The sequence below is a fragment of the Planctopirus limnophila DSM 3776 genome (genome assembly GCF_000092105.1).
Taxonomy (GTDB): domain Bacteria; phylum Planctomycetota; class Planctomycetia; order Planctomycetales; family Planctomycetaceae; genus Planctopirus; species Planctopirus limnophila.
This window is the reverse complement of the sequence record NC_014148.1, coordinates 4,717,475-4,775,145: the sequence shown is the minus strand read 5'-3', so window position 1 is coordinate 4,775,145 and position 57,671 is coordinate 4,717,475. Positions and strand designations below refer to the sequence as shown.

47 protein-coding genes (2 of these 47 running past the window's edge) are annotated in these 57,671 nt (G+C 53.7%); 23 read left to right on the top strand and 24 right to left on the bottom strand.

Annotated features, from left to right (window positions below; all coding sequences use genetic code 11):
* Positions 1 to 902, bottom strand: the 5' portion of a protein-coding gene (locus tag PLIM_RS19095) for an endo-polygalacturonase (RefSeq protein ID WP_196349485.1). The gene continues 691 nt to the left of window position 1, outside the view; 902 of the gene's 1,593 nt are visible here — the first part of the coding sequence; it begins with the start codon at positions 900 to 902; its stop codon lies off the left edge, out of view.
* Positions 903 to 1,325: 423 nt separating this feature from the next.
* Here PLIM_RS19095 and PLIM_RS19090 point away from each other — a divergent pair, with 423 nt between their 5' ends.
* From PLIM_RS19090 to PLIM_RS19080, 3 genes are all read left to right on the top strand, one after another.
* Positions 1,326 to 2,681: a Gfo/Idh/MocA family protein gene (locus tag PLIM_RS19090; protein ID WP_013111955.1), complete on the top strand. Its 1,356-nt coding sequence runs from the start codon at positions 1,326 to 1,328 to the stop codon at positions 2,679 to 2,681.
* Positions 2,682 to 2,808: 127 nt separating this feature from the next.
* The gene (locus PLIM_RS19085) at positions 2,809 to 4,770 is read left to right on the top strand and encodes an AAA family ATPase (protein ID WP_013111954.1); all 1,962 of its coding nucleotides are present in this window, start codon (positions 2,809 to 2,811) and stop codon (positions 4,768 to 4,770) included.
* A 76-nt stretch (positions 4,771 to 4,846) separates the two neighbouring features.
* Entirely contained in the window at positions 4,847 to 5,302 is a 456-nt protein-coding gene (locus PLIM_RS19080) for a carboxypeptidase regulatory-like domain-containing protein (protein WP_148227188.1), read from the top strand.
* A 182-nt stretch (positions 5,303 to 5,484) separates the two neighbouring features.
* On the opposite strand, the gene PLIM_RS19075 is transcribed toward PLIM_RS19080, so the two are convergent.
* From PLIM_RS19075 to PLIM_RS19040, 8 genes are all read right to left on the bottom strand, one after another.
* Positions 5,485 to 5,955 (bottom strand): hypothetical protein, encoded by a 471-nt coding sequence (locus PLIM_RS19075; protein WP_013111952.1) that lies wholly within the window; start codon positions 5,953 to 5,955, stop codon positions 5,485 to 5,487.
* Positions 5,956 to 6,131: 176 nt separating this feature from the next.
* The gene (locus PLIM_RS19070) at positions 6,132 to 7,109 is read right to left on the bottom strand and encodes a DUF1559 domain-containing protein (protein WP_013111951.1); all 978 of its coding nucleotides are present in this window, start codon (positions 7,107 to 7,109) and stop codon (positions 6,132 to 6,134) included.
* Positions 7,106 to 8,275, bottom strand: coding sequence for a hypothetical protein (locus PLIM_RS19065; protein ID WP_148227187.1), 1,170 nt, complete (start codon positions 8,273 to 8,275; stop codon positions 7,106 to 7,108). The genes PLIM_RS19070 and PLIM_RS19065 overlap by 4 nt, the downstream gene beginning before the upstream one ends.
* A gap of 58 nt (positions 8,276 to 8,333) precedes the next feature.
* Positions 8,334 to 9,503, bottom strand: coding sequence for a DUF4381 domain-containing protein (locus tag PLIM_RS19060; protein ID WP_041402257.1), 1,170 nt, complete (start codon positions 9,501 to 9,503; stop codon positions 8,334 to 8,336).
* A gap of 209 nt (positions 9,504 to 9,712) precedes the next feature.
* Positions 9,713 to 10,012: a hypothetical protein gene (locus tag PLIM_RS19055; protein WP_013111948.1), complete on the bottom strand. Its 300-nt coding sequence runs from the start codon at positions 10,010 to 10,012 to the stop codon at positions 9,713 to 9,715.
* 84 nt (positions 10,013 to 10,096) lie between these two features.
* The gene (locus PLIM_RS19050) at positions 10,097 to 10,522 is read right to left on the bottom strand and encodes a hypothetical protein (RefSeq protein ID WP_013111947.1); all 426 of its coding nucleotides are present in this window, start codon (positions 10,520 to 10,522) and stop codon (positions 10,097 to 10,099) included.
* A gap of 229 nt (positions 10,523 to 10,751) precedes the next feature.
* The gene (locus tag PLIM_RS19045; protein ID WP_196349484.1) at positions 10,752 to 11,765 is read right to left on the bottom strand and encodes an ATP-binding protein; all 1,014 of its coding nucleotides are present in this window, start codon (positions 11,763 to 11,765) and stop codon (positions 10,752 to 10,754) included.
* Positions 11,766 to 11,903: 138 nt separating this feature from the next.
* Positions 11,904 to 12,845, bottom strand: a complete 942-nt coding sequence (locus PLIM_RS19040) for a sugar phosphate isomerase/epimerase family protein (protein WP_013111945.1) — start codon at positions 12,843 to 12,845, stop codon at positions 11,904 to 11,906.
* Positions 12,846 to 13,246: 401 nt separating this feature from the next.
* Here PLIM_RS19040 and PLIM_RS19035 point away from each other — a divergent pair, with 401 nt between their 5' ends.
* The 3 genes from PLIM_RS19035 (at position 13,247) to PLIM_RS19025 (ending at position 16,803) form a co-directional block, all read left to right on the top strand.
* Positions 13,247 to 14,311 carry a DUF3500 domain-containing protein gene (locus PLIM_RS19035; RefSeq protein WP_013111944.1) on the top strand — a complete coding sequence of 355 codons (1,065 nt, stop codon included), beginning with the start codon at positions 13,247 to 13,249 and terminating at the stop codon, positions 14,309 to 14,311.
* A 259-nt stretch (positions 14,312 to 14,570) separates the two neighbouring features.
* Complete coding sequence (locus PLIM_RS19030; protein ID WP_013111943.1) at positions 14,571 to 15,557, top strand: hypothetical protein; 987 nt, start codon at positions 14,571 to 14,573, stop codon at positions 15,555 to 15,557.
* Between the two features lie 208 nt (positions 15,558 to 15,765).
* On the top strand, positions 15,766 to 16,803 hold the full coding sequence (locus PLIM_RS19025) for an RluA family pseudouridine synthase (RefSeq protein ID WP_013111942.1): 1,038 nt from the start codon (positions 15,766 to 15,768) through the stop codon (positions 16,801 to 16,803).
* Between the two features lie 164 nt (positions 16,804 to 16,967).
* Here the strand turns inward: PLIM_RS19025 and PLIM_RS19015 are convergent, their stop codons facing one another.
* The 5 genes from PLIM_RS19015 to PLIM_RS18995 all read right to left on the bottom strand — a co-directional run bounded on the left by PLIM_RS19015 (position 16,968) and on the right by PLIM_RS18995 (position 20,331).
* On the bottom strand, positions 16,968 to 17,375 hold the full coding sequence (locus PLIM_RS19015) for a hypothetical protein (protein WP_013111941.1): 408 nt from the start codon (positions 17,373 to 17,375) through the stop codon (positions 16,968 to 16,970).
* A gap of 39 nt (positions 17,376 to 17,414) precedes the next feature.
* The gene (locus PLIM_RS19010; protein WP_013111940.1) at positions 17,415 to 17,819 is read right to left on the bottom strand and encodes a hypothetical protein; all 405 of its coding nucleotides are present in this window, start codon (positions 17,817 to 17,819) and stop codon (positions 17,415 to 17,417) included.
* 277 nt (positions 17,820 to 18,096) lie between these two features.
* Positions 18,097 to 18,852 (bottom strand): carbonic anhydrase, encoded by a 756-nt coding sequence (locus PLIM_RS19005; RefSeq protein WP_013111939.1) that lies wholly within the window; start codon positions 18,850 to 18,852, stop codon positions 18,097 to 18,099.
* Positions 18,845 to 19,147, bottom strand: a complete 303-nt coding sequence (locus PLIM_RS19000) for a P-II family nitrogen regulator (RefSeq protein ID WP_013111938.1) — start codon at positions 19,145 to 19,147, stop codon at positions 18,845 to 18,847. Before PLIM_RS19000 ends, PLIM_RS19005 begins: the two co-directional genes overlap by 8 nt.
* 176 nt (positions 19,148 to 19,323) lie before the next feature.
* A complete protein-coding gene (locus tag PLIM_RS18995; RefSeq protein WP_013111937.1) occupies positions 19,324 to 20,331 on the bottom strand; it encodes a sodium-dependent bicarbonate transport family permease in 1,008 nt (335 codons plus the stop codon).
* Positions 20,332 to 20,588: 257 nt separating this feature from the next.
* Between PLIM_RS18995 and PLIM_RS18990 the strand changes: the two genes are divergently transcribed.
* Together PLIM_RS18990 and PLIM_RS18985 are read left to right on the top strand one after the other, a co-directional pair.
* The gene (locus tag PLIM_RS18990) at positions 20,589 to 20,951 is read left to right on the top strand and encodes an ArsR family transcriptional regulator (RefSeq protein ID WP_081440357.1); all 363 of its coding nucleotides are present in this window, start codon (positions 20,589 to 20,591) and stop codon (positions 20,949 to 20,951) included.
* Between the two features lie 50 nt (positions 20,952 to 21,001).
* Entirely contained in the window at positions 21,002 to 22,390 is a 1,389-nt protein-coding gene (locus tag PLIM_RS18985; RefSeq protein WP_013111935.1) for a sigma-54-dependent Fis family transcriptional regulator, read from the top strand.
* A 47-nt stretch (positions 22,391 to 22,437) separates the two neighbouring features.
* Here PLIM_RS18985 and PLIM_RS18980 read toward each other — a convergent pair whose 3' ends face one another.
* Complete coding sequence (locus tag PLIM_RS18980; protein WP_013111934.1) at positions 22,438 to 22,704, bottom strand: hypothetical protein; 267 nt, start codon at positions 22,702 to 22,704, stop codon at positions 22,438 to 22,440.
* A gap of 318 nt (positions 22,705 to 23,022) precedes the next feature.
* Here PLIM_RS18980 and PLIM_RS18975 point away from each other — a divergent pair, with 318 nt between their 5' ends.
* The gene (locus PLIM_RS18975) at positions 23,023 to 23,595 is read left to right on the top strand and encodes a YceI family protein (RefSeq protein ID WP_013111933.1); all 573 of its coding nucleotides are present in this window, start codon (positions 23,023 to 23,025) and stop codon (positions 23,593 to 23,595) included.
* Positions 23,596 to 23,750: 155 nt separating this feature from the next.
* Here PLIM_RS18975 and PLIM_RS18970 read toward each other — a convergent pair whose 3' ends face one another.
* Positions 23,751 to 25,835 (bottom strand): M3 family metallopeptidase, encoded by a 2,085-nt coding sequence (locus tag PLIM_RS18970; RefSeq protein WP_013111932.1) that lies wholly within the window; start codon positions 25,833 to 25,835, stop codon positions 23,751 to 23,753.
* Positions 25,836 to 26,256: 421 nt separating this feature from the next.
* Between PLIM_RS18970 and PLIM_RS18960 the strand changes: the two genes are divergently transcribed.
* The 3 genes from PLIM_RS18960 to PLIM_RS18950 all read left to right on the top strand — a co-directional run bounded on the left by PLIM_RS18960 (position 26,257) and on the right by PLIM_RS18950 (position 32,722).
* The gene (locus PLIM_RS18960; protein WP_041402242.1) at positions 26,257 to 30,594 is read left to right on the top strand and encodes a secretin N-terminal domain-containing protein; all 4,338 of its coding nucleotides are present in this window, start codon (positions 26,257 to 26,259) and stop codon (positions 30,592 to 30,594) included.
* A gap of 54 nt (positions 30,595 to 30,648) precedes the next feature.
* On the top strand, positions 30,649 to 31,701 hold the full coding sequence (locus tag PLIM_RS18955; RefSeq protein ID WP_013111930.1) for a hypothetical protein: 1,053 nt from the start codon (positions 30,649 to 30,651) through the stop codon (positions 31,699 to 31,701).
* A 268-nt stretch (positions 31,702 to 31,969) separates the two neighbouring features.
* Complete coding sequence (locus tag PLIM_RS18950) at positions 31,970 to 32,722, top strand: TerC family protein (RefSeq protein ID WP_013111929.1); 753 nt, start codon at positions 31,970 to 31,972, stop codon at positions 32,720 to 32,722.
* A gap of 84 nt (positions 32,723 to 32,806) precedes the next feature.
* On the opposite strand, the gene PLIM_RS18945 is transcribed toward PLIM_RS18950, so the two are convergent.
* The 3 genes from PLIM_RS18945 to PLIM_RS18935 all read right to left on the bottom strand — a co-directional run bounded on the left by PLIM_RS18945 (position 32,807) and on the right by PLIM_RS18935 (position 37,684).
* Entirely contained in the window at positions 32,807 to 33,328 is a 522-nt protein-coding gene (locus PLIM_RS18945; protein ID WP_013111928.1) for a GNAT family N-acetyltransferase, read from the bottom strand.
* Positions 33,329 to 33,373: 45 nt separating this feature from the next.
* A complete protein-coding gene (locus PLIM_RS18940; RefSeq protein ID WP_013111927.1) occupies positions 33,374 to 35,365 on the bottom strand; it encodes an amylosucrase in 1,992 nt (663 codons plus the stop codon).
* Between the two features lie 66 nt (positions 35,366 to 35,431).
* Entirely contained in the window at positions 35,432 to 37,684 is a 2,253-nt protein-coding gene (locus tag PLIM_RS18935) for an HAD-IIB family hydrolase (protein ID WP_041403908.1), read from the bottom strand.
* Positions 37,685 to 38,121: 437 nt separating this feature from the next.
* Between PLIM_RS18935 and PLIM_RS18930 the strand changes: the two genes are divergently transcribed.
* The 9 genes from PLIM_RS18930 (at position 38,122) to PLIM_RS18890 (ending at position 49,271) form a co-directional block, all read left to right on the top strand.
* Entirely contained in the window at positions 38,122 to 39,810 is a 1,689-nt protein-coding gene (locus PLIM_RS18930) for a flagellar hook-basal body complex protein (RefSeq protein ID WP_013111925.1), read from the top strand.
* 568 nt (positions 39,811 to 40,378) lie between these two features.
* Positions 40,379 to 41,377: a prenyltransferase/squalene oxidase repeat-containing protein gene (locus tag PLIM_RS18925; protein ID WP_013111924.1), complete on the top strand. Its 999-nt coding sequence runs from the start codon at positions 40,379 to 40,381 to the stop codon at positions 41,375 to 41,377.
* Between the two features lie 11 nt (positions 41,378 to 41,388).
* Entirely contained in the window at positions 41,389 to 42,357 is a 969-nt protein-coding gene (locus tag PLIM_RS18920; RefSeq protein WP_013111923.1) for a tRNA dihydrouridine synthase, read from the top strand.
* An 84-nt stretch (positions 42,358 to 42,441) separates the two neighbouring features.
* The gene (locus PLIM_RS18915; RefSeq protein WP_013111922.1) at positions 42,442 to 43,680 is read left to right on the top strand and encodes a lactonase family protein; all 1,239 of its coding nucleotides are present in this window, start codon (positions 42,442 to 42,444) and stop codon (positions 43,678 to 43,680) included.
* Between the two features lie 339 nt (positions 43,681 to 44,019).
* The gene (locus PLIM_RS18910; protein WP_148227186.1) at positions 44,020 to 44,748 is read left to right on the top strand and encodes a hypothetical protein; all 729 of its coding nucleotides are present in this window, start codon (positions 44,020 to 44,022) and stop codon (positions 44,746 to 44,748) included.
* A 27-nt stretch (positions 44,749 to 44,775) separates the two neighbouring features.
* Positions 44,776 to 46,218, top strand: coding sequence for an aldehyde dehydrogenase family protein (locus tag PLIM_RS18905; protein ID WP_013111920.1), 1,443 nt, complete (start codon positions 44,776 to 44,778; stop codon positions 46,216 to 46,218).
* Positions 46,219 to 46,281: 63 nt separating this feature from the next.
* A complete protein-coding gene (locus PLIM_RS18900) occupies positions 46,282 to 46,782 on the top strand; it encodes a GYF domain-containing protein (protein WP_013111919.1) in 501 nt (166 codons plus the stop codon).
* Positions 46,783 to 46,890: 108 nt separating this feature from the next.
* Complete coding sequence (locus PLIM_RS18895) at positions 46,891 to 47,898, top strand: MBL fold metallo-hydrolase (protein WP_013111918.1); 1,008 nt, start codon at positions 46,891 to 46,893, stop codon at positions 47,896 to 47,898.
* Between the two features lie 56 nt (positions 47,899 to 47,954).
* Positions 47,955 to 49,271, top strand: a complete 1,317-nt coding sequence (locus PLIM_RS18890) for a hypothetical protein (protein WP_013111917.1) — start codon at positions 47,955 to 47,957, stop codon at positions 49,269 to 49,271.
* 169 nt (positions 49,272 to 49,440) lie between these two features.
* Here the strand turns inward: PLIM_RS18890 and PLIM_RS18885 are convergent, their stop codons facing one another.
* The 4 genes from PLIM_RS18885 to PLIM_RS18870 all read right to left on the bottom strand — a co-directional run bounded on the left by PLIM_RS18885 (position 49,441) and on the right by PLIM_RS18870 (position 53,844).
* A complete protein-coding gene (locus tag PLIM_RS18885; protein WP_041403906.1) occupies positions 49,441 to 50,406 on the bottom strand; it encodes an ABC transporter ATP-binding protein in 966 nt (321 codons plus the stop codon).
* A 50-nt stretch (positions 50,407 to 50,456) separates the two neighbouring features.
* The gene (locus PLIM_RS18880) at positions 50,457 to 51,287 is read right to left on the bottom strand and encodes a 3-keto-disaccharide hydrolase (protein ID WP_013111915.1); all 831 of its coding nucleotides are present in this window, start codon (positions 51,285 to 51,287) and stop codon (positions 50,457 to 50,459) included.
* A 117-nt stretch (positions 51,288 to 51,404) separates the two neighbouring features.
* On the bottom strand, positions 51,405 to 52,409 hold the full coding sequence (locus PLIM_RS18875) for an AAA family ATPase (RefSeq protein WP_013111914.1): 1,005 nt from the start codon (positions 52,407 to 52,409) through the stop codon (positions 51,405 to 51,407).
* 337 nt (positions 52,410 to 52,746) lie between these two features.
* Positions 52,747 to 53,844 (bottom strand): DUF1573 domain-containing protein, encoded by a 1,098-nt coding sequence (locus tag PLIM_RS18870; protein WP_052301629.1) that lies wholly within the window; start codon positions 53,842 to 53,844, stop codon positions 52,747 to 52,749.
* A gap of 454 nt (positions 53,845 to 54,298) precedes the next feature.
* Between PLIM_RS18870 and PLIM_RS24465 the strand changes: the two genes are divergently transcribed.
* Both PLIM_RS24465 and PLIM_RS18860 read left to right on the top strand, forming a co-directional pair.
* A complete protein-coding gene (locus PLIM_RS24465) occupies positions 54,299 to 54,469 on the top strand; it encodes a hypothetical protein (protein ID WP_155523255.1) in 171 nt (56 codons plus the stop codon).
* Positions 54,470 to 54,749: 280 nt separating this feature from the next.
* Positions 54,750 to 56,255 carry an oligosaccharide flippase family protein gene (locus PLIM_RS18860; protein WP_013111912.1) on the top strand — a complete coding sequence of 502 codons (1,506 nt, stop codon included), beginning with the start codon at positions 54,750 to 54,752 and terminating at the stop codon, positions 56,253 to 56,255.
* 26 nt (positions 56,256 to 56,281) lie between these two features.
* Here PLIM_RS18860 and PLIM_RS23270 read toward each other — a convergent pair whose 3' ends face one another.
* Positions 56,282 to 57,671, bottom strand: the 3' portion of a protein-coding gene (locus PLIM_RS23270) for a serine/threonine protein kinase (protein WP_013111911.1). 272 nt of this gene lie beyond the right edge of the window; 1,390 of the gene's 1,662 nt are visible here — the last part of the coding sequence; its start codon lies beyond the right edge, outside the window; it ends in the stop codon at positions 56,282 to 56,284.

Below are 57,671 nucleotides of genomic sequence, written 5' to 3'. Positions count from 1 at the left end.
AGTGAGTGCGTGGCCGAATCAGCAATTGTAATCCCTTCGACCTGAGTATCCGTCGTCCCTACGATTTCAATGGGTCGATACTGTTTCTGCTGTGCCTGAGATAGCTCTGGTGAGACGTATTCAGGATGCTTGAGTCTCGCGCCGGATAAAGTCCCCATCCCAAAAATTCGTATATGGTGCCCAGCCCCCCAGGTTTGATTAGAAAACGTACCATACACGATCGCATTACCCGGTATATAGTACTGGCAATGCGCACGGAGTTGATAGCCTGGGCCGATATCATGAACACCAGGCAGAAAGTAGAGCGTCTTCCAGTCTCCGCCCGTCGGAGGCTGCTGCCCCGGCTGGACACAATAAACGCCCGCCTCATCCGCGTGCGGTTTATTGAGCAATGGCGGATTCGCAAAGATCGAAATTGTATGAATCGGTGGGCCTTTGTAGCCTTTACCTGTGTCCTGTTCATCCATCTGGCCATTGATATCCACCGCCACCAGACAAGGTTTTTCCAAAGTGACGATGGCCTTCCCATCGACAATCACGCACGCAGACGCCTTTCGCTGGGGATGAACAGCGGCCGTCCGAATGGGCTGGCCATCCACCCGCGAGATTTCAACTTCGACAGCGATACTCGTTTCAAAATTGACATAGCTATGCGACCAGCCCGCCAGCGTATCAAAGTAGGCATCGGCCTTACGCTCCACCTGTTTGCAGACCGTTTCCCAGACAAAGGCCTCCTGCCAGGGACGATCTGTCCCGGCAGGTCGCACACGCACTACATAATGCGACGAAGGTGCCAGCCCCGGCACAGCCGATTCCACAATCAGCGAGTCTTCGCCCAAGACCATCACGCACTGCAAGAGCATGATCGAAAACGTCGCAAGTCGCAGGGCCTGAGAGATCATTGTTGCGGTGTCCGGACGGAGAATCTTTGAAGAGTCAATCATTGAGAAAGTGCCGCAAGGTCGAGCCACACGCAAGCTTGTTTCGAGGAATTCGAAGTTCTGAAGATCGCTCGCCTTCTTGTGCCATGCTTGCGGCTCACAAAGAAGTGCCATGCTTGCGGCTCGGAGCAAGCATGCGTCACAGACGCCTCCACGCGGCTATGAATTCTGGGAGGTCCATCACAAAGTCCAAAAGTGCTCAGTGAGCAAGATTTCATCATTTCCTTGCGACAGCCTGCGCTCTAAAACTGATCGAGTACGATAAATCGAAGTTGTCCAGGGTGCATGCAGTCCTCGGAATGCACCAGAATTTCCTTCCCCTTCATGCTCGAAGACAGAGCTGGTGCATTCGCATGCACCCTACCAGACACCCGTGAGGCCGCCATGCTTACCCGTCGCACGTTTCTCCAGAGTTCGATTGTCGCCGGCGGTTCACTGGTGGCGGGTGCTCCGCTGGTGCTGCCCGCACGGCTATTTGGTGCTCAGGCACCGAGTGTGCGGGTGCGGGTGGGGTTCATCGGGACGGGCAATCAGGGGATGGGGCTGCTGAAGCGGTTTCTAGCCGCCGAGCTGGGGGAAGTGGTGGCCGTTTGCGATGTCAACGAAGGGAGCTTCGGCTACAAGGAGCCGGACCACTTCTACGGCCGCCTCCCCGCGAAGCAACTGGTCGAAGCCGATGCGAAGAAGCGGATCAAGAGTGGCGTCGTGCCAACCTGCGAGGCTTACGCCGACTTCCGCAAGCTGCTCGACCGGCAGGATATCGACGCGGTGGTGATTGTGGTGCCAGATCATTGGCATCGGATCATCAGCGTGATGGCCCTCGAAGCGGGGAAGGATGTTTATTGCGAGAAGCCGCTGACGTTCTCGGTGGCAGACGGTCGGCCATTGATCGACGCTGTCCGCAAGCACAAGAAGGTTTTTCAAACGGGGAGCCATGAGCGCTCGAACCCGGTGAGCCAGTTCGTCTGCGAAGCGGCCAAAAGCGGGAAGATCGGCACACTGCAGAAGATCGTCACCAAGGTGGGCTACAACAACAAGGTGGGGCCGGGGCCGGGCTGGCAACCCATGCCCGTCCCGGCAACATTCGACTATCGCGCGTGGCTGGGGCCGGCACCGGAGGCGGCGTATCACGTTGACCGCTGCCTCTATCGCTTCCGGTTCCACTACGACTACTCGGGCGGGCAGATCACAAATTTCGGGGCCCACTGCAACGATATGGCTCACTGGGGGATGGACCTGGATGTGGGCGGGCCGACGGAGATCGAATGCCTCGATGCCAAGTTCCTCCCCGCAGGAAGCCTCTTCAATACGGCTACCGAGACCCGCTTCCGTTGCAAGTACGCCAACGGTGTGGAACTCATCTGTGAAAGCGGCCCCGAAATGGTACAGACTCGCTTCGAAGGAACCACCGGCTGGCTGCAGACCGGCTATAAGGGGACCACCGCCTCCGACCCCTCGCTCCTTAAGGATTGCCCACCCGCCGCCAAGGGGACGAACGACCCGCACTCGGCCCATCTGGCGAACTTCGTGGAGTGCGTGAAGACGAGGAAGGAACCGCGGGCACCAGTCGAGGTGGGGAACTCGTCAGCCGTCCTCTGCCACATCGCCAACGCGATGATCCGCCTCTTCCCGGAAACCGGCCCCGTGGTGGCCAAATGGGACGCCCAGAATGAGAAATTCATCGACAACGACGAGGCGAACAGGATGCTGATCCGCGAGGAGCGGAATCCGTGGGGCTAGGGACAGGCGTTTGATTTTATGTAGGGTGCATGGAGTCTTCGGAATGCACAATTGCTCAACGTATCATAAAACTTGTTTGGCCATTATTCACCACCTACGCAAAAACTCAGTAAGAGCTCACAATTAAATGAAGATATCACAAGTTCGAATACAGAATTTCCGCTCATTTCGTGATGAAACTGTCCATTTTGACAATTACACGTGTTTTGTCGGGTCAAACGGATCTGGAAAATCGACAATACTAATGGCCTTAAATGTATTCTTTCGGAACAGCTCCTCAAGTGTCACCGACGTTGTAAATTTGGGTGCCGAAGACTTTCATCATCGAGATACTAGCAAACCCATAGTAATAACCTTGACATTTACTTGTCTCACAGCTGAGGCAATAGACGATCTCGGATTATACTACCGACAAGGGCAGTTAACGATCTCAGCAAAAGCCATATGGAATGAAAAGACATCGTATGCGGAAGTTCGCCAATTCGGCCAGCGAATGGTTATGGAAGACTTTTCTCCATATTTTAAAGCCGACGAAGAAGGTAAAAAAGCCGCAGAGCTAAAACAGATTTATGATGACATTCAAAAGACCTATTCAGAATTACCAAATGCTACGACAGGACCAAGTCGTGTTGCCGCACTTCGAGCATATGAAGAATCCCATCCAGAATTATGCAGCTTGATTGAATCGGCGCATCAATTTTTTGGGTTCACCAAAGGATCAAATCTTCTCTCCAAATACATTCAATGGGTTTATATTCCCGCTGTAAAAGAGGCATCAACAGAACAAGAGGAAGGAAGTAAAACAGCGCTCGGTCAGTTGTTTCAGCGTTCCATCCGAACAAAGGTTAGTTTTAAGGAGTCGATTGCACGGTTAAGAAATGGATTGGAAAAGCAGTACAGGGAACTGCTTGATAGTGAAAAATCCGCTCTTGACGAACTCAGCGGGAACATACAAGAACGACTACGTGAATGGGCAAATCCCAATGCGAATCTACAGTTATCCTGGTACTTTGACCCAAATAAAACTGTTGTGGTGCAGGAGCCAGTAGCGAGAGCATCATTGGGAGAGGATAATTTTATTGGCGAAGTTGCAAGACTTGGGCATGGCATGCAACGAGCTTTCCTCGTTGCGCTCCTTCATGAACTTGCGATGGGCGGTGGAGAAAGTGGACCAACGCTGATACTAGGCATGGAGGAACCGGAACTCTATCAACATCCGTCTCAGGCTATGCATATTGCGGATGTGCTTCAGGAACTGTCCGAGAGTGTCAGCACAAACTCACAAGTCATGATTAGTACGCATAGTCCATATTTTGTGAGCGCGAGGGGGTTTGAGAATGTGCGAGTGGTTCGAAAGCATTCACACGACAAATGCTCTTTGGTTGCGAGCACAAGCTTTGTTGAATACGAGAATGCAATTGCTAGCGCACTCGGGGCGAAGCCTGATCTCCCATCGGTAGTGATGACATCATTGGAACAGATCATGCAACCATCACTTAGAGAGATGTATTTTTCAAAATTTGCTGTTCTTGTTGAAGGAGTTGAGGATGTCGCCTTCATTGCGACTCACCTCAAAGTTACCAATCGATGGAGAGACTTTCGCAAATATGGGTGCCACTTCGTAGTTGCGATAGGTAAATCAAACTTGAGTAGGCCAATTGTCATTTCACAACAGCTTTGTATTCCATATTTTGCTGTTTTCGATACTGATGGAGATGACAAGAGTAATCGTAAAGGCCATGAGCGAGATAACAAGTGTCTTTTTGCTCTGCTTGGATTTCCAGATCATCCGTCGTTTCCGAAAGATATTGTTTTTAAGGATGAGTTTGTATGCTGGCCGAAATGTATCTTTGAGTCAGTCAAGAGTGATTTTGGTGAAAGCGTATGGGAGGCTGCGGAAAAGCAGGCACGTAAGAGGCGAGGGTATATCGATGGGGTTAGGCAGAAAAATACCATGTTGATTACAGCAGTTCTTGAGGAACTTAGTGAATCAGGAAAAGTCTCTAGCGTTTTGACAACACTCTGTGATCGAATGCTCGTCCGTGCGTCGAGTACACAATTCGTTGATCGAGTTCTGACACAATTGTGAATAGACGAAATAGGGTGAGTACGCAGAAGAGAAGCAGGATCCGTAGGTAACCAACGGTTGAGGTGCGGTGTGTCGATTGGCGCTGATGCTCCCTGTGATCGGGCTGGCGGTGGTGCTTGGTTCGCCTCTTTACATCAGTACAAAATGGGTGGGGCATGCTGATCTGAGAGTGCGGTTCGCCGTGGTCGATGCGGCGACCGGTGAGCCGATCCCCGGTGCGATGGTTCATATCCGGGCGGAGCGGGGTGGGCTTTGCGCCGATTGTGAAGCCCGTGAATTCACACTGACGACAGACAGAAACGGCCACGCCGAGGAACTCGTCACACAGTGTCTCACCTTCGGCTCTCGCAGTCATTGGGAGAACACCTGGTTCATCCATCTGCCCTCGTGGCGGTTCCAAATCACTGCCGACGGGTTTGAGTCGCTGCCGGCAACCACTCTTAGCGAATCCGAATACATGCAACTGGCGGAACGCGGCTATCCCACCGCGCAGCTCACGGTGCCGGTCAAATTGCGGCGCATCGAAGAGTGAAGTCCCTGTGATTGGTGTCGCGGGTAAGTATTATGTAGGGTGCATGGAGTCCACGGAATGCACCAGCTATAATGGATGGTCCAATTGGTGCATTGGCATGTATCCTACTTTTGAAGATATCGCAGGTAGTGGTGGGCGGAACATGGTCCACATAGCTGACCCTACGACTACTACTACGGTGCTCACGAATTCTTGTGGATCATGCCCGGCTCACTTTTGGGGATCACCTTGCAGGTCAGCTTGACTGGTTTTCGGGCGTGGCCTTTGGCATCGAAATAGAACGTCATTTCATTCTCGGCCCGGTCACCAATCGCTTTCCGCTCTCGCAACGAGTTCAGTGAAGGGGCACCAAACCATAACGTCACCTTGAGCTCTCCATAAGGAGGGATCACAGCCGGTAGATCCTCGGCATGGAAGCAACCCAGGCCGCACGCCTCGTCGGCACCCACGCAGCGGATGGGCTGTGAAGTGGTGTTTCTGATCGTCAAGACCGGCTGCACCTCCGTCCCTTCGACAACCTCTCCCAGATCCAGCACAGACTGGATCACCACAGGTGGCGTTGTCGGCCAGAACAGACAGATCGCCACAGCAGTGTCGATCCCCGCCAGACATACCAGCAGAGTCCCGAACTTCATCTTGGATAGCAAAAACATCGTCTTCCCTCTGTATCACAAACTGCCGTGTGGCACGTCCCTGAAGGCTTTGCGAAAGGGCGTGGCCTTCCATCAAGTGACGACCAATGCCCACGCCCTTCCGCTGTGTTTTGATTTTTTGGGCCTTCCGGGTCATGCTACCCCCGATACGGAACGACTCTATTAACTTACACCACTCACTCGATCCCCACTTCACCACCTGCCCGCGTGCTCCATGCCGTCAACACACCACGATCTGTCGAAACAGAAACTCCACGCACCGATCCATCGGCAAATGCCATATGGACCACTCCACCATGCCAGCTCCACCAGAACAATCGATCCGAAATCGTCTCCTGCCGCTCACGCAACCCACCGGGATATAACTGATCGTCGATTGTTCCCGGCAGGACCGTATCGCCAATACCAAAGGGGCACCTTTGCTCCACACCGGCGCCACCCCATTTTCCCCATTGCTGCACAACACCTCGCTCTCCCAAAAGCAGAGTCTGGCTGGTGCCATCGGTCACGTCCCGCAATCGGCAATTGCTGTTTTCGTAGAGTAATCCGCTTTGGATCGGTGCCTTCCCCGCCTCTCGATCATACTCGGCACATTGCCAGGCATAATTTTTCGAAGTCGCCATATTGGTGCCGGAAACTCCCAGGTAGTTATTGCTACCCCACGGCCCTTCATAATAAGGTCGATCCCAATAGACAGGCTGCCCTGCAGCAGGATCGGAAACACACTGCAGAATCTTCAGTTGCTGGCTCGTGAGCGGGCGATGGTCGTGCTGGCAATCGAGATCGAAATTGAATTGCGCGTACATCACCCCCTGATCGATATCCGGCAGGATCATCACGGTCCACGGAAAGTGCTTCGTGAAGCGGATCGCCCCCCGGCCGGGAACATCCCGCGGCGGCCTGACATCATCAATCTGCGTTCCCGGCGGCAGCACCTGGTGCCGCTCGTGATAGGTATGCAGAGCCAGTGCCAACTGCTTCAGATTCGACCGGCAGGCCGTTCGCCGGGCCGCTTCCCGGGCCATCTGCACAGCAGGAATCAACAACGCTATCAGTAACGCAATGATGAAGATGACGACCAGCAGTTCGATGAGTGTGAAACCGGCTCGCACCGAGTCTCCTCGCTTTCGGCTCCACGTTTTTAGAGTCTTCATACCAGTCTCTCCCGCCGACGTTTGAACCACCATGCCAGCCCGATCAACACACAGGTGATGACACCGCCATAGATTCCATAGACCGACCAGGATGTCGGCGGTGGCAAAGGGTCGATCTCCAGGGTTTCGGGGCGGATCCCGTAAGGTTCTGGCCTGAAGTCGGATTCCCGCACCTCGCCGAACTCTACCCTGTCGATAAAGTATTCGTCGCTATAGTTTGGTTCCCCATAAAGCTTATCACGCTCCTTGCTGCTCCAATTCTGGGTGACAACATGGGTGGGGAACACATCACGACCAAAACCCGCCCGGTATTCGTTAACGATCCTGACTCGATGCCAGGCAGGGGCCGCCTCTTTTCCGGGAACCTTTTGGCTACCTGTCGCTATGTAATCTGATTCGACGACGCGATAGTTGTGGGCGGGGTCAAGATCAGCCGTGGCCTCGACCACATCCGACACGATCTGTTTCTTTCGCACATCTGTCATTTCGCTGTGTGTTGCAATTGACATACGCACTAATCCCGAAGAAAGCTTCTCGAACGCAACCGGGCCGACGGTGAACTTATCAACTGTCCAGCCGAAGGCATTGGTGTTCCTGGGAGGTTGGGCGAACAGGCCGCTCGATTCGAGGTGGCACATCGTCGTCGAAGACCAGGCATGTTCGGACATTGTCCAGCTCATGCGCCGTTGCCACATCTCCAGCTTCTCGCCATCGATCGACAGCGTGGTGCGACGCAAGCGATCCAGCACCCGCACTCCGTCGACTTCTTTGTAGAGCCGACGGAGTCCGAATTCAAATTGTGGTGTCACGATCCGCACTGAGAACGGATCTTTCATCAGTTTCACGTCGTCGACCACATCGGCCGTTGTCGTCAGGTCGGGCACCTCAAACGTGTGAAACTTGAAGTTCCCATCGAGGTGCCAGATCTTCGTGATCTCGGTGAACGGCGGCTTCCACCCCGGCCGCGCCTGCCTTAACCAGACAATGCTGTTGGACCGCTGCCGGCGAATGCGTTCATGCCCTGCGACAACCCGAGCCTGCCAATCGACTCCTTCTTCTGCAAAGAGCGATTGCGACTCTTCCCCTGCGGCCATGACGATCATAGCCACCAGAACAAGTACGAGTCGTCGAGACAGGCATTGATGGTCACATCGACTCAATAACATGAAGGTATTTTCCATGGCAGAGACCTCGTCGTTCCCTAACGCGATACATAGCGAGTACTCATGCCATCGACTCTCGCCGACGTTTAAACCACCACATGAGGCCCAGGAGTGCATTGACACCCAACAGCCCACAGAGCCAGGGCCACCACCATGCGGCCGGTGGAGTTAGGGGGTCCTGCTCAATGAGCGAAGCGGGCACTCCGTACGGTTCCCCGCGAAAATCGGCCGGTGTGACAGTGCCAAACTCCACCTTGTCGATAAGGTATTCATAGATGGCGAATGGCGTCGTGTTCAATCCATCCTGACTTGTTGCCTGCCACTCCTGGGCTAAAACTCTTTTCGGAATAATTCCCTGACCAAATGAATCACTATATTCGTTTTCCACTCGGAATCGACACCACCTGTCTCCCAAATTTCCCTTCTGTGGTACCCACCTCCATGTTGATGTCATATCTGATGATATGACGCGATAAGAATTCATCGGATCGAAATCTACGCTGGCTAGTACGTCATCCAGGATCTGCTTTTCCTTGCGGCCATTCAACATCTCGGCATGAACTGAAAAATTCATTCTCAACACCCCAGTTGGCAGCTTATCAATCTGGAGTGTTTTGCATTCAAAAGACAACATTTTCCAATCGTAAGAGATATAGCTCGTTGACGGTTCATTAAAGAAATTCTGCGAATTCTTTCCACAGAACGTAGTTGCCCCCCATACATGCTGCGCCAACATTTCCTGCATTCTTTCCTGCCAATAATTCAATTGTTGGGCCTCGATAGTTGTTGCCGATAGAATCAGCGGTCCAGGTTGGCGTTGGCCGTTAACAATTGTGGGCTTTTTGTGAAACGAAAATTCGTATTCTTCTGTGGCAACCCTTACTGCATCAGGATCTTTCTCCAATCTTGTGTCGTCTATCATAATGTCTGGAGAAGGGGCACCAGGTATTTCGAGTTGATGAGTTTTAAACTTCTCGTCGATATTCCATATCTTTGTTGCTAGAACTGCAGGCGACCTTTTTGATCGCTTCATATATCGCAGACTGATTAGACTATTGTTACGAATCTCACAAATATTCTTATGGCCTTCCACGATCTTTTGAACATAGGCGTCTGTTATTCCATCTTCTCCATGACATTTAGAGGAATGCGTAAATGACATTAGGCAGCATGAAGATAAAACAAGTACGAAGATTTGCCTGGTCATTAGCTGACTGAGTATCATTTGCATAGTTGTTTTCATACACCAAAGAATCGAGAAGTGATCATCGGTTTTACGACACAAGTCTGAGAATAGATTGAAAGCATCTAGTTACCTTGCAGATTCTCTTTTGCTGCCTATGTGTTAATTGGGCAGCACAGGCGATGTTCGGTAACACCTCGCATCGCCTGTACCACCATTCTGGAATCTTTCGGTCATAGAAAAGCTATCTGAACCATTTACTGGTTGTGACATTGAAGACGCGTGGGAATGGAGCCCACACAGAAACATTGCGTCAGGCAATAGCCAGGACCAAATGAATTGCAGGGTTCGCCATTTTCGTTTGGAAGTGTGACGCAGTCACAATTTCGCGTACATTCTGGAACGAGACCAATTGTACCTCCCTCATCCCCACCCTCTTCATCGATGGGGTCTTCATCCGCATAGGCAGCCGGTAATGCCAGAATGGCGGCAAGCAGGATCGCTGCCAGATTAAGGCCCATCACTGTGCTTGTCACAAAACGCAAACAAAGATTCATCGCGCACTCCTTCAACCAGGGAAACTATCGCGGAGTGGTGACACACCACTCCGACCTCGCATCGAGGATTGGGAAAGGTCTGTCTCACTCGCCCCGAAACTCGACCCGGCACGTCAGGCGCGGCGTGGTAGGGGCATCGGTGAAGAATGTCAGTGTCTGTGTCCCCCGGGCTGTTTCACTCAGCCGCAAGGGGATGCGCAACGTGCCGAAGGGCTCAATCGTTGCCGGTAGTGACGTGGCGGTCGCACAGGCGCACGACTCTTTGGCACCCAGCACCTGCAAAGGCTTCCCTTGCAGATTTCGCAACGTCACGAAGGGAGCGGGATAATCGACCACGTTCATCGGGCCTGTCTGGTCGGGGGCAAGTATTTCCACCGGCACCACGAGAACTGTCGGCTCCAGTTGCACTGCCTGACCATGCAGCCACATGCGGGCCGCCGTCACGCCACCTGTCCGCCAGGCGGTGACGATGGCCAACGACGGGATGATGGCGGGTGGCACCACCCACACCCAGATGGATCCTGCCCACAGGGAGCGGTGCCTGGTGACGGTCTGGAGTCTGGAGTCTGGAGTCTGGAGTCTGGAACAGAGGACGCAAGCATGAGAGTTTCCCGCTGCCGAAGAATACGTGCAGTCGAGAGCGCACTTACTAACTTGGCCAGAACTCCATCCTATGTCAACAAAAATCTTAGTGAACTGATTTATGGACAGTTACAAACCGAGGGATTCTGGCGATCCATCACTTCACCTCGCTTGCGCTGCGGGTGGCTTTTTTCTTAAGGCGGAGTTCGCTTCCCGTAGGGCTGTATTCGACTTCATCGAAAAAGCTGCGGATCAGCAGTAAGCCCCGGCCTGATGGGCGTTCCAAATTGGCAGCCGCTGTCGGATTGGGCAGGGCCTGTGGATTGAAGCCCGGCCCTTCATCGCGAATCAGGAACTCCGCCCCTTCGCGGGATAACTGCATCTCAAAATCGACATGCCGCTCGTGATAAGGGGATAAATGCCGGCGGCTTTCGGCCAGTTCAAAATAGCTCTTCGTGGCACCGGCATCGCGCAGAGCCGAACTCACTTCGAGATTGCCATGAAAGATCGCATTATCAATCGCTTCATGCAGGCCGATGATCATGCGGGTAATGTCGGCCCGTTCGAACAGACTCGTCAGCTTGAGTTCGTCTTCCACCCCTGCCAGAACTGCAGGCGTCAGCGTGGGATCATTCTCCAGTTGATACTGAAAATGAGCCCGCACGAGGGCTTTGCGAATGCGCTTCTGCCCCGTCATGCGTTGCAGTAAGCCGTAAGTATTCTTAAGTGTCTGCGGCAGATCCTGTTCGAGTAATCGTTTACGGATGTAGCTGACTGCTCCGGTCTCTAAAGCCTGTAGGGCACAGATTTCTTCATTGCGCGAAAGCGAGAGGACAATCGGAACCTGCCGCTGATGCTGATGCAGCCATTTGATGAATGACATGTCGTCGGCATCAGTCCGCTTTTCGGGCATATCGGTCACCACGAGATCAGGTGGTGACTTCTGGCAGGCCTGAATCGCTTCGACAGGGGTTTTCGTGATCTCGACTTCAAAACCCTGTTCGGCCAGCAATCGGGCCATGCGGCTGGCTTCTGCCAGATTGTGTTCCAGAAGAACAACCCGTTGCATAGTGAAGATTCCCGAGTTGATGATCCAGGTGGTCGTGGTCGATCTGCCTGCAGGCCACAGCAGCAGGCGTGTCTGGCACTTGGTCTGGAAACGATATGCCATGCGGGCCATGCGGTCGATAGGAAGACGTCAAACCTTCAACGACAATTCATCTTTCCGACAGCACGACGGGCAACAGCCACACATCACGAGTCAGTCGCTTCGTATCGGAAGCAGCCGCCGGCTGAAGGGAAATTGTGGCTACAAACCGGCTTTGGCCACAACGGCCTTCATCTTTTCCAGACCGGTCTTCACCACCTGATCGGCTGGCAACTGCCAATAGCTGCGATTAAAAAGTTCGAGCGATATCGCACCCCGAAACCCGCTGTTTTTGAGAATCGTGAGAACTTCAGTCAGCGGGCAGATGCCATCGCCGGGATAAACACGATGTTCGTCTTTGATTTCCGAGCGTGGTGGTTCGGCCGGATAATCATTGATGTGGAAGCACTGCATGCGGTTCCCTGCAAAGGCTCCCAGGCCACCGAATTCGGAGCCACCTTTGTAAATGTGATAGGCATCCAAGAGAGCCAGGGCATTGACATCGCCGCACTGGGCCAGCAGATAAGCGACTTCGCCCAGCTTATGCAACGTTTTCGAGAAGCCCCAAAGTTCGAGTTGTGGCCACACGCCTTCTTCGCGCCCTACTTGCACAAGTGCGGCAAACCGCTCGGCCAGCACATCCAGATTCATATCGGTTCGATCGGTCACACCCACAGGAGGGGCGGCAATTCTCGATCCCCCCAACGCCTTCACCAGCCTCATGCACCGGCGGGCTTCATCCAGCCCCTTCTGCCGCTGAGCCGGGTCGTCGACTAAAAAGGCGGCAAACCCAATGGCACTCTCGACCGTCAGGCCTGCATCTGCAATGCGCTTCGAAAGATCAGGGAGTGAGCCACCCTGCTGCTGGTAAGCATCGATTTCGTTAATCCAGGGCTCGATCCCATCGTATCCCGCATCGCCAACGAGCTTGATCTCTTCGACGATGGGCAGCTTCTGGCCACGTATCGTGCTCGTATTGAGACAATAGCGAAACGGTCGCCCCTGCTCGATCGCCGCCTGGGCAGGCTGGCAGGAGAGTGCGGTTGCAGCGGATAGTCCGGCACCCAGCGTTGTGGTCGCAATGAATTCACGTCGTTTGAGCATGGTTAAATCGTCTGCAATCAGGAATTCCGTCGGGCATTATTTGTCGGCCCTGAGGGAGTTGGCCAGGAAGTGGTTGTCATGACCTGCTCGATGGAGTAACGTCATGACGCATCGAAAATCATTGATTTAAACGATAAAGCTTCACCGACCGATTTTCACCTCTGAAAACTGGTCGCATGTACTCCCTGCCGATTTTGTCACCAATAACACGGTTCCCAATAACACTGTCACCAGATGAGTCTGTTATTCGCTGGATCTGTGACTGGCAGAGTCTATTGCCTGACATCGATGATTGAGAATTGGCCCCAGCCTGGAACACTCACACACTCCACGAAACTTCACGCCGACGAATCTCTCCCGATAACTATCAAGCCTTTTCGTTAACACCAAGGAATCGCACCATGGAATTCAACCGACGATTGTTTCTGGGAACATTAGCAGCCGGTTATGGTGCGCTGCGATTGGCTTCTTCGAGCACGGCTTTGGCGAGCAATGCCAATCTGGCAAACGAAACTGCCGCTGCACAACCCTCAGTGGCGGGCCCGCGGATGGTGACTGCCGCCAGCAAGTTCTTGCAATCCCTCACGGACGAACAACGGGCTCTCGTACAGTTCGCTTACGATGACCCGGAGCGTCTTAACTGGCACTTTATCCCCAAGCCTCGCAAAGGGATCAAGTTGCGCGCGTTAACAGGGCCTGCCCGCAAGGCCGCCTTTGCGTTGCTGAAAAGCGGCCTCACCGAGACGGGCTACGATCAGGCCATCAAGATCATGAGTCTCGAAGAAGTTCTCTTTTTGTACGAGGCTGGTGATCGCGAAAAACGCCGCGAACGTCGCGATCCAGAACAATACCACTTCAGCATCTTCGGTACCCCCGGCATGGGAGCATGGGGTTATCGCATCGAAGGTCATCATCTCTCGCTCAACTACACACTCGATGGCGACCGGATTGTGGCCACCACACCCGAGTTCTATGGCTGTAACCCGGCTACCATGGAATCTGTTCCGGGGCGCGTTTTGAGGGTGCTGGGCAACGAAGAAGACTTTGCCCGTCAGGCGATCACTCTGGCCAGTGAATCCGGGCGTGCGAAAGCCACGATTTCGCAGGAAGCTCCCAAAGATGTTGCCGGGCCGGGAGCCCCTCAACCTGTGGTCGAAGCTCCGATCGGAGTGCTTCTCCCCGAACTGGGGACGGAATCCGTCGAAAAAGTGCGAGCTCTCGTGGGCGAGTATCTGGCGAACATGCCGGAAGAAGTGGCTCAGCGACGACTCGCCGAGATTGAGCGTTCGGGCTGGGATCAGGTTCACTTTGCCTGGTGGGGTGGGATCAAGCAGTATCAGCCGCACCATTATCGCGTTCAGGGGCCGACGTTCATCATCGAATACAACAACACCCAGGATGGTGCTAACCACATTCATTCGATGTGGCGGGATGTGCGGGGAGATTTTGGTAAGTCGTTGACGTAACAGTCGATGGCACTGGAACTAAAGTCTTTTGCTCGCAGGGATGATGAAGACCTGAGAAAGTGGCGATCGGCGAAAGTGATTCAGGCTGTTTCTGCTGGCAACTCCCGATTTCACTTGGAGTTGCGGCGAAATGGCCCGCTCGCTTGGCTTGACGCTTGCCCTATCAGAGTTTTATGCTTTTACCGATCTTGTGGGCATGTGCGCCACGAGTGCGCTGTCGTATTGAGACAGCATTCTCTTCAGCGATGAATTAAGCTCCATGAATTCTGAACCATCGATTGAATCTCAACTGCAGGAACGTGAACTCGGAAAGCTCCTTCTCAAGTCGAGTGGCTTTTTCGAACGCTTTGGCCTGACACTCGTGGCTGTTCTGGTTGCCATCGTGATCGGGTCGATTGGCTACATTGTCTATTCGACCAATCAAACCGCCCGGCTCGCAGCCGCCTGGTCTGACGTGGAAGGGACGACACTTCCTGCCGATATGGAAGCATTGGCCGAGCGTTATGCCGGCACACCGCCCGGTGAATGGGCCCGCTTGCGCGCCGCTGAACTTCGCTTTGACGAAGGGATGCTGCAGGTGAACCGCAATCGCGCTGCCGCGAACAGCGAGTTCAAGGAGTCTCAGGTGGGGTTCGAGAAGGTGCTGGCAGAAAACAAATCGGCCAATATCCTGCGTGAGCGCGCTCTTTTTGGTCTGGCCCGCGTGCTCGAAGCCACTTCCAATGCCGACACCAAGCCTGCCATTTCCAAGTACGAAGAACTGGTGAGCGAATTCCCTCAATCGATCTTTAAGCCGATTGCCGATGAACGGATCAAGGCCCTGGCGACTCCCGAAACCAAGAGCTTCTACGAATGGTACAGCCAGCAGAACCCCAAGCCCGAATCACCGGCCCGTCCTCGTGATGGCTTAGGTGGTGCACTCGGTCTTCCCGGGCTCGACCTGCCTGGCATGACTCCTCCTGCTTCGCCAGCGGGTGGCAATTCATCGCCTGTCAAGTCGACGGATTCACCCGTTAAATCGACCGAAGGCGATATTCCGCCCGCCGCTGCACCTGCCACAACCGATACTCCCAAAGAGCCCGCGACTCCCAAGGATGCCGGTACTCCAGATCCTGCACTTCCTCCCGCACCATCGAAGCCCGAAGCGGCACCAGCCAAGCCCGAAACTCCAGCGGCTGAAAAGCCCGCCACTCCCGAGGCTTCCACCAAGCCAGCAGACAGCCCCGCGATTCCGCCACAGCCATAATTTTCCAGTTGCTGCATATCGCCAGGCTGGTTGATTGATGGTCTCTGGTTCAAGACCTGGGCTGCTGATCTTCAGGTGCTACACCCTGGTCTCAGCATGTGGTATTCTGGTGTGTGATCTCAGGCCCGGCTGACGGGCCTGTTCTATTTGTTTGATCGTTCTTTTCTGATCGTTCTTTTTCGGCCCACTGGCCACCCACGAGATTGCCATGAACGAGCCTTCGATTTTCGGTCTCGATGACAATCCCGCTCTGGTGCTCACCGTCGAAGCTCGTGCTCACGGCTGGCGAATTGACCATTATCTCAGCCGCCTGTATCCCAACTTTAGCCGGGTGGCATTTCAGCGCACCATCGAGGAGGGCAAAGTCCTCGTCAATGGCTTGCCCGTTAAGATTTCACGCCGCCTGCGCGTCAACGACGTGATTGAGTTCTCGCTCCCTGCTGAACCCGATCAGCGCGTTCAGCCCGAAGATATTCCGCTCGATATTCTTTACGACGACGAATATCTGTGTGTGATCAACAAAACTGCCAACATGATTGTCCATCCCGGCCGCGGAAACTATCGCGGCACGTTAGCGGGTGCTTTGCAGTTTCACTTTGACAGCTTGAGCGATGTGGCCGGCCAGTACCGTGCGGGGATTGTCCATCGACTCGACCGCGATACGAGTGGTGTGCTTGTCGTCGCCAAAGACAACACGGTGCACCAGCATCTCAGCCGCCAGTTTGAAGAGCGTTCTGTCGAGAAAGAGTATCACGCCATTGTCTGGGGTGAGATGCAGTTCGACGCCGATTATGTCGAAACGTATGTGCGGGTCAGCTTCCGCAATCGAGAGCGGATGATGGTCTGCCCACCGGGCGATAACGCGAGGCAGGCCGCTACTTTTTACGAAGTCCAGCAGCGATTTCGCGGCTTTACGTATGTGAAACTTCAGCCGCAGACGGGGCGCACGCATCAGTTGCGCGTCCACATGCACCACCTGGGTCATCCGATTATTGCCGACCGTCTGTATGAAGGGAAAACCTGCGTCAAGCTGTCGGACATACTTCCGGAAACTCCTGAAGAAGCCGATGAAACCTTGATCGACCGACAAGCCCTGCATGCCCGCCGCCTGGCCTTCAATCATCCGGTGACCAAAAAGCGTATGGTCTTCGAAGCCCCCTTACCGGCCGACTTCCAGAAGACTCTCGACACACTCAAAACCCACGCGATCAAGCCCAAAAAATCACCCTCGTCGAAGCTTCGCTAAGGTGTGTTTACAGAGCTCTTGTGAGCCCTGTAGGGTGCAAGGAGTTCCGACGGATTGCACCATCTTCTGCTCTATCGACCCCAAGTACAGTTTCGCCGTGCCAGGAATAGTCACGTTTAGTGCTACCTTTAAGAAACTCTTGTAGCAATAAAAGAACTCCACCATTATTTTTTGCGTTTTGTAGATCGACCGGGAATCGCGAGGTGTTTTTCAACTTCTTTATCAATGGGTTCCCAGATCCGCCTAAAGGAATCGATTTCTGGCTTGATCGCATTGGGCCATTGGATTCCCTCATAGACTCTGGTTGTCAATACACGATCGTTGTCGGACACCGATAATTCATAGATCGGAAAGCCGTCAACACACCCATTGTAGACAGGCTTTAATAGAGCCAGTACTTCTTGGCATTCTCGAATTCTCGCATCAGGAAAATCAATTTCAAACGACTGTTCTCTGTCGACTCCTTGATCGCGCCAAGAAGCCTCTATAATCGCTGTGCCGTTTGCAGCCACTAGAACCCAGCCGAGAAGATGAGTCGTCCTCCCGTCAAAGTGTCTTGCCAATAAGTGCATTAAACACTCCTGTTTGCCACTACGGGATTTCTGTGACCATCAGTTCGATACAGAGGGCTGAGTTTGCGTGTATTCGATAATCCAGTCCTCCGCATCATCACCGAAATCTTTATTCGTCGCCTGTCGCAGCATGCCAATCATCTGCCGCTCAGCCAAGGATCGTGTTCGTTCAACAACCTGACTCGACGGTGACCCAACAGTTTGTTTGGTTCCTGGAGGGTAGTAACTGCGGGTGTAATCCAGGCAACTGATGATCGCTGGAACGTTCGGAGGCATCTGCTGGCTGGCTTCTGAGGCCTGATCAACCATCGAAGAAAAGATCATCGTCTGCTCATTGGCGAACGAAATCTGAATCGATATCCAGACGGACGCAGCTTTCGTCCATACGAAAGCGACAGTAATGACGACCATGTATGCCGCTATGATGACCCGTAAGGGCTTCATGAGTTGTCACCAGAAAGACTTGATTCTCATAGATATCTGCTCAAGTCATACAGTGATCTTGTTGCCATGCTGAGTCAATGATGTTAGAGGGGGGCTTTTGCTCCTTCACCATACGGAGCTCACACCTTCATCGTTGTGAGCGAGCTTCTCCCATGCCCCTTTTCTTCTCTAATCTCCCGAACTTCGTGGTGTACATCATCTTCGACATTCTCAACCAGCTAACAAAATCGCGAAGCTTCCCACTTCAGCGCGGCCACTCAACTTCCAAACCACACTCTCAAAAACTCATCTCCACAGGTGTGACGACGCCCGATTGCAGGTCGTAAACGCCGCCGGCGACAATCAGTTCTTTCTTCTGCACGAGTCGTGAAATGACCGGGGACGATTCCGCAATCAGCATCGCCTGATTCTTCACGTTCTCCCGAACGGCCACTTCCACATCTCCTTTGGCAGCTTTGACGGCTGGCCGAATGTACTGGAACAAGCCGCTGATCTGCCCGGGAACTTCCCGACCCTCCATCGTGGCTGTTACAGCACCACATGCTGAATGCCCCAGCACATAGATCACTTTCGAGCCCAGGATCTGTGCTCCGAATTCCAGGCTGCCGATGTTCTCACTCGAAGCAATATTCCCGGCAATTCGAGTCACGAACAAATCGCCGAATCCCTGATCAAACACAATCTCAATAGGAACTCGAGAGTCGGCACATCCCAGGAAAGCGGCAAACGGGCTCTGCTTGCGAGCGACAGCCTTGACTCGATCCAGATCTCGATGGGCTGCCATCGATTGCCCGCGACTGAAACGTTCGTTGCCGTGATAAAGAAGATCGAGTGCTTCTTGTGGCGTCGTGGGCATAGGGACTTGCATTGGCTCTTCTCCCAATAGGGTATTCGCATTCATGAGACCAGATCCTACCATACCACAGCCGCAGGCCGTGGCCGTCATTTGCTTAAGCCACATGCGCCGGGAAGATGTTCGGGGGCTTGTCATAGCCGCTTCATTGGCGGCGTGCCGAGAGAACTTTTCAGACATATTTATCTCCTCGGATCACAGAGACGGGACTGAGATACGCAATGACCGCAAAGTGCGGGAAGTATTCGTCAGAGAGGATGCCGAGCAGCTTGTCGGCCACTTCGGGCGAGACTACGCATTCGAGCTTCATGTTTTCACCCAGGAGCTCACCCACACGCCGGTGACGTGAACCCGAGCCCGAGCACTCCGTGATGGTGTATCCTTTCGCACCAGCCCGTTCGATCTCGGTAATCAAACGCTCGCGGAGCAATCCTTCACCAATAATTGTCAGCAAAGTCAGAGGGACAGTATGCACAATGAAACTCCTGGTTTGTCGTGTCTGAGGACTGAAGAACATCGGCTGGATCAAGAGGCTTTGATCGTGCCTTACTGATGCTCAACTTTCTGGATCGACTCGACAATGTTTCTTTTCCATAGACTTCAGACTCTGGCACACATCTTCCTGGCAGCCTGTGCAACAAAGATGTCTCTTCAACTTCCCCCGGCAAGCATCCGCGCCAGTTGGAAGTAAATCGGGATCCCCAGCACGATGTTAAAGGGGAACGTGATGGCCAGAGCAGCCGTGAGATACAACGTGGGGTTCGCCTCAGGAAGTGTCATACGGACAGCCGGTGGGGCGGCAATGTACGAGGCACTAGCCGCCATCGCACCAAGCACTGTGGCACCACCAATCGACAGGCCCGCCCAATGTCCGAGAAAGACACCCAGGCTTCCATGCAGTATGGGCATGATCATGCCGAAGGCCAGGAGGAACAATCCTGTCGATTTGAGATCGCCCAGCCGGGCACCAGCCGCCAATCCCATTTCGAGCAAAAATAACGTCAGGGCCCCTTTGAACATCCCTTCAAAGAACGGTTTGACAGGTTCGTAGCCTTTTTCGCCCATCACGAAGCCGCAAGCGAGCCCTCCCACCAGCAGAATCATCGAGCGGGCCGTCAACACTTCGTGCAAGACTTCTTTGAGTGGTCGGCGTTCAACGGGTGGAGAACCATCGGCCCGAGGCTGGCTGGCCAGGCGTGCTGTCTGGACCGCTCCAATCCCTAAAGCGACATGAATCCCGGGGCTTTCGAGCAATGTCAGCAACGTGGGCATGAAGCCTTCTGCGGGAAAACCAAGCGTTTGGACGAACTGCTGGGCAGCAATAAACGTGACGGCAGAGACCGAACCGTAGTGAGCAGCAATCCCTGCCGAATCCGCAATACTGAACCTGCCGATCCGACGAAGAACGAGGTACGCTGTGCAGGGAGTGATCACCCCGAGTAAAAGTGTGACGACTGCCGGCCAGGCGAGTTCGGCCATCGACGCATGAGAAAGTTCAACGCCCCCTTTTAATCCCAGTGCGAGCAGCAGATAAATCGAAAGCGAGGCGTATAATTCGCGGGGCAACGACAGTTCGCTGCGGATGATCCGGGCGAACAAACCCAGCACGAATGCCAGCGAGATCGGAGAACACAGGTTGATTCTCAACACTTCCAGCATGAAACTGCCATTCCTTTCGAGAAGAGTCAGGAAGAGAGATATAAACACGAAGTAAGTTTCGTGTATTTTTAGTCGCGTAATTAAGTTCTTGCAAGATCTCGTGCAAGTTTTCTCGATTTTTTTACCACCACCTTTTGATGGGCCGGCTTATGGCACCCAAACAATCTGCTTCCACCCCTTCGCCCTCTCCCTCGGCATCAGGGCGAAAAGTGCGGGCAGCAAGCTCTGCCAGAAATCCAGGTCAAGAAAAGACGAGCATGACCAAACTGGCTGGAGCGAAATCTTCAACAGCCAAAGTTGTGGGCGAAGAATCCAGAACGGTTGCTTCGGCGAACTGGACGTTCATGACCAATCACACCCACGTCCTGCTGTCGCTCTATCGGCAACCCGATCAAAGGCTGCGCGATGTCGCGGTGGCGGTCGGAATTACCGAGCGCATGGTGCAGCGCGTGGTGGCAGAACTCGTCGAGGCCAACTACCTCATGATCACCAAACAGGGCCGCTGCAACCGCTACACCGTCAATGCCAGTCTGCAGTTGAGGCATCCCCTCGAGAAGCATCACACGATTGGAGAGTTACTCGATCTGCTCAGTCTGGATCCCGGTGACGACAAAGCCTGATCCTCAATTTTGAGCTGCTGATTTGCCAGTCCCATCGAGAGAAAGAGTTCATGGCCCGCCGATCTTTCAAGCCTTTGTCGGCAGATACTCTCCTCAATGAAGCTCACGAGCCTGTCTTCATGGTCAGTTCCGATCGTCGGCTGATCTATCTCAATCAGGCTCTGCTCCATCTCGCTGGCTTTGCGAAAGAACAACTCCTTGGAGAATCGCTCGATTATGTCAGCACGGGCGATACCAGCTCACCCGCAGCGCTTCTCGCTACGCTGGCACCACCGCCCGATCTTCCCGCCCCGGGCGAAACAGTCGTTTCGGCAGTCTATCTCCCTCGCGTCGGCATGCCTCCTCTGGCCACACGCATCACGTTCTGGAATCTCGGCAACCAACCAGAAAACAATCCCGTGATACTGGGAGTGGTTGGACGAATTCCTCAACCACCGGTGATCAAGCCAGGGCTGGCGCAGACACTCCATGCCGAGTTGGCAGCTGCCCGGCTCAAATGGCGACACGAAACGACAGATGACTCACTGGTCGGTCACGCACCACTTTTCCGCAAGGCGATTCATCAGGCCGAGCTTGCCGCACGGAACCTGGCGCCCATTCTGATTGTCGGTGAAAACGGTACCGGTAAGGAACATTTCGCCAGAAGCATTCATCAGCGCAGCTCGGTGCAACGCAATGCCTTCGTGCCACTGGATTGTCAGATTCTGACAGAAGCCATGCTCCACGAAGTGATTCAGCATGCCCTCGAATCAGTACCGTCAACAACAGGGACCGCGACACTCGGGCCGGGAACCATCCTCCTCAAATCGATCGATGCGGCTCCAAGGTCTTTCTGGCAACAGCTCGAACAGTTCCGGAATACATCGATGCACCGTACCGAAATCCCCATCCGCTGGATGGCCACATCCCGGCTCAATTCCCGGCAGTTGCTCAAGCGAGAGATCTGTGATCAACAGGCTCTGGTGGGAATTTCGACCATCGAAATCGAATTGCCACCCCTGCGTGAACGAGGTCGAGATGCCTTATTGATCGCTCAACATCTGCTGGAAGAGCAAAACCGCCAGGCCCCTCGACAACTAGCAGGCTGGTCGCCGGAAGTGCAGCGATTGATCGGTGAATACAATTGGCCCGGCAACATCGCCGAGCTCAAACGGTTTGTCACCGAATCGCGTGAGCGCGCCCAGGGCTCGATCATTCAGGTCCACGATCTGCCTCACTTCTGGCAGGTCGGTCGTGATGCTCAAAGTGTGCCACCACCCCGACCTGTGCAGATCATGCCTCTCGATGCGGCCCTCGAAGCCTTTGAAAAGGAACAGATCAAACAGGCCCTCGAGGCGGCTCGCGGCAATCGCTCGAAAGCAGCCGATCTCCTTGAAATCCCCAGGCCCAGGCTCTACCGGCGCATGGAGCAACTGGGACTGGGAGAATCGGAAAGTTAAGCAGCCCGTGCGACCCAACTTTCACTGGAAACGGCAGACAAATTCGTTCACGGGGCCTGAAAGCCCATGACGAGAAATCGAGGCAGATCGAGTGGCGTCGTCAGCTTGACGGCGGAAATGCAGTCATAAGCAATCAGGACTTTGCGAGCCCCCTGGCTGTCGGGGGTTTCCCGCTCGACAAGCAGAATGCTACCCGAAATCATAAAGGCCTTGAAGGGGACGGTTTCGTTGTAGTTGGTGACCAGAATTCCTGTACGGGGAATGGTTTCCGGCCAGTTCTCAAACAGATTTCGCCAGCCTTCACCAATCGACATCGCGTTCTCCGATCACCGCCACACACGTTTGCTGTCAGTAAATTCGTCTACCGAAGAGCGATTCTGTGCGGTTTCCCTCAAGGGCGGACTATTCGTTGCACGCCTTAGACTTTCTGGTGATCGGCCTGTGGAAACAAAAATCTGTGCCTGTTGTAAGGTTCGCGCCAGCCTGAGGTAATCCACGGTGTGATCTGAATGCCTGATATAGCATTCTGATGACTCACTTTTGTGCAGGTTGCCTTGACGGCCCGGATTCCCGTCGAATATCGGCAGATCCACGTCAGGGATGTTTGACCAATTCCTCAGGAGATTGAACGGATGATTTCGCTTCTCAATGCCATTAAGTCGTCGGCTGCAACCATTGCTGCCACTCTCGTCATGACTGCCCTGGTCATGTCTCCCGGTTCCGAGATTGTGGCCGCCGACTACAAGCTCACAGGTGAGAACACCACCATTGGCTTCGTCGGCACCAAAAAGGAAGGCTCACATGCCGGTGGTTTCAAGCAGGTTTCAGGGACGTTCTCCGCTCCCGAAGACCTGACCAAAGGGAAGATCTCGGTCACCATCGTGATGGATTCGGTCTGGTCAGATGATGAAAAGCTGACTGGCCACCTGAAAGCTCCGGATTTCTTTGAAGTCAAGCGCTACCCCGAAGCCAAGTTTGTCTCGACGGCGATTGCTAAAACAGCCGAAGGTTACAGCGTTACAGGCGACCTGACGCTGCATGGCAAGACCAACAGCATCACCTTCCCTGCCCAGATCAAGTCGACCGGAAGTGGTGTGGAATTAACCAGCAAGTTCAACCTGCCTCGCAGCCAGTGGGGTATTACCTACGGTGCTGGCAAGATCGACGAGAACGTCCAGATGAGCCTGGCTGTCAAAGCCAAGTAACACGCTTCCCAGGAAACTACATCGCGTTGTTGGTCGCGAAGACATGCTTGCCCAGAGCTGCAAGCAGGGCACACAGTTGGGGCCAAACGCCCTCGTTTGGCCTCAACTTAATTACTCTTTCTCCCGCGCAGACGCGGGCGAGGGTTTTCGAACCATCACACTTTTGTCAGACCCATGTGTCTGAGAAGTGCTTCAGGGCTCGGTTCGCGACCACGGAAATCGCGGAAGACTTCCATCGGATGTCGGCTGCCGCCCATCGACAGCACTGTATTGCGGAAGCGGCGGCCCACCTGTTCAATGGCCTTGTCATCATCAAGACCCGCCTCTTCAAAAGCACTGAAGGCATCGGCTGAGAGAACTTCGGCCCACTTGTAGCTGTAGTATCCCGCTGCGTAGCCGCCCGAAAAAATATGCTGGAATGAGCACAGCGAGCGATCTTCCGGGATGAGCGGAATGACCGCGCACGTCTGGCTGATGCGGCGCTGTACATCAAAAGGGGACTCGCTTCCCGCAGGATCGTAATCGTGGTGCAACTCGAGATCCGTCAGACCAAAGAGAAGCTGCCTGAGCATCATCGACCCGGCGCGATAAGTGCGAGCTGCGACGATCTTGTTGAACAGATCTTCTGGCAATGGTGCCCCGGTCTCGTAGTGACGAGTCATCCCCATCAGCACCGGCTTGTGATAGCACCAGTTCTCCATAAACTGACTGGGGAGTTCGACAGCATCCCATTCGACGCCGTTGATTCCCGAGGCATCGGGATGATCGATGATGGTCAGCATGTGCTGGAGACCGTGACCAAACTCGTGGAATAGCGTTTCCACTTCGCGAAAGGTCATGAGGGCGGGCCGCTCACCCACAGGTGGGGTTTGATTACAAACGAGATACGCGACGGGAAGCTGAAGTTCATCGCCAACCTTCTGCCTCAAAAGGCAGGTATCCATCCAGGCACCAGCCCGTTTGTTTTCGGGTCGCGAGTAAGGGTCCAGAAAGAAGGCGGCCATCTTCTGGCCCGACTCATCGAGGACATGATAAAAGCGGACATCGCTGCACCAGACCGAGACGGGTTCTTGCGCCTGTTCAATCGTGACACCAAAGAGCCGATGAATCAGACCGAACAATCCTTCAAGCACACGTTCAAATGGGAAGTAGGGGCGAATCTGTTCGTCGGTGAACGAATACCGGCTTTCGCGCAGCCGTTCGGCCCAAAAGGGAACATCCCAGGGTTTGATGTCATCGGTATCGCCGCTGGAGACTTTGAACGCCTTCAGATCGGCGAGATCCTGTTGTGCTGCTCCCCAGCTTGTATCGCGAAGTTCATGCAGCATGTGGCGAATGGCATCCACACCGGGAGCCATCTTGCGCATCAGGCTGACTTCCGCAAACGAGTTCTTACCCAGCAGGTGCGCCTTCTCTTTGCGCAAGCTCAGCAGTTCCCGCATGATGGGTTCATTGTTGTGTTCACCCTGGGAAGCGAGAGTGATGAATGCCCGATAGAGCTTCTCGCGTAAGTCGCGCCTTTTCGCGTGCTCCATGAAAGGGCCATACACCGGGAAATCGAGCGTGATGCGCCAGGGACCATGCTCCGCGGTCGCTTTGGTTTCACTTTCCGGGTGAGCACGATTCCACGATTGGGCCGTCAGATGCCTGAGTGTGGGAGTGAACCCGGCGATTTCCTCTTCCGTGGTAAGATCGAGTGAGAAAGCTTTGATTTCATCGAGGCAGTTGTTCATGAACTGTGTGGAAAGGACAGCCAGCCTTTCTTCAATCTCGCCAAATCGCTTTCGCGCGTCGCCTTGCAGACCAATCCCGGCCAGTTCGGCATCCTTGATGCGATCTTTAATGATCCGCTTCTGGGCCGGCGAAAGCCTCTCCCACTCCGGCGACTCGGCCAGAGTCACCAGGGCTTTATAGATCGGTTCGCTTTGCCTGACGCGCAGGCTATAGCGTACGACTTCAGGATTGACCTCTTCATAGGCAGCTCGCAGTTCGGGACTGTTGCGAACACCCAGGAGATGACCCACGGGGCCCCAACTCCAGGTGAAGGGGCGTTCCATCTCTTCGATGGGGGACATAATGCCAGCCCATGTTGGCTGCAGATGGGATTCGATGGCATCGAGTTTTTTGAGAGCGGTCTCGACAGTCGCACGCACAGCCGGGACGACATGTGAGGCTTCGATCCGGGCAAAATCTGGTAACCCGCTGGTTACCAGGAGAGGGTTGTCGAGAAGTTCCGCCATGGGGCCAATCTCCATCAAAACCTATGGATGGTTTTTTATTTGTTATGTGCTTCGATTTTTCAGCTTAACACGCCGGGTGACAAGTGTCTCATGCGGGGAGTGACTTCAACAGCAGCAGGGTGCTTGACAAGTCCTGATCGGAATCGAGTGGCAGATTTTGCCGATGCCGATTCGGTAGTCAAAATGTTGGAAATTTCGTCATTCACCTCTCTCTGGGAATGCCTGGCGGCAGGAGTTGCCGAAGAGTGGCGAAATCGTTCGCTCAGACATCTTACCAACCTGAATTCCGGCGAAACTCAGCGACCTTTCCTTCATACCTGATGGTTTATTCTTCCGAATACTTCATTGGATGTACGCCATCTCTGATCGTGCATCTTCCCACCGGCAATACCTGCCACACCTCCTTTCCTATGGTAGTCACATGCTGACATCAATCCCTCCCGGATTGCGGGCTGTAAGAACATTATTTCCACAGACTCAGAATAGTGTCTGGTGGGGTTGTGCTCAGTTGCTGCTGGGAACGGCCTGCACACTGCTCAGTCCGAGCGAGATGGTCTATGGCCGCGAGCCGATTGTGCCACTGACGAATGGCCAGCAGAAGGTTTCGCCGCACCATACCAACTCTGGTTTTGGAGTGAACGCTCCTGCTGTCGGCGATCAGCAGGATGCGGGACCTCGCGTGAAGCTCAATCACTGGGGCTCGAACTGGCAGAAAGTCTTCGAGCAGCTTGCCGAAGAGTCGCAGTCTGAGTTGATTATGGAACGTGTCCCCACGGGCCGCTTTACACGCATTGATAAGCAGGAATACTCGCGGGCTGATGCCATTCGCATTCTCAACAAAGAGATCGAACCTCTCGGCTTTCGACTGATTGAAAAAGGGAAGTTCATCGTCCTGATGGATTTGCCCAGCATTCGCCCCAAGTATCAGCCTGTCGAATTGCATACATCGCCTTATACGCCGGCCCAGCAGCTCCAGGCGCAGCAAAGCCAGAGTGCTTACGGGCCACCATTACAGACACCGGGCATGCAACCAGCCCGGCCTGTCCAGCCATTACCAACTGGCCCTTATGCTCAAGTTCCTCCCGGGATGAGTGCGCAGCATCCATTGTCTGCACCCTATGAAACGGCTCCCACATTACATCCGGGACAGATTCAGCAGATCAGTGGTCAGCAAATTGCCGGTCTGCCAAGCCAGTCACCTGTGGCCCCTCTTCCCGTTGCTAAGACACCACAAAACTTCATGCCCCAGAACGTCGTAACCCAGAACGTCATGACACTGGGACATGAAGTACCCGCTGCGGCCAATACCCATCCGTTGTTACAACCTGTGGCACCAGCTGCGGGGCATCCCCTCGCAGCCAGTGAGATCAAGCCTGTCCCACAGCCAGTGGCCAAACCACCGGTAGCGATTGCCTTCAAACCCCGACAGCACAAAGCGGCTGAGCTGGCGAAAGTGCTGTATCGCTCGCACAAGGAAAATGCCCGGCTGGTTGATGCCGGTCGCGCGGGCAAGCCGGCGTTCTCTGTCTCGAGGCTTCCCGGTAAGAGTACAACGGCGATTGAATTCATGGTTTCGATCGATGATGAGCGCGATCAGCTCTACGTCGATGGTTCCGAAGCCGTCGCCCGCGGAGTGGTCGATCTGTTGACTTCGCTTGATACTAAGGGCGATTGGCCAAGCGATGCGAAGATCGTTCCAACGACTCCTCAGGCAGCGATCATGCTGGCCCAGTATCAGCCCGATCTGGAAAAGATGCGCCGGCAGAATCGACTGACTGTCGCCCAAGCAGGCAATACTCCCGCTGCCAATCCGCAGCGGGAAAATGATGATCCTTTTGCCCCGGCGCCTGCACAGGCCAAACCCGAGGCAGCACAGCCACCTCGTGGCAACTCGGCGATTTCTGATGTCGTGACCAATCTCAAAGGTGATGTGAACATCGAAGCGATTGGGGATCTGGGTGTGCTGATTCTGCGTGGTAATGAAGCCGACGTGGAGCAGGTCATGAAAGTCATTCGAGAGCTCGAAGCTCTCAGTGAGAATACCGCTCCTCAGTTGCATGTGCTCTACCTGAGTCACACCGATTCACCCGCGATGAGTGAACTGCTCACGCTGGTGTTCGACAGCTTGGCGAAGTTCCCTGGCCGGGCGACACAACCCCGCCAGAATGTGGCGATTATCCCTGTCGATACCCCAAATGCGTTGATCATTGTGGCACCAAAGACCGATCTCGATTCGATTCTGGAACTGGCAGAAGAACTCGATCAGCCGACAGATCCGGAATCGGAATTTGAAGTCTTCAGTCTGAAGACCGCAGTCGCTTCACAGGTGGTGACGAATATCACGGCTTTCTATGCCACCAGAGTTGGTTTAGGCGCCCGCGTGCTCGCGATTGCCGATCCTCGTTCAAACTCGGTGATTGTGCGGGCTCGTCCACGTGATCTGGATCAGGTGAAGGCGTTGATTGCCAAGGTCGATCGCGACGAAATGGCCGCTGTCAACCAGGTCAAGATCATTCCTTTGAAGAACGCCGTCGCTGTCGAACTCTCGGCTGTGATCAATGCGGCCATTCAAAGTGTGCTTTCGCCTCCATCGAATCAGGCGGCGAACCAGGGTGGTGCCAACAGTGGTTTGGGTGGCAACCAGGTGGCAGAAGATTTCCGACAGGTCAGACCCGCAATTCTGTCCTTCCTGGCGGGTGATAAAAAAGCCCTGCGTTCCGGGATGCTGGCCGACATTCGCATTACGCCCGATACGCGCATGAACAGTCTGATTCTTTCAGCTCCTGAGCAAAGTATTCCGCTGCTGGAAGAACTGATTCGTCAGCTCGATCAACCCACAGCAGCAGTGGCTGAGATCAAGGTGTTTACGCTGACAAATGCTGATGCCTCACAACTGGTGACACAGTTGCAGCAACTCTTCTCACCCGGTGGAAACCAGCAGGGGGGCGGGAACAACGCGTTACGACAGCAACTGGGGCTGGCGGTGGCGGGAGCTGACGACGCTTCGAGCAATCTGATCCCACTGCGGTTCAGTGTTGATACGCGTACCAACAGTATTACTGCGATTGGCGGGGCGGAAGCCTTACGTGTCGTGGAAGCCATCCTGCTCAGGCTCGATGAATCCGATCTGCGCGAACGCAAGAACGTCGTCTTCAAGCTCAAGAACAGCCCGGCACTCGCTGTTTCCACAGCAGTGACACAGTTCGTTAATTCGCAGTTGCAGCTCTCCCAGCAGAACCCGAACTTGATCAGCACGGTCGAACAGCTCGAACGCGAAGTTGTTGTGGTTCCCGAAACTGGCACCAACAGCCTCCTCATCAGTGCCACACCGAGGTACTACGATGAGATCACTCGACTGGTCATGGAACTTGATCAGGCACCACGTCAGGTGATCATTCAGGCTCTGATTGTGGAAGTGACACTCGATAACGTCGATGAGTTTGGTGTCGAACTGGGCCTGCAGGATTCGGTGCTCTTCGACCGCAGCGTCGTCGATGACCTGGTGACTTTGACCGAAACCACCACTTCGCCGAACGGTACACAAACCACCACACAGCGTGTCGTGTCGCAAACGGCAGCTCCCGGCTTTCTGTTCAATAACCCGAATACACCTCTCGGGAATAATACGACGATTAATCCCTCCAGTGTGGGTTCACAGGGTTTGTCTAGCTTCTCGCTGGGACGTGTGAATAACGACCTGGGTTATGGTGGTCTGGTTCTTTCCGCAGGTTCGGAATCGGTCAACGTGCTGATTCGTGCCCTGGCTTCACGCCGCCGATTACAGGTACTCTCGCGACCACAGATTCGCACACTGGACAACCAGCAGGCCCAGATTCAGGTGGGCCAGCAGGTGCCAATTGTCGACGGTGTGCAGATTGGTGCCACTGGATTGGCAAACCCTCAGATTCGTCAGGATCAGGCAGGGATTATTCTCACGGTCACACCACGAATTTCACCTGATGGGACCATCGTGATGGAACTCATCGCCGAAAAGAGCCAGTTCCGTGGGAACGGTGTCCCCATCTTTACCGACGCCACCAACGGCAACGTGATCGAATCGCCCATCAAGGATATCAGTGCTGCTCGAACTGCGATCAGCGTTCCCAATGGCCAGACCGTTGTCATGGGGGGCATGATTACCGCAACGGATGAAACCAGCGAACGCAAAGTCCCCTTTATTGGCGATATTCCCATCGTGGGGCATCTGTTCCGATATGACAGCAAGAGTCATGTTCGTACGGAACTGCTGATTTTCCTGACACCGCGTGTGATTTCTTCAGATGCGGATTCGGAGTTCATCAAGGATGTCGAAATGGGCCGACTGCACTTTATTGAGTGCGAAGCCGAAGAAATCCACGGACCCTTGCGAGCGATCAATGCTCCTGTGATGGGCGATCCCGACTGGACGAACCAGCTCTCGCCGAGTGTGCCATCAGTCGACCCGATGCCACCATCGCCAGGCATCCAAAATCCACAATCAGGTCCGGCCCCACAACTCTTGCCGCAACCACCGATCCCGGATGTTCCCGGGCAGACCAGAAAACAGTTGAAAGACCCGTCGATCCAACAGGCGAGTGCGACGGATGAGATGCAGCCCGATCCTTATGGCCATCTCCCAGACACAGGCGTCATCCAGATCACTCAACCTTCAGTGGCTGAATCATCCAAAGGTTCATCTCCTTCCAAAAAAGGTGAGCCCACCAAGGCCCAGGATAAGTCGGCCACACCTCCCAAAAAGTGGTATTCATTCCGTCGATGAGCCCTGTCTCGCTGGCTCGATCTTTTCCCCTTTGCCTAGCCCGGATGCCAACAAATGTTTGTTCACTCTGATATCTGCATGAGATTGCTGGCAGTGATCCTGCTGACGCATTCGCTCTCGGGGTGTGCCACTTTGCTGACAACTGGCTGGCCACAACAGGCTGAAAAGGTCGAATTCTCCAGTTCCAAGCGGCCCATTGGCCAGATTGTGTGCCTGTGGAACCCTGCGGAAGGCCGTGACCCGGAAGGAAAACCGTGCCGGGGCTTTGCCGGCCAGGTGATGTTCATGGAAGCGCGGTCGGCCGTCCCCCTGGCAGTTCGCGGAGAGATTCGCGTCTATGTCTTCGACAATATTGGCACGACCGAAGAGCAGATGAAGCCCGTTCATCAGTTTGATTTCGACGCCGATGTCTGGAACATGCATCGCCAGTCCAACACGTTGGGCCCGGCATACAATGTCTTTATCCCGTACATGCGTAAAGGCAATCATGCCGCCGTCTGCAGTGTGAGATTGCGATACATTCCCGAAGGTGGCAATGCGCCACTCTTTTCGGACATGATTTCCGTGCGGATGGAAGGGAGTCAGCCCGCGATGGCTTCGGCAGCCATGAATGTCGAACGCTTTGTGGGCCCAGCGGGAGTTGCCAACGACAAGTCGCGGCAAATGCTGACTCAAGGTTCGATGGTTGCCCAAGACAATGCGAGTGGTCCGGCTTCGGAATCGGGCAAGGGAGCCATGCGAGCGACGACCATCCCAATTGAAACGCTGCAGCAGCAGGCCTCTCGCGAGTCGATCACCCGGCAACTGGCCGCTCAGCAGAATGTGGCAACATCAACAGCGCCCTATGCCCCGTCTACAACAACGGAGCGTCCAATCCCGCAGCAGACCTCTACGAATGCTGTCACGACAGCCCCTTCTCGAAGAATACGACCGGCAGCAGCCAACGCGGCACAGTCAGCACTTACCAGCGACAGTGGCATCGCCCATGTCAGCTTCGAAGAATCGGCGGTTGAGCCAACTGGCGTGAACCATGCTGTCTACCACGAGACAATCCACCCACTGGCGGATGCACCCGCAGGAGAGCGCCCTCATCCTCTGGCCGATTGACATGCATCAGATAATGCTGAATTCCAGATATTCATAGATGCAGATTCATCTTGCTATTCGATCTGTCTCATGATGGACCTGATTCAGGTCTTTAAGATTGCGGTATGAATGATTCACTGGCAACTCTTCTTCAGAAATGTCAGCATCTGGCCAAGTCTCATTCCAGTTGCCATCACGATCCCGATAGCCGAAAGATCTGGCGACTGGTAACTGTTCTTGAAGGACAGCCAGATCGAAACAACGGTCTTAAGTCAGGGGTTTGCCAAGGATGTTCTCGACCGAACTGATCATCGCCTTCTTCACGTTGACTCTGCTCGAGATTGTGCTCGGGATCGACAACATTATCTTCATCGCGATTCTGGCGGGGAAGCTCCCTAAAGATAAGCAGAATTTTGCCCGTCAACTGGGGATCAGTCTGGCGGTTGTTTCGCGGATTGGCCTGCTCTTTTCACTCAGTTGGGTTTTGAAGCTCAAAGAGCCGCTTTTCACCATTCTCGAAACCAGTATTTCGGGAAAAGACCTCGTGCTGATTACTGGTGGCTTGTTCCTGATTGGTAAAGCGACTTACGAAATTCATCACAAAGTGACCGTGGTGCACGAAGCGCATAAAGATGGGAAAGCTCCCGCTTCGCTCTTCTGGATGCTGGCCCAGGTGATTGCGATCGACGTCGTCTTCAGTCTCGATTCGGTCATTACGGCTGTGGGTATTACCGACAACATCCCCGTCATTGTGGCGGCTGTGATTGTGAGTGTAATTGTGATGCTGATCTTTTCCGGAGCGATTGTGCGCTTTGTTGATGAGCACCCTGCGATTAAGTTGCTCGCTCTCTCCTTCCTGCTGCTGATCGGTGTGCTGCTCGTAGGCGAAGGCTTCCATCACAAGATCCCCAAAGGCTACGTCTACTTCGCCATGGCCTTCTCACTCGGGATCGAACTGCTGCAGATGTGGCAGGAATCAAACGTGCGCAAAGCCCATCACACCACCAAACCATCCTCAGAAGCAACGACAACCGGCCATTAATTGAATGTCACGAATCAGACAGACGTTGTGGTTCAATTCGATGTGAAATCCTAAGATGATCTACTTGCAAAACCTGACAATGAGTCATCCCGGTAGAGATTCTCGCGTACTCTTAAGCGTGAGATCTTTTTGCAAGAGGGCATGGGGTAACGTGACACCGGCTCGCGTGGCGATTCGTCGTTCAACAACGACGAAGTTTTTCCGCAAGAAGAATGGTTCAGCCGTCAGACTCACGAGAGCGTGAATTGTGGTCATCCCTTGAGAATGAGCGAGCTTTTCAATGTGCTGCAACATGCCACTGGCGACTCTTTGTCCTTTGGCCCAGGGGGCTACATAAAAGTGATCGATCAGGCCATCGGGCTGTAAGTCAGCATACCCCGCGATCCTGTCTTGCAGCATGGCCACAAACGGTTGCTGGGCTTCCATCCGGGCACAGAATTCCACTTTGTCGGCTGCACTCGATACCCAGGCCCTTCGCTGCTCCAGCGAGTATTCGCCACCTGTCAACTCCATGACAGCCGCCACGAACAACTCACGCAGCAGATTGATTTCATCGCCCTGACACGGACGAAACTCGATGTGATTGCAGTTCCTCCCCGCAAACACTTTCTCACTCCTACTGGCAGTCAAATGGTCTTCCCCAGAACAAGTTTATCGACTTCCTTGACGGTCAAGAATCATGAACTGATACGGCTGGAGTTCCAACGTCGTTCCTGAAGAGATTGTCATCCCTGAAACCTGATCGATGACTGTCCGCCGTAAGCCTAATCCGCGAAGAATACGGCCTTCCACCGCTTCAACCTGCTCTGTGAAGTTCGCAAGTATCAGTACGCTGGCCTGTGCATGCGTGCGGAAGTAACCGAGAACATGATCGTTGCCTGTCCCTACAAACTCCGTTTTCCCGGGGCGCAGGGCCAGATTCTGTCGCCTGATGATCCCCAGTTTCAGAATGCCGTCATGAATGCGGGCAGCCGGAGTATCATGATCGGCCACCTCCTGCATCTGCTCCCACGGGAATTGCGGCCTGTGAATCCAACGCGAATCCGCTTTTCTTAATGGATCGTCTAAATACCTTTCATCATTCAACGAACCGATCTCGTCTCCTAAATAGATCAGCGGAATACCACCAATGGTCATGACGACACCATATAGCAGCAACACTCTGCCAATTGCGAGATCGATTTCGACAGGATCCTGATTGCGAATGGCTTTTCCCAGACCGGCTAATGAGGCACATGTCCCGGAAACACGGGCATCACCTGTACTCGAATTCTCCTGAAAGGGGACACCTTCAGCAAAACTACCTTCGACCCGACCTGTATAAAACTGCGTGAGAAATCGTCGATGGGCAACCGGGTCATAGCCTGCCTCGCGGATTTCTTCGTCGGTGATCGACCAGCCAATATCATCATGGCTTCTTATATAGTTCACCCAGACACAACCGTCCGGGAGAGGAAATCTTTTTCTGACAGAAGCGAGTAACGTGCGGATATTTCGGGTCGCCAACGATTCCCAAAGAAGTGCCATCAGTTCCGGATTGTAACTGAGAACGCATTCCGCACGATGAATATAAGTACGGACTTCATCAGGATGCACAATCGCTTCGGACTTGAAGACCACAGCAGGTGCTGCAATTTGCGTGGCAGCATTGAGCACACTGACGATCGTATGCGCCTGAGGGAGATTCTGGCAGTTGGTTCCTAATTCCTTCCAGATAAATGCAATGGCATCCAGACGAACGATTTCGACGCCTCGATTGGCAAGGAACAGGAGTTCGTCCAGCATTCGCACCAGCACTTCGGGGTTGCGATAATTGAGATCCCATTGAGAAGTATAAAACGTTGTCCAGACCCATTGGCCGAGTGCTGTCTGATATGTGAATGCACCGGGATGCTCCTCGGGAAAGACTTCAACTAAAGTCCGTTCGTATTGATCGGGTAAAACCCGATCTTTGAAGAAGAGATAATAATCCTGATAGTCGCGTTCGCCATTCAATGCTCGTTGGGCCCATTGATGCTCATCGGAAGTATGGTTGAACACGAAATCAAGCACGAGAGAAATCCCATGGCGGCGCAGTTGCGTTGCCAGATGCTCCAGATCTTCCATTGTCCCGAACCTGGGATTGATCGTGCGATAATCGCTGACGGCATACCCTCCATCGCAATCGGTCGAATGAACTTTATAAATAGGCATTAAGTGAAGATAGGTAATTCCCAGTTCAATCAGATAGGGAATTTTGGCTTCAAGATTTCGCAGCGTTCCCGCGAAGAGATCGACATAGCACATGGCTCCCATGAGTCGTGGTGCCAGATACCAGTCTTTATCCGATTCTCGCAAAGCGTCGAACGCCTTGAGTTCTGCAGGTCGCTCAAGAACCGAACGAAAGACGACAGCCATCAGTTCTTCGAGATGGTAGAACGAATCAAAGCGGTCGCCGTAGAGCTGGTAGAAACTTTGAAATAGGAGCTGGTGCTGTTCTTGCAGACGACGTTCGAGAAGATCCCAGTCGCCATCGGGAAAGTCGCCTCCGAATCGGCGCTGCATGCGGTCAATGAGTCGCAGTTTCAGCTTACGCAATTCTCCATCGGAGAGTGGTGCTGATGTTGAACGATGAGGGAGAGAAGCTTCTGGTAGCGATGACATGATCATGTCCCTTCACTGGCTGGGCCATTGTCATGGAGATGAAACGATGTGATGGATCAAGAGATCTTATCTCAATCCCAGGTAAGACAATCCTTCAAGGATGCCAGCTGCAAAATGCCTTTGAGCAAGATAGACATCGGCCTGCTCCTGTCGAATTCGCTCTTTGAGCAGGGGCTCAGAATTGCCGACGGCAATGGCTGAGTAAGGTCTTTTCAGCAGATCCCAGTCGTTGCAGGAATCCCCTGCAACGACAATCTGGAGATCGCTTCTAGAGATCTGGCTCATGAGGAAATCGAGAGCTGCCCCCTTGCCAGAGCGCTCGGGCAGGATATCTACATATTGACCATGTGAGGCAATCACCTGGCATGGGCAGCCTGCTGCGAATAAATGTTCTTTGAGAAACAGTTCCTGCTCGGCGGAAAGGGTCCTGGTGGTCAAATAACTCAATTTGAAAGGCCGCTGGGAGTGCGGCTCTGTCTGTGGAACCAGCCAGCCTGTGCGTGAGATGAGTTCGGCAATTTTTGAAGGATGCCAGGATTCTCCCAGCCAATCCGACCATTCGGGCCAATGCTCGTGCTGATCTCCCAATACGATCTCACTCCCGACGGAGGCAATCATGATCTCAGGATAAGGGACATTCCATTCCCGGCAAACTTCGTACACCAGTGCAGGTGCTCGCCCGGTGGCGACACCGAGCATCCATTGGCCCTGCTGAGCTTCCATCCAATCGAGTAATTCTTGTAACGATTCGCGATCACCCAGCAAAGTGCCGTCGATATCTGTGATCAGCAACCCGCTGACGTTTTCCAGCCGCTGATCGAGCTTCTCCATGAGACTCGAGCGATTGATCGCAGTTCGTCCGGAAGGATGATCGCTTTGTGAAGGCAGATTGAGGGTCGCAGAACTCGATAAAGAATCTGATATCGAGTTCCAGCCAGGATGAATCCGGGAAATGACTCTTAAATAGTGTTCGATATGTGCCTTCCAGGCGTAGTGACTGCGAACATTCTGGATGCCATTGTTACTATATTCATTCCATAAGTCGCCATCTGTCAGCAATCTTAAAATACCAGCCGTCAGGGCTTGTTGATCGGTGACATCGAGGACAATGCCACTATTGCAGAGAGCCACGATATCCTGGGGACCGCCATTTTCTGTGGCGATAAACGGCAGGCCCGTCGCGCTGGCTTCGATCGTGGTCAACCCGAAGAGTTCGATAAAGGCGGAGTTGACGAAGACTCCACGACCACTGGCTGCCAGGCGATACAGTTCGGGAACATCAAGTTCGGAATCATGCCGCTTGGGAATTGCCATTTTTCCATAGAGGTCATAGCGATCCATTAAGAGGAGAATATCAGTTAAGACTTCACGTTCGTTGCCGGACATGGTGTTGATGTCTTCACGAATCCCTGCGAAGACAGCGAGGTTGGCAATGGCCCGAAGTTCGGGGCTTTCGCCATAAGCCTGAATGAGGGATTGAATATTCTTGCGACGATCTGGGCGACAGAGAGCGAGGATCAGTTTTTTTTGAGGGTCAGCCAGAAAGCGGGCCAGTTGCCGCTGCATGCGACTGCGAGCCTGTTTGAAGCCTTCGCCAATCTCTTCACCCGGCAATTCGTAGTTGTAGTAGGGGAAGAAGCGTTTGAGATCCAGTCCTGGCGCAATGACTTCGACAATGGTTTCTTCGGGGATCTGATACCCCTGATATTGGGAGAGTTTCTCGTGGAGTGTGCTGGTAATGACAGCATCAGCGGCATTAAGACAGGACTGTTCTTCTGAAATGCGATGATCAATGTGCAGCAGGCGGTTGGCTTTTTCGTGTGACCACCCTTCGGAGGCCAGATAGTCCAGTTTGGGCTTACCTAAAGAATGGCCGGTAAACAGGAACGGGACTTGAAGTTGGCGAGCCAGATTCCTGGCGACGACACCGGCATCGGCATAGTGTCCATGAATCCAGGCCAATGGCCAGGGTTGCTGGCGAGTGAAGGCTTCTAATGACTTCGTGAATTCGTCCAAATACGGCCAGAGATCTTCTTTGCGGACGTATTGATCATCGGTGCAGGAGATCCGCACAATCCGGCAACGAGGAGAGAGGGGTTCGATTTCGCGAGAATAGGACTCATCCAGAGGTTGTCCATCTGTCGCGAGACCTCGTAATCGGCGGGTAATCAGATCGACCTGTGTGATCCGCGGATCTTCTGCCAAAGCCACTGCGAGATCGAGAACATAACGGACTTGACCGCCAGTGTCGGCGTCGCGCCCCATTTCAATGGAGTCGCCTCGCACGAGCCCATGCAGACTCAGAATTTGCACATACATCAACACCCCCCAGACCAACGATCGTTGATTCGCCATACTAACAAATTAAGTCAGTTGAGGTGAGAGAACGAGGGCTATAACTTGGAAAAGTCCATGAAATCAGCCGATTTTTATCATTCACTGCTGTTCCATGTTCATTTTATCTTTAGGAATGAAGTGCGATTGCCGGCATTTTCTGCCGGTTTGAGTGACATCATTCGGGTGCCTGGCCTGTGAACTTTGAGGGTTATCCCGAATAGTCCAGAAGGCAGGGTCGTACCGCCCGCCGGTGGGTTCGAGGAGGCGATTCTGTATTGCCTCGCCGACTTTCAAGAACCGATATGCTGACAGACGCACGACGTCGTCAAGTGTTGTGCATCTGCGGTGGCTCAGGAAGAGCCTGCCAGAATTCGCGGTGGAAGCCACCCGTCAGGGAGACTTTCAGGAAAGGGCCAGGGATGGGTCTGACTTCTGCTCTGAATACGTCGCTGAACGGCCTTTCTCTCAATGAAGTGACCATTGACGTACTTGGCAACAATATTGCCAATGCCGGTACGAATGGTTTCAAAGCTTCGACCGTTCGCTTTCAGACTCAGTTGGCTCGTACGCTGTCGATTGGTTCCCGACCGACTGCTACTGATGGAGGAAGTAACCCTCGGCAGGTGGGCCTCGGAGCGACGACTTCCGCCATCAGCAAAGACTTTACCCAGGGCAGCCTTTCGAACAGCACCAGTGCTTCGGATCTGGCGATTCAAGGGGAAGGCTTCTTTGTGATGGATGGTTCCAGCGGCAGGACCTACACCCGTAACGGGAACTTTCTTCGCAGTAGTGACAGTTATCTGGTCAACGATCAGGGCCAGTTTGTTCAAGGCTATGGGATTGACGATGAATTCAACATCGTCACGACGCAATTGTCACCATTGCGGATTCCCCTGGGTGAGTTGAACGTCGCCCAGCGCACTTCGCAAATCACGATGGGTGGAGCACTGTTTCCCGCAGGAGACTTATCGACTCAAGGTGCTCTGGTGAACAGTGAAGTCCTGACAGACAGTGTCACAGGACTCCCCGCAACGGGCACCGCTTTACTGAGCAACGTGGAGAACGCGGGAGGAACCAACTACTTCAATGTCGGAAATACTTTAACTTTTGCACCTCGCAAGGGGGGACGAGTTGTCGAAGAGCAAACGTTCACAGTGACTGCCACTTCGACCCTGGCCGACTATGTCACCTTCATGAATAACACGCTCGGCATTCAGAGTGGTGCGGGGATACCTAACGATGCCACAACGGGCGGACAACCGGGAGTGACGCTTACGGGTGGTCAAATTCAAGTCGTGGGCAATACGGGTACCCAGAACGACATCAGTATTACTGCGGGAGACATCAAGAGTAACGGTGCTGTCGTTCCCCTGAGTTTTACCAAGTCGGAATCGAGCAATGGGGAGAGTGCTGCGACTGAATTCATCGTCTACGACTCTCTGGGTCAAACCGTCAATGTGCGTATGACCTCAGTACTGGAAAGCCGCGGGCCGGGAGCGACGACATTCCGTTACTTCCTGGAAAGTGCTCAGGACAGCCGACCTGGTGTGGCGATTGGTACGGGTCTGATCACCTTCGACAGTGATGGAAAAATCACGGGTGACACGACGCAGATGTTCACACTCGAGCGTTCGGATACCGCCGCCGTCAGCCCGATGCAGATTGAAATGGATCTTTCGCAGATCAGTGGAATCTCGTCTGCACAATCGGGCAGTGCTTTGAACCTTTCCAATCAGAATGGTTCCAAGCCTGGAACGTTGCAAAGCTATGTGATTGATGAGCAGGGTTTGATTAACGGGATCTTTGACAATGGCTTGATCCGTTCACTCGGTCAGGTGGTACTGGCCCGGTTCGCCAACTCGGATGGTTTGCTCGAAGCGGGTGGCACGGCGTTTCGTGAGGGTGTCAGCTCCGGAGTGCCTCAGATTGTGTCACCGGGTTCATTCGGAGCGGGCACGATTGCCTCAGGAAAGATTGAGCTTTCGAACACGGATATTGGTCGCAACCTCGTCGATCTCATTGTGGCCTCTACCAATTACCGTGGGAATGCCCGAGTGATTTCTTCAGTCCAGGATCTGACCAACGAGTTGCTGCTGTTGGGTCGATAACCTGCAAATTCCTGAACACTTCAGAGACTGATCGTCACTTGAACGAAGACGATGTTCACTTCATCGGGAAGATTTTCTGGCTTCCTCTTCTCTTCTCTATAAGAACTTTATGTTCTCGCAGGAGAATTCGTAGAAGCGACCGTCTGATTGTGGATTGTGAATAACTTTTTTGTGGCAACCAGAAGTGAGAAGAACACTTAGGTTGATTTACACACAATCTGTCCCTGTTGAGAAGCCATCGAATAGGTGTCAATAACCTGGCAGAAACAGTCCCACATCGAGGGACTTATCAAGGTCGCTTTCTGCGAGGCGCTTGAGCCTGTGGGAAACGCCAAGGGTTACGGCTGAGTTTCCGATATGAATCGTCGAATCATCATCGAGTTATCGACGGTACTTCAGGAAATCTAAGTGTTTTGTGCCGATTTCCTGTGAGTTGATCGATTCTTTCTGGTGTAACGAATAGTCTCATCAAGCGAGTCGGTCAAGAGGATTTGACGAGCGCAGGCTCATGATGGCTCAGCGGACATCCAGAAGATTCCCAGTGACGAACGGCAGGTAGTGACGCAATATGTCGGCTGGATATCTCATTACTTTGGGAGATGATCTCAAGCGGGGATTGGCGACTTTTCCTCTCGAGCTGGCACAAAGACATGCCCGCTTCATCGAGAGCCGCCAGCAGGACGATGGAGGCTTTGGTGGACGAGTGGAAGCCCTCGATGGGACACCACTGGCTGCCGATGAAGCGACTTCCGACCTGTACTACGCGGCTTTTGCCGTGAGATCACTTGTGGCACTGGGGCAGCTTTCTCCTCAGGTGGCGCGGCGTGCAGGAAACTGGCTGGGCCAGGCCTGGTCACCCCGCCTCAATGTCATTGATCTCGTCAGTTGGCTGTACTTGAGTGTCGTGCTCCAGATCGAACAGGGGATCGAAACTGTCACTGTTCAAGCGGCCAACTCAACTGTGTCATCAGAGGACGTGCTGCAAGCGGTCCACAGGCTCGAAGAACTTCGCCGGCCTGATGGCGGCTATGCCAAATCGATGGAAGGTGTATCGAGCAGCACGTATCACAGCTTTCTGGCAGCGCTGGCTTATGAACTGGTGGGCCAGTCGCCGCCGGAGATTGCTCGACTGATGAGCTTTGTGAAATCGCGCCAGCGGGATGATGGCGGGTTTGTCGAAATTGGTCCTATGAAGCGCAGTGGCACCAACCCCACGGCTGCAGCCGTCGCCTTACTGAAGATGTATGGCGAGATTACACCGGCACTCAAAAGCGATGTGGCAGGCTTTTTGAGTGATGTGAAAGCGAGTGATGGGGGTTATCTGGCGAACAGCCGCATCCCTTTCCCGGATGGATTATCAACCTTCACAGCTCTGGTGACATGTCGCACGTTGGACATTGAATCTCCCAGTCCGTGGAGGAGAGTGGGTGCCTTTATGAAAAGTATTGAAGTCCCGACGGGTGGATTTCTCGCCGCTGGCTGGGATCGAGAAGCTGACGTTGAATACACTTTTTATGGATTAGGGATTCGAGCACTCATTGGGCTGGAAGCGAAAGCCGCTTCCTGAAGGTTTTTGGCATGCGTATTGGGAATATCAGTCTGGCTCATGGGCTGACATTAGCTCCGATGGAGGAGCATACGAGTTTGCCTTTCCGGCTGATTTGCAAGCAGCAGGGAGCCAGCCTGGTTTGCAGTGAGCGGATCGATGCCAAAGATGTGGCCGAGCGGGATAAGCGCGCGATCAAGCTGCTCTCGACGACTTCGGCGGAGCGGCCGGCTGTCGGGCAGATCAGCGGGAATGATGCTGCTCAGATTGGTGAAGCCGCCCGGGTCATTGAAGAACTCGGTTTTTCAATGGTCGATCTCAATTTTGAGTGCCCGATCCGTCGTCTGGTGGGTCGTGGCGAAGGTGGTGCGCTGATGGGGCAGCCACAGCGGATTGCCGAGCTGGTGGCGGCAGCTAAGCAGGCGGTCTCGATCCCGGTGACAGTCAAATTGCGGACAGGCCCTAAAGCGGGCGAAGACACCGCTGTCGAAACAGCCCAGCGAGTCGAGCAGGCTGGCGGTGCGGCCATAATTCTGCATGCCCGCAGTGTCGAGCAGGCTTATCTGGGTGGGCCGGACTGGCAGCATGTGACGCGTGTGAAGGAAGCGGTTTCGATTCCGGTGTTAGGAAGTGGTGGAGTGCGTACGCCTCAGGATGCCATCAGTTTTCTGGAATCGAGTGGAGCCGATGGCGTGGCGATTGGCCGGGGTTGCCTGGGGAACCCGTGGATCTTTCAGCAGGCCCGTACGCTGCTGTTTGGCAGTCGTGAGATTATTGAGCCGAGTCCTGCCGAGCGAGGGAAAGTACTGCTGGCTCTGGTCGAGCATGAGTTCGAGTTTTATTCAGCTCATCTGGCCCAGAAGCGACTGGCCCGGACGGCTTGCTACTTTGCGAAGTTCCTCCCGGATTTTGCGGAGTTCAAGAAGGAGATCCACGCCATCAAGAATCTTGCTCAGTTTCGCACACTGGTGCGGGAATGGTTCCGGCCAGTGGCTCGGTAGCCTCCTCTGCTTGACAGCCTGATTCGTGGCAACACACACTGCAGCTAATCGAAAACAGGTTTTCCAGTTCCTCAGGAGTCTCCCATGTCAGCGGCACGGAAGCTGAAAGATTTTTTCCAACAGTTGACGAACGGCGGGTTGCCTCTGGCTGTGTGGCTGCTGACATTCGCGCAGTTGATGTTTTCGATGGCGAAGCCAGCCCAGGCACAAGAAACCAAAACGCCCGCATTGTTCCATGTTTATTTTGGAACTTATACCTCAGGGACCAGTGAAGGGATTTATCGATCGACTTTCGATGCATCGACGGGCGCTCTTTCGAAGCCGGAACTGGTGGCTAAGGTGACCAATCCTTCGTTTCTGGCGATGCATCCGACGAAGCCGGTGATTTACTGTGTGAGTGAAGTGGCCGAATCGCTGCCAGGGAGCGAAGCGGGACGACCGACGGGGGCTGTGATTGCTTTTTCGCGGGAAGCGGCCAATGGTTCGCTCAAGGAACTGGGTTGGAAACCTTCTGGCGGAGCGGGGCCATGTCATCTTTCGGTCGATCTGGCGGGAAGTGCTTTGTTTGTCGCGAACTATGGCGGTGGCTCGGTGGCATCACTTCCTCTCAATGCGGAGGGTGTTCCGGAAAAGCCCTCGTCGATCATGGTGCATGAAGGGTCGAGCATTAATAAACAGCGGCAACAGAAGCCGCATGCGCATTCGATCAATCTCGATCAGTCGAATCGCTATGCCTTTGCGGCAGATCTGGGTTGCGACAAGATTTTTATCTATCAATTCGACCCGGCGACCCGCACGCTCAAGCCTCATGACATTCCTTCAGCACCTGTGGCGGCAGGTTCCGGGCCCAGGCATTTAGCGTTTCATCCCAATGGACGCTTTGCCTATGTGATTAATGAGCTCACTTCGACAATTACCGCTTTTAAGTACGACTCGACCAAGGGAGATCTGGAGCCGATTCAGACGGTCTCGACTCTACCTAAAGATGCGAACACACCTGGCAATTCGACGGCAGAGATTGTGGCCCATCCTTCGGGGAACTGGCTGGTGGGATCGAATCGCGGTCATGACAGTCTGGCACTCTTCAGTATTCGGCCAGAGACGGGCGAATTGAAGCTGGTGGCCAATGTTCCCGCTGGTGGAAAGACACCCAGAAACTTTGCGTTCGATCCGACGGGCCAATGGCTCATCGCGGCTCACCAGGGGAGCAACAGCGTGCAGGTCTTTGCGTTCAACGCCTCGACAGGCACATTGACCCCGCAGGGAGAACCTGTGGCGATTGGTGCTCCGGTCTGTGTGCGGTTTGTCCCAATCAAGCCTTGATACAGCGGCTTTGAAGTTTTTCATGCTTGAAATGATGGTCTACGCATCCGTGGCACGAACTTGTGTTAAGAGCTTGATTTCATCCATCAAGCCACACGAATAGCCGCGAAAACGGTTTGATGAAGAATTCAAACTCGCGCAGAATTTCGGCATATTCTTGATGACTGAACGCCAGGGCACTCTTTAGGATGCAAGCCGTCGGTGCTTCACGGCCAGAGTCAAACATCGGACTCTGGATGGTGAACCGTCATCGCGCTCCCTCTCCTTAAAGGTTCTCTCATGACCCAGGCATGGCCCACTTATCCTGCTCCCCGCAAACTGGCATTGGTGGTCAGTTGTGTGGACTATCGTCTGCTGGATGACATCGTCAGTTACCTGCATCTGGACAATATGACGAACCGGTATTACCACTTCGCGATTGCCGGGACGGCGCTGAGTTTAGTCGAGAAGTTACGAAAAGGTGACTTTCACACACCTAAAACAGGCGATGTCGAAAGTTATGAGAGGGCCAATATCAAGACAGAGTCTGATCTGATGAAGTTGTTCTGCGCATGGAAGCGGACCTTCTTTGATCAGGTGAAAGCGGGATTGATTCTGACAAAGCAGGGGATCTCTGATATCTATATCATTCAACATGAGAACTGTGGAGCTTTCCGGATCTATCTCAACAAAGACATTGAAGGGAAAGACAAAACTGAGACGGGTGAACACCTAAGCTGTGAAGCCTGCGAGATCGAAATGCATCAATGGTATGCAGTAAGGTTAAAGGAGCAGATAAAGGCAGGTTGGGATAGTATTAGTCAAACCATTTTCGATGAGCAGTGGCCGATTAGCGAACGATTTGGAGTAGATTGTGAAAAGAAGGCCGAAGAATGTTCACTGGAAAAAACTGGAAAACCGTTTGAAGTCATACGAGGGCAAAGCAAACCACCTGAAATTCATCTCTTGTATATGACTCTTCGAGGCGAGATGTTGAATCTGGAAGAGTGGGAGCCCGATCCCAAGACCTATAAAGTCAAAGAGAAGAAGAAATCCAAAAAGTCGAAAGACACAAAGAAGTCCGAGTAATTATTTATCGAGTTGCTGGTTCATATCATGTCATTTATTCCTGTCTGTTTGCCCTTATATATTGCTGGTGAGCCGCTGGTGACGAGTCAGCCGCTCGAGGTGCGGTATCCTTATGATGGATCGCTGACGGGAACTGTCTCAACGGCCCGGCATGAGCATCTCGAAGCAGCGATCCAGGCGGCTCTCAAAGGTCATGCGCCTTTGAGTCGGTATAGCCGGGAGCAGGTTTTGCGGCGTGCCAGCCTGATCTTTTCTCAGCGAACGGAAGAATTCGCCCGGTTGATGACGCGGGAGACGGGCCTCGCGCTCAAAGATACTAGAGCCGAAGCGAGCCGCGTATGTGATGTGCTCCATGGTGCTTCGATGGCCGCCATGGAATGCGATGATGCGACGTTCTGGGGCGATGTGACACCGCCGGGGAAAATACTGGGCAGCAGGAATCGCTCAGTCCATGTGATGCGTGAGCCTTTAAGGCTGGCGGCTGCGATCACTCCCTTCAATCACCCGTTGACACAACTGGCTCATAAGGTGGCCCCGGCGATCGCTGCGGGAACGCCGATCATTTTGAAGCCTTCCGATAAGACCCCGCTGACGGCTGTCCGATTTGCAGAAACACTGTATGAAGCGGGTCTTCCCGGCTGGATGCTGAGTGTACTTATTGGGCCAGTTGATACGGTGATCGAGCCGCTGATCACCGATCCTCGTGTGGAGGCGATTTCTTTCACGGGGAGTGTCGCTGTCGGGAAGCGGATTGCAGGAATGGCTGGTTACAAGCGAGTCTGCCTGGAGCTGGGGGGCAACTCGGAACTCATCGTGTTGAAAGATGCCGACCTGGCATTGGCAGCCAAGCTGGCTTGCGAAGGGAGCTATCGCAATTCGGGCCAGCGCTGCACGGCAGTGAAGCGTGTGCTGGCTGAAGAGAGTATCTATGAAGAACTCGCGCAAAGGATTACGGAGGCCACCAAAGCCTTTATGAGTGGAGATCCCGAGGACTCTAAGACCGATGTCGGCACTTTAATTTCGGAATCAGCCGCTATTGGTATTGAAAAGAGTCTGCATGAGGCCATGGCCCGGGGAGCTGTCCTGCTGACAGGTGGTCAGAGGAACGTCGCACTGCTGGCTCCGACAGTGCTGAAAGATGTGCCTCGCGACGCGCCTCTTGTTGTGGAAGAGACCTTCGGGCCCGTGACGCCGATCATTCCTGTAAGAGATCTGGCAGATGCGATTCAATATGCCAACAGTAGCCGCTATGGGCTTTCGACGAGTGTCGTGACCGATTCGATGTCACAGGCGATGACGGCGATTCGCGAACTGCATACCGGAATGGTCCATGTGAATGAAGTCCCCGGTTATCGGCTGGAGCAGGCTCCGTTCGGAGGAATTAAAGATTCCGGTCTGGGGATTAAAGAAGGGATTATTGAAGCGAAGAAGTTCTACTCGAATTCGAAGACTTACTCCTTGCCATGGTAGCATGATTCATTCAGAAGTTCGTACGTACGATATGTCTATCAAAGATTGATTTGAGAGATCTCTATGAAAATTCATTTGCATGTGAATGGCAAGAAGCAGGGGCCTTTTGAGTTGGAGGAGGTCAATTCGCAGATTGCGGAGGGGGTGCTTCTGCCGGGAGAGGTGAGTGCCTGGTACAAAGGTTGTGAAGACTGGATGCCTTTGGAGATGGTGCCTGGGATTGAGATTCCCGCCGGGATGAATGTTCCACCTGTCAAAAAGGGAGGAGCTTCTTCCGCAGAAAAAGGTGGGGACAGTACGGGTGGATTGATCCCTTACAAAAATCCATCGGCACTCATCGCATACTATCTCGGTATCTTTGGCCTGTTCCCACTCTTCGGTCTCGTCTTCTCGATCCCAGCATTTATTCTGGGGATTGTGGGGTTGTATAAACGCAGTCAGAACCCGGTGATTAAAGGAAGCGTCCACGCCTGGATTGGAATTGTTCTGGGGTTCATCGCCACCACATATAATGGCTTGCTCGCGATTGGAGTCATTATCGCGATCAGTCAGAATCGATTCTAGCGTGATGAGATCGATGAATTCGTGCGAGATGCGAGGCTTTGGATCGTTGGTATCCACCGACAGTACCAGCGCAGGAAGCCGGGTCTCTGTTGATCGAGGGAGATTTGTGTGCCTGAGTCGCTAGCGAGATTTCATGCCGAATTGATCTTGGTGAATGGATCAACAGGAGATCCTGTCCTGCTGATCGATTATCCGGATCGGGATGATGCAGTTCTGCTGGATGCGGGAGAGAATGGTGCTCTCTCGTTGGAACAGTTGGCGGATCTTTCCGTGGTGCTGATTACGCATCATCATATCGATCATTTTGTGGGTCTGGATCGCATTATCCGTGCGAATATGGATCGAGACAAAACGTTAAGGATCTATGGCCCGCCGAAGACTATTGAGAAGGTGGCGGATCGCATTCGCAGCTATGAATTTCAATTCTTTCCGTTTCAGAAGATCGTCATTGATGTTTATGAGATTCATGAAGATGGCTTTCGTGTGGGACGTCTCGACTGTGGTCGAAAGTTTCCACCGCCGGAGATTCGTGATGAGGCGCGAACGGGATGTGTGATTTTCGAGAATGAGACGATTCAGGTGGAGGCCGTCTTTGCCGAGCATACGGTGCCGTGTTTGAGTTACGCTGTGATTGAGAAGCCGGGTTGGTTTTTGAATGTCGATGCACTGCGGAAAAGTTTGTTAAAGCCGGGGAGTTGGATAGGGGATGTCCTGGGCCTTTTGCGTGAGGATGCTCCGAATGGAACTCAAGTTCTGATTGAAGGTGGGAGTTATCCGCTGGCGACTTTGCGGGATAAGTTCTTTCTGAAAAGCCTGGGGGCCCGACTCGCTTTTGTGACAGATACGCTCTGGAATGAAGCTTCTCGATCGAGGTTACTTTCGATTGCACAGCGGGCCAGTGTCCTTTATTGCGATTCGTTCTACGCCCAGGGGCAGTTATCGCAGGCACTGAAGTATCACCATATGACGGCTTCTCAGGCAGGTGAATTGGCACGCCTGGCAAAAGCCGAGAAACTGGTGCTGATCCATTTTGCCAAACGCTATGCCGGCAAGTACGACATTCTGGTTGATGAAGCGCGCGAACATTTTGCCAAGGTGACGGCTCAGATCCCTTGATCCAATCCGCAGCTTCTTGCGTATGGTATGCATGCGAAATTTTCTGAAGGCAGGCTATGACCGAGTTGAATCCAGCATCTGAAGATCTTGAAGCAACGAATCATGCTCCTGAAGAGTTACCAGATGATTCTCCGTCGGGTCGCTTACCTCTTATGGATGCAGCGACGGCATTAGCGATGCTCAAAGAGGGACAACCACTCGCCGATGTGCGGATTGAAAAGCTGACGTTACAGGGTGAGTTTACGGCCCCGGTCATCTTTAAAAATGTGGTTCTCGATCGACTGACGATCAAGAAGGCGATATTTCATGAGGTTGTGGAGTTTGCCAAGTGCACGATCTATCGCGCCCGCTGCGAGAGAAAATCGACGTTTGAGAAATCGTTTTGCATGCACGCCTGCAAGTTGAAAGGCTGCATTTTCAGCGGGTTGACGATTCAGGGGTTGGCACGCTTTGATCTCAGCGAGTTTTTTGGCAAAGGGGATTTTAAGTATTGCGTGTTCCAGAAGGATGCGAAGTTCTGGGAAGTGACTTGTGATGGCTGGTTTGGATTTCAACATTGCGAATTTCATGGACTGGCCGATCTGCGAAGTATGTCAATTGGGCAGGGGCTCACCTTTAATCATTGCCTCTTTCAGAAGGATGTGCTGTTTCGCGGGATCAGCATTGAGAAGAAGCTCGATTTTGACGTTTCGCACTTTGATGGCATGATTGACCTCTCGAAAGCCAAGCTGCGTGACTTTGTCTATTTAGAGACTATCTCACAGGGTGTGCGGCAACAATTTGCTTTTGCCAATGCGGTAGTTGATCGGATGCTGATCAAGCCAAAGCAGATTGAGGGTCGCCTGGCATCGGAGAATACTGGGGATCATGAACTGGCGATGCGTGAATATGGTTTGTTGAAGGCGATCTTTCAGACGCTCCATCGATTTGATGAGGAGGACTGGGCCTACTATCGCTTCAAGGTTAATCAAAGGAAGAGTAAACCGCGCTCATGGCTCAAGCCCTGGACGAAGCTGGCACAGATTTGTGATCTGGTATTTCTCGACTGGGGCTGCGGTTATGGGACCAATCCTGGCAGAGCCGTTGTTTCGGCACTGCTGGCGATGCTGTTCTTCGCAGTTCTTTATGCAATTGGCTATCAGCATTTCGAGATCGACAGCCCGCCCATTGCCGATCTGCCTGCCGATGGAATCATTAATCGCGTGGTCTACTCGTTAATGACAACCGTGAGTGTATTTACTTCTGGCTTTGGCGGAGATCAGTTTAATACCGCACATGGCTGGGTGTTGATACCGCTCAATATTGAAGCTTTGCTAGGGACTTTACTCTGGGGTTTATTTGTGGTGGCCTTCAGTCGTAAAGTGATTCGATAACTTCGCCATTGGGCCCTTTGATACGGATTCCAATAAACAATTGCGCGGCGGGTGGCTGGGGTTGAGTCTTCGAACCCCCAGCAATTTTCGGCATGAACTGGGGGTTCGCGAAGACGCTCAACCCCAGCCACCCCATACCAAGGAGTGCAGTTGAATTTTGGAAACTGAATTAGTCCTCTTGATCGGCGGATTCGAAGGTTCTGCCGGTGACTTTGAGGAAGACTTCTTCGAGTGTGGGGCGGATGAGGCCGATGGCGCGGAGTTCGGGGCCTAAGCTGGTGGCGAGTTCTTCGACAAGACCTGGCGAGATTTGTCCTTCGAGTCGGAATGAAGAGCCCATGCGGAGCGCGTTGCGGCCTGTTTTCTGAAGTAGAATTTCGGCAAACGTCTCGGGGTTACGAGGAGTCATCGAGAGTGCATCCTGCCCGACGGATTGTGTGAGTTCATCGGGAGAGCCTTCGGCCACTTTCTGCCCTTCGTCGAAGATCACGACCTGGTCGGCGAGTTCGGCTTCTTCCATCAGGTGCGTGCTGACGAGGATGGAGATCCCCATTTGGCGGAGCCTGGCAAGTTCCTGCCACAGTTCACGCCGACTGCCCGGATCGAGCCCGACACTGGGTTCATCGAGGAGGAGCAGGCGGGGATGGTGGAGCAGAGCTTTGGCCAGTTCGACACGACGCTTCCAGCCGCCAGAAAGTGTTTCGACGGTCTTAGGGAGCCAGTCCTTTAATCCCAGCGGTGTGCTGCATTCGATGATTCGCTGTTGCAGATCGACCGAGTTGAGGCCGTAGAGCTTGCCTTGATGCCAGAGGTTTTCTTCGACAGTCAATCGGGTATCGAGGCTGGGGGATTGGAAGGTGACGCCAAAGAGTCGCCTGGCTCTCTGCGGTGAGTGCGCGAGATCGACGCCAAAGATCTGACCGGTTCCCTGTTGCCAGGGAAGGAGTGTGGCCAACAGCCTGAAGAGCGTGGATTTGCCACTGCCATTGGGGCCGAGCAGCGCACAGATCTGGCCTTCGTCCACGCGAAAAGAAACGTCGTTCAGTGCCGGAGGAGTTTCTTTCCGCGAGGGATAACTGAAGGAGACATGCTCGACGCTAATGGCGGCTGACAGGCTCGTTGGCGATGCACCCATAGATTTCGACTTTATCGGGGCGATGGCGTTGAGTTCATTTCTGTGTGAACTCATTCGGCGGGGAGTTCGAGAAGTTCGACAGTTTTGAACTCCACGGGATGGCTTTCGGATTGTAGTGAGATGGTGCCGGAAGAGAGGAGTTTTTCGCCGCCACGGGCTTTGATGAGTTCTTTGGCGTGGGCATCGCGCTCATCGAGTTGAGGTTCGGTGTATTCGAGGACCGTCTTGCCATTGACGACGTGGCGCATGAGTTTGCTGCCACGAACTTCGATTTCGGCAGTGACCCATTGATCGCCGTCGTAGGTATCGGAAGTGGAAGTCGTGCAGTGGGGTGTGAAGAGTTTGCCGTTCATCACCACGTTCGTGCCGGGAGTGCAGAGATTGGCGGTGGTGCGTTTGCCTTTGCCCAATCCGCCGAGGAACTGGACTTCGATGGAAGCTGGGAAATCCTGATCTTTGCCGATCGTTTTGGGGTCTTCGCCATGGAGCATGGCACCGCTGTTGCGGGTCGCCCAGCCGGGACCACCTTTGCACTGATCTCCCACAAAGCGATAGACGATGCGCAGGCGGTAATTCGAGTAGGGTTTTTCGTAGAAGAGGTGGCCGAACTTTTCGCCGAACTCGGGGTATTTTGCGGGGTCGTAAACGACTTTGAGGAGTCCGTCTTCGACGCGGAAGGTGTTGCCGTAGTTCTCGCCGAGTTCGTGGTAGCGGATTTTGGGTGTCCAGCCGGTGAGATCTTTGCCGTTGAAGAGCTGAATCCACTTTTCTTCGCCTGGTGTGCTGCTGGCTGGAGGTGTGGCTTCCTGTGCGAAGAGGCTCACGGAGCACGAGAGGCACAGTGTAATCGAAGTTGCCAATTTGATGATGGTGGAGAGCATGGTGTGGCTTCTGCAGGAGGAGAAGGATGGTTTGTATGGGTTTGGGGAGTGGATGGGTTCAGGCATGCTTGCCCAAGGCTGCAAGCATGGCACTAGATTAACATGGCACTTAGCGCATTACTGGGCGGTTTCTTTCAGCGTTTTGACACACGTGGTGATGAGGTCGCGCGGGGAGATGCCTTCGGCCTGGCCATCGTAGTTGAGGAGTACACGATGTTGCAGGACTTCCTGAGCGAATGAGCGGATATCGTCCAGGGCGACATAAGGTCTGCCATCGGCCAGAGCTTTCACTCGGGCGGCTCGAATGAGCCCTTGAGCAGCACGCGGGCTGGCACCCCACTGCACAAACTGCTTGACCTCGGGAGGGGCATCTTCGGTTTGTGGGTGAGTACTGAGAACCAGCCGGCACGCGTAATCGCGGATGATGTCAGTGACGACGACCTTATCGAGGAGTTGCCGCAATTCGAGAATGCGATCGCCCGTAAGGAGTTGAGGAACTTCGACGGGGCGCTTGAGGATCGTACGACTGACGACTTCGTTCAGCTCAGCTCGATTCAGAAACGGGACGACGACTTTGAAGAGAAAGCGGTCAAGCTGCGCTTCGGGGAGCGGGTAAGTCCCTTCCTGCTCGACGGGGTTTTGCGTGGCCAGCACGAAGAAGGGTTGCTGAAGTTTATGAATGACTCCGCCCGTGGTGACAGAGCCTTCCTGCATGGTTTCGAGGAGAGCGGACTGTGTTTTGGGTGAGGCGCGGTTGATTTCGTCTGCGAGGAGCAGCTGGGTGAAGATGGGCCCTTTGCGGAACTCGAAGCGATAGCGGCCCGCTTCATCGGTGGACATGATGTTGGTGCCGATGATGTCGGCGGGCATGAGATCCGGGGTGAACTGAATGCGGCGGAACTCGAGGTGGAGCACGCGGGAAAGGGCTTTCACGAGTTCTGTCTTGCCGAGACCTGGCACCCCTTCGAGCAGTACGTTGCCACCGGCGAAGATGGCGACCAGCACGGACTCGATGGCGATCTTCTGGCCGACGATCACTTCACTGATGGCAGTGCGGGCTTTTTGAAACTCTTCGGCAAATCGCGCGGCTTCATCGCGTAAGCCCTCGACCTGAGATTCCATACTTTTTCCCCGAATTGGCTTTTCTCACATCATATGAATCGCAACGTGAAATCGCGCGTCGAAGATGGCGTAAACATGCTTGCCCAAAGCTGCGAGCATGGCACACAGAGCTCTATTTCAAATTGGAATGCTTATCAGACCGCGATCAACGGCTTCTATGAGGTTGCCAGAGTTGGGCAAGGAAGTCGAGTCGGCACCTGATGAAAAGATCTTTTCCGGGGCAAAACGCTGGAGGGGATAGAACCTCGAATTCGGTAGGGCTCAATGAAAACGTCTCGACCAACAGTGAACTGGTCGAGACGTGATGGATCGTCAATGGTCGGAGTCGCCTGATGAATTACAGCCCGCTGGTTGTGGCGGGAACGCCTGCTGGTGCAGGAATCGAGGCGGCTGGATTTGTGGGAGGTGCGGCCGGGGCGGAGATGATTGTTCCCGTGGCCTTGAACTGAATCACATTGGGGCGACCTGGGAGCGAGATGGTAAAGGTTTCGTTGAGTGGGCCAGCGAGATCGGGCACTTTGAGTGTCATAGGAAGAACGTGGACTGGAGCTGTGGTGGTGGGGAGCTTGACCTGGAAGGCCCCATCGACAGTTTCGCACTCAATTTTTTCGATGGCAAAAGGCTTCTTGGAGCGAATGACCACCTGCAGGGCTTTGGTGGTTCCTGGAACCAGGTTGCCCAGTGTGAGGAGAGATGGAGTGATGACAAACTCAGCTTCCACTCGACCATTGAATGGAACCGGGACGGCGGGTGTGCCGACATCGTTGGTGGTGAGCGAGATGATGCCTCCAAAGTCACCGACGGGAGCATCGGGTGAAACCTTGGCAATCAACTGATAGTTGACAGCACCACCGCTGCGGCTGGTTTCAACGACAGTGGCGGTAACGAGTGGATTGGAGGAGTTGATGCCGGTAACTGTCCAATCAGGACGACCTGCATAAGCCACGTTGACGGTCGATTCCTTGCCAGCCCCGACATCGAAGCCGCCGAAGTTGATCGCACCGGGAGTGAGCACCACATCGGTGCGGATGTAAACGCGAAGTGGGATTTGAACTTCGACTGTGCCAATGTTGGCAATCGAGAAGGTCACGAAGACGTTCGAGGTTTTTTCGCGCATGAACTTGTAGGTATCCATGGCGATTTCGACGTAACCTTCTTCGCCACTTTTCAGCAGGTTGGTGCTGAGCTTGGCCTTGGAGCAGCCACAACTGGTGCGGGTTCCGAGGAGTTGTACATCTTCTTTGTAAATATTGCGGATTTTGAGACGGTAGACGGTGTCTGCTCCGCGGGCCACAGTGCCGAAATCGATGTTCTGCCGCTCCAGCATTTTGTTGGCCCAGTTCAATTCCTGAGCCAGCAGATTTGTGGAGCAAACTGTCAGGAGGCCGATGGCCAGACAGGTGGCCTGGAACAGACGAGACACTTGACGAAACATGTTAGCGATCATCCCTTTGATCCTGGCAAAGCCCCTGGAACTGACCAATCGACTGGTTATCTGCCAGTCTGAACCTGGTCCTCGTCGGAAGAATTGCTCTCATGAGCAATCGGCTCCGGCATTGAACAAAACAATTCAATGTGCCCGTTCCCTGGGCATTACCACCATCTATTCAACCAGATCGGACGAAGCGAACAAGACTAATGCGCCTCCGGTGAGGCGGTTTTGTCCGATTCGATGTCGCCCCTTGCGTTGCTGGAAGAGTCTGCCGGGAGAGAATTTAGCGCCCTTGACAGGCTTTCAACTCTCGAAACGACACTTTCAGTGAATCGATGGATGCTCCGCAGTCATTATCTGTGAGGCATTCAAATCACTGGCTCACAGGCAACAACTTGCCCACTTGAATCGACTTAACGCGAGCGCGAAGTTAGTTGACAAGGTACAAAATGTCAACATGGCCGAAAGAGTGCCGTCACGCCAGAAACAGGCCGGAAAGACGCCTCAAGTTACCAGTTATCCCCAAGTTTCCTATCAGGGCGGTTTTCAGGAGGGGAATGTGGTGATTCGTGACCGGGAAGCATCGGAACAGTTCGATCCGTGCAATCTGCAGAAGCCGTTATTCTGAATCTAAAGTGCTTCATGATAAGGAGTTAATGATTTTTATCGGGGTTTTGCCGCTATGGACACTCAGGTTTTTCCTTCGTCGTTCGGCCTGACGGGCAATCTCGACCTAAACTGAAGCTGGAAGTCTGCATTTTGTGTCTTGTGCTCCATTTTGAGTCTCGTGTTCTGGCGCGAGAGGCTGGATCGATTTCGATCCTCCTTTTTAGGAGCAAGGATCAGCTGAGAGCAGGGATCAGAGTTCCTGGCGGACATCTGCAGTTCAGGTCAAGGATTTTTGCGAGATGGCGGTTCAGAGTCTGAAATCCAATGTGCTCTTCACATGGCTGGCCCATCTGGCAGCATTGGTAACCGGCTTTTTCCTGATGCCGTACGTGATGCATGTGCTGGGCGATGCCTCGTATGGGCAGTGGGTGTTCATCAATTCTTTTGTGGCGTATGGCGGCCTGTTGTACATGGGGATGGGTGAGACCATTTGCCGGTATGTGGCCAAGTATCACAGTGAAGGAAACACCAAGGGCCTCAATGAAGTCGTCACGATTGTGGCCTCTGTCTATTCGCTGGGGGCGGCGTTTGCGTTTCTGCTGTCAGTGGGGATTGCTCTCTTGTTGCCCTGGATGAGCCCCTGGAAGGGACAGGAGTTGCTGGAGATTCAGCTGGTTGTCGTGATACTCGGGCTGAACCTGGCGATGTCTCTCCTGGGGAGTATTTTTGGCGGTGTGCTGATGGGAGTCCGCCGGTTTGATCTCGAACGGACGGTCGGGATTGTGTTCGATCTGGTGCGCGTCGCGCTGATATTCGTGTTTCTGCATCGCGAATGGGGGCTGCTGACGATGGCCCTGATCTACATGATCATTACGATTCTCGAAAACAGTGCCTTCATGTACCTCTCGTGGAAAGCTCTCCCGGAGCTGCAGATTCGATGGTCGCACTGGAAATATTCGGTACTCAAAGAATGTACTTCGTTCAGTTCAATGGCTTTGCTGAACAATTTTGCCCAGAGCCTGATCTATGCGACGGATAGTATTGTCATTGGCTTCCTGATGGGGGCCGAGGCGATTGTGCCCTACTATATCGCTTTGCGACTGGTGCAGTTCATCCGTCAGCCGATTGAAAAGGTGGCTTTTATCTGTATGCCCACAGCGGGGGCCATGCAAAGTTCGGCAGATCGCGGGAAGCTCCACAAACTCTTTTTGCAGGCGATCGGGATTACGTTTCTGCTGGCAGCCGGGATCAATCTGGGGGCGTACTTCTTTGGTGGCGACCTGATTACGTTATGGGTGGGTGCCGGCTATGAAGAATCTCATCGACTGCTGGTGATTCTGCTCGCAGCGACTGTGGTGACATTGCCCTGCAATCTATTGCGATCGTTCCTGCTGGCTCAGGGGACGATTCGATTCCCGGCGATGATCTATTTTGCCGAAGCGATTGCCAATCTGGTGATCAGTCTGGGGCTGGGCTTAATGCTGGGGCGTGTGGGTGTGGCCATCGGGACGCTGGTACCGGCTGTGATTCTCGAAGCGGGAGTTCTGTTGCCTTTCGGCTTGTCGATTCTCGGGATCAGCGGTTGGCGGCTGATGAGCGATGCGATACGTCCTCAACTGGTGCCACTGGCAGCTCTGGCGGGATATTGCCTGCTGATCAGCCCGCAACCATGGGCTCATGGCAGTTGGCTGGCGCTGGTGGGTGTGAGTGCCGGTGGTGGTGCGGTGCTGGGTGTGACCTGGTTGCTGGTCCACAATCCACCGGGGAACTGGTGGCCTGGAATAATACGACGCCAGGAAGCTTAGAGTTTCTTCTTCAAGAAAAAGAAGCTTTAAGGCGAGCTATTCAGCAGGGATTTGGCCTGTTCGACCCAATGAGTGGCGGTGGGGTCGTCCTGGTAGAGAGCGATGATCCCCTGCCAGATCTGGCGGGCATTTTCGAGTTTCCCTTCGGACTGAAATTTCTCGGCTCGCTCAAAGGATGTCTGTATGAAGGCATCCCGTTCGGCTCGTGAGACCTGCTCTCTTTCGAGAGCTTCGATCTGATTATTGACAATCGTTTTGAGCACCTCGTACTGGCCATTCCCTTCGAGCAGCACGCGCAAAGATTCAAAGGTCTTTTTGGCGGCGGGGACATCTCCGGCATCGAGTTGAGCGCGGGCCAGGCGCAAAAGTCGCTCGGGTTCCGAAGCGGGCGGATCAATGCGATCCCTGCGTCGTGAGGGCAGAATGGTCGACTCGATCTGGTAGACCTCGATCTTTTGCAGGTAAGGCTCCACCTGATCGCGCCAGCGGACCGGATCGGATTGCAGCAGAGGAATGAGATACTGGTCGCGGGCACGGAACCAAGCGGGGCCCGGCGGGCCTTCGAGCAGATCTTTGGCAATCTCGAACTGTTCTTCGGGCTCAATACCGGTGTTGAGGAACAGATAAACGCCACCTCCTGTCACTAAAGCAAACAGAATCAGGAGGACGTAAGTGTTGTTGAGAATTCGTGAGAAGAGACTCTGGCGATTCTGCAGATCGATTTCGGCGCGAACGAGATCACGAACGAACGTGGGGCCGAGTTCGATCGGTGGAAAATCGCTGGAGGGACTTCCTGCGGGTTGACGTGAGGTGGTTTCTCCCCCTTCGAGCCGGGAGTGGTATGTCCCTTGAGCGGCTTCGATCTGGAAGTCGACGCGCCTTTGGATTTCCTGCAGCTTTTTCCCGAGGACATAGGCATCTGGCGGACGTTTGGAAGGATCTTTTTCGAGTAACTGACAGACGATTTCATCCACGAGGCTGGGCAGCTCAGGGAGGAAGGATTTCGGCTTATCGAACTGGCCGAAGCGATGTTTGTTGAGAATCTCGGCGGCACTGCTCCCTTGAAACGGGGGTTTACCGACGAGCATGACATAGAAGACAGAGCCCAGTGAATAGAGGTCACTGCGGCGGGATGATCTGGCCCCCTGGGCTTGTTCGGGGGACATATATTCGGCTGTGCCGATGACGCCGCCGGTGGCTGTGAGTTTGCCACTGGCAAAGACTTGAGCGACGCCGAAATCGGTGAGTTTGACTTTCCCATCGGGGGTAAGGAGGAGGTTTGACGGTTTGAGATCGCGATGGATGACGCCGATATCGTGGGCAGCTTTGAGAGCACCGCAAATGAGAATGCCAAGTGAAACCACTTCGCGCCACGGGATGCGCTTTTCGCGTTTGAGGCGTTGGGTGAGAGTCTCG

Coding starts and splice junctions, on each gene's coding strand:
- PLIM_RS19090 (WP_013111955.1), top strand. CDS start 1,326: ATGCTTACCCGTCGCACGTTTCTCCAGAGTTCGATTGTCGCCGGCGGT.
- PLIM_RS19085 (WP_013111954.1), top strand. CDS start 2,809: ATGAAGATATCACAAGTTCGAATACAGAATTTCCGCTCATTTCGTGAT.
- PLIM_RS19075 (WP_013111952.1), bottom strand. CDS start 5,955: ATGTTTTTGCTATCCAAGATGAAGTTCGGGACTCTGCTGGTATGTCTG.
- PLIM_RS19070 (WP_013111951.1), bottom strand. CDS start 7,109: ATGAAGACTCTAAAAACGTGGAGCCGAAAGCGAGGAGACTCGGTGCGA.
- PLIM_RS19065 (WP_148227187.1), bottom strand. CDS start 8,275: ATGTTATTGAGTCGATGTGACCATCAATGCCTGTCTCGACGACTCGTA.
- PLIM_RS19060 (WP_041402257.1), bottom strand. CDS start 9,503: ATGCAAATGATACTCAGTCAGCTAATGACCAGGCAAATCTTCGTACTT.
- PLIM_RS19055 (WP_013111948.1), bottom strand. CDS start 10,012: ATGAATCTTTGTTTGCGTTTTGTGACAAGCACAGTGATGGGCCTTAAT.
- PLIM_RS19045 (WP_196349484.1), bottom strand. CDS start 11,765: ATGGCATATCGTTTCCAGACCAAGTGCCAGACACGCCTGCTGCTGTGG.
- PLIM_RS19040 (WP_013111945.1), bottom strand. CDS start 12,845: ATGCTCAAACGACGTGAATTCATTGCGACCACAACGCTGGGTGCCGGA.
- PLIM_RS19035 (WP_013111944.1), top strand. CDS start 13,247: ATGGAATTCAACCGACGATTGTTTCTGGGAACATTAGCAGCCGGTTAT.
- PLIM_RS19030 (WP_013111943.1), top strand. CDS start 14,571: ATGAATTCTGAACCATCGATTGAATCTCAACTGCAGGAACGTGAACTC.
- PLIM_RS19025 (WP_013111942.1), top strand. CDS start 15,766: ATGAACGAGCCTTCGATTTTCGGTCTCGATGACAATCCCGCTCTGGTG.
- PLIM_RS19015 (WP_013111941.1), bottom strand. CDS start 17,375: ATGCACTTATTGGCAAGACACTTTGACGGGAGGACGACTCATCTTCTC.
- PLIM_RS19010 (WP_013111940.1), bottom strand. CDS start 17,819: ATGAAGCCCTTACGGGTCATCATAGCGGCATACATGGTCGTCATTACT.
- PLIM_RS19005 (WP_013111939.1), bottom strand. CDS start 18,852: ATGTCTGAAAAGTTCTCTCGGCACGCCGCCAATGAAGCGGCTATGACA.
- PLIM_RS18995 (WP_013111937.1), bottom strand. CDS start 20,331: ATGCTGGAAGTGTTGAGAATCAACCTGTGTTCTCCGATCTCGCTGGCA.
- PLIM_RS18990 (WP_081440357.1), top strand. CDS start 20,589: ATGACCAAACTGGCTGGAGCGAAATCTTCAACAGCCAAAGTTGTGGGC.
- PLIM_RS18985 (WP_013111935.1), top strand. CDS start 21,002: ATGGCCCGCCGATCTTTCAAGCCTTTGTCGGCAGATACTCTCCTCAAT.
- PLIM_RS18980 (WP_013111934.1), bottom strand. CDS start 22,704: ATGTCGATTGGTGAAGGCTGGCGAAATCTGTTTGAGAACTGGCCGGAA.
- PLIM_RS18975 (WP_013111933.1), top strand. CDS start 23,023: ATGATTTCGCTTCTCAATGCCATTAAGTCGTCGGCTGCAACCATTGCT.
- PLIM_RS18970 (WP_013111932.1), bottom strand. CDS start 25,835: ATGGCGGAACTTCTCGACAACCCTCTCCTGGTAACCAGCGGGTTACCA.
- PLIM_RS18960 (WP_041402242.1), top strand. CDS start 26,257: ATGCTGACATCAATCCCTCCCGGATTGCGGGCTGTAAGAACATTATTT.
- PLIM_RS18955 (WP_013111930.1), top strand. CDS start 30,649: ATGTTTGTTCACTCTGATATCTGCATGAGATTGCTGGCAGTGATCCTG.
- PLIM_RS18950 (WP_013111929.1), top strand. CDS start 31,970: ATGTTCTCGACCGAACTGATCATCGCCTTCTTCACGTTGACTCTGCTC.
- PLIM_RS18940 (WP_013111927.1), bottom strand. CDS start 35,365: ATGTCATCGCTACCAGAAGCTTCTCTCCCTCATCGTTCAACATCAGCA.
- PLIM_RS18935 (WP_041403908.1), bottom strand. CDS start 37,684: ATGTATGTGCAAATTCTGAGTCTGCATGGGCTCGTGCGAGGCGACTCC.
- PLIM_RS18930 (WP_013111925.1), top strand. CDS start 38,122: ATGGGTCTGACTTCTGCTCTGAATACGTCGCTGAACGGCCTTTCTCTC.
- PLIM_RS18925 (WP_013111924.1), top strand. CDS start 40,379: ATGTCGGCTGGATATCTCATTACTTTGGGAGATGATCTCAAGCGGGGA.
- PLIM_RS18920 (WP_013111923.1), top strand. CDS start 41,389: ATGCGTATTGGGAATATCAGTCTGGCTCATGGGCTGACATTAGCTCCG.
- PLIM_RS18915 (WP_013111922.1), top strand. CDS start 42,442: ATGTCAGCGGCACGGAAGCTGAAAGATTTTTTCCAACAGTTGACGAAC.
- PLIM_RS18905 (WP_013111920.1), top strand. CDS start 44,776: ATGTCATTTATTCCTGTCTGTTTGCCCTTATATATTGCTGGTGAGCCG.
- PLIM_RS18900 (WP_013111919.1), top strand. CDS start 46,282: ATGAAAATTCATTTGCATGTGAATGGCAAGAAGCAGGGGCCTTTTGAG.
- PLIM_RS18890 (WP_013111917.1), top strand. CDS start 47,955: ATGACCGAGTTGAATCCAGCATCTGAAGATCTTGAAGCAACGAATCAT.
- PLIM_RS18885 (WP_041403906.1), bottom strand. CDS start 50,406: ATGGGTGCATCGCCAACGAGCCTGTCAGCCGCCATTAGCGTCGAGCAT.
- PLIM_RS18880 (WP_013111915.1), bottom strand. CDS start 51,287: ATGCTCTCCACCATCATCAAATTGGCAACTTCGATTACACTGTGCCTC.
- PLIM_RS18875 (WP_013111914.1), bottom strand. CDS start 52,409: ATGGAATCTCAGGTCGAGGGCTTACGCGATGAAGCCGCGCGATTTGCC.
- PLIM_RS18870 (WP_052301629.1), bottom strand. CDS start 53,844: ATGTTTCGTCAAGTGTCTCGTCTGTTCCAGGCCACCTGTCTGGCCATC.
- PLIM_RS24465 (WP_155523255.1), top strand. CDS start 54,299: ATGGCCGAAAGAGTGCCGTCACGCCAGAAACAGGCCGGAAAGACGCCT.
- PLIM_RS18860 (WP_013111912.1), top strand. CDS start 54,750: ATGGCGGTTCAGAGTCTGAAATCCAATGTGCTCTTCACATGGCTGGCC.